Here is a 56319-nt window from a genome sequence, read left to right as displayed (position 1 = left end):
AACGGCTCCACCACCACCCGCCGGCCCAGGGTCAGAGCATCCGCGACATGGACCATGGGCGCAAGATCGACCTCGCATTCCCCGGCCCGCACCAGATCGGCCATCCGGGCATAAAGTGCGGGGTATTCGCCCATGATCGTCGCCTTGCCCGCCGCCGGTTTCCCGTCGATCTCCAGCACGTTGCCGCCCGTTCGCAGGGCAAGCTCGCCGCGATCGGTGCGGACCGTGATGTCCCAGGTCTGCGGCCCCTGCTGGCGCCAGTCGAAATCGGCCGTGACATCGCCCGAGAAGGTCAGTTGCGCCGCGATCGGCGTCTGGCGATTGGCGGGAAACTCCAGCCGCGCGCCGGTCAGGTGGACCGGGCGCGGCAGGATCTCGGTCAGGATCGACAGGGCGTTGATGCCGGGGTCGAAGACGCCCATGCCGCCCGGCTCGAACACCCAGTCCTGGCCGGGGTGCCATTTCCGCACGTCCTCGCGCCAGGTGATGTGGGCCTGTTGCACGGTCTTATCGGCAAGCCAGGCCTTGGCGGGGGCGACGGCATGGGCCATGCGGCTGTGCCAGGTGGCGCAGAGCGTCAGTCCCCGGTCGCGCGCGAGGCGCGTCAGTTCATGCACCTCGGCCAGCGTCGCGCCGGGGGGCTTTTCCAGCATGACGTGGCGACCTGCCCTGAGCGCCGCCTCGGCATAGGTGAAGCGGGGGACGGGGGGCAGGCAGAGCGAGACCATGGTCACCTCCGGCCGTTCGGCCAGGAAGGTGGCGAAGTCGGTATAGGCCGGGATGCCCGGAACTTCGCCCTTGCGGCTGACCGTGGCCGCAAGCTCCCAGTCGGGCGAGGCGGCGAGGGCCGGGACGTGCTGGTCCAACGCGATCTTGCCGATGCCGACAAGGGCGACCGTGCTGCGGGTCATGCGATGGACCCGTGGGATGCGTCAGGGACAGGCAGCCTCCCCACCCCGGCCCTCCCCCAGGCGGGGGGAGGGAGGCTCCCGGTCGTGGCGTTGGTCGCGATGCCATGGGTCGGGCGGGGCATCAATGGCTCTCCCGCGCGACCGCATGGCCGCGACAGCCGACGAGGAAGTCCATGTCGGCGCCCTTGTCCGCGCCCTGGACGTGGTCGTGGTAAAGCTTGGCATAGCCGCTCGAGGGCGGCTCGACCGCGGGTTTCCAGGCGGCGAGGCGGGCTTTCAATTCCTCGTCGGAAATGTCGAGATGCAGGCGGCGGTTGGCGACGTCGAGTTCGATCATGTCGCCGGTGCGAACCACCGCCAGCGGGCCACCCCGTGCGGCTTCGGGCGAGGTGTGCAGGACCACGGTGCCATAGGCGGTGCCGGACATGCGCGCGTCACTGATGCGGACCATGTCGGTGATGCCCTTGCGCAGCACCTTGGGCGGCAGGCCCATGTTGCCGACCTCGGCCATGCCGGGATAGCCGCGGGGGCCGCAGTTCTTCATCACCATGACGCAGGTCTCGTCGATATCCAGCGCCTCGTCCTCGATCCGGGCCTTGTAGTCGTCGATGTCCTCGAACACCACGGCGCGGCCCTTGTGCTGCATCAGGGCAGGGGTGGCGGCGGAGGGTTTCAGGACGGCCCCGTCGGGGGCGAGGTTGCCGCGCAGGACGACGACGCCGCCGGACTGGGCGAGGGCCTTTTCGGCGGGCAGGATCACGTCGTCATTGTCGATGCGGGCGTCCTTCACCTCGTCCCAGATGCCGCCGCCGGAGACAGTGAGCGCGTCCTTGTTCAGCAGTCCCGCCTCGCCCAGCCGCTTGATCACGGCGGGAAGGCCACCGGCGTAGAAGAATTCTTCCATCAGGTATTTGCCCGAAGGCATCAGGTTGACCACGGTCGGCACGTCGCGGCCCCAGTCGTCCCAGTCGTTCAGCGTCAGGTCGATGCCGCAGCGGCCGGCGATGGCGAGGAGGTGGATCACCGCATTGGTGGAGCCGCCGATGGCCGCGTTGGTGCGGATGGCGTTCTGGAAGGCCTGACGGGTGAGGATGTCGGAAGGTTTCAGGTCGTCCTTCACCATCTGCACGATCCGCCGCCCGGTCAGCTGCGCCATGACGCGGCGGCGCGAGTCCACCGCCGGGATCGCGGCGTTGCCGGAAAGGGTCATCCCCAGCGCCTCGACCATGCTGGCCATGGTGGAGGCGGTGCCCATCGTGTTGCAGGAGCCTGCCGAACGGCTCATCGACGCCTCGGCCTCGACGAATTCGGCGGCGGTCATCTCGCCCGCCTTCACGGCCTCGGAGAATTTCCACAAGTGGGTGCCGGAGCCGACACGCTCGCCCCGGTAATAGCCGTTCAGCATCGGCCCGCCCGACACCATGATCGTCGGCAGGTCGACCGACGCCGCGCCCATCAGGAGCGAGGGCGTGGTCTTGTCGCAGCCGACCAGGCAGACGACGCCGTCCATCATCTGGCCGCGGATGGTTTCCTCGACCGCCATGGCGGCGAGGTTGCGGAACATCATCGCGGTCGGGCGGAAGGCCGACTCGCTGACCGAGAAGACCGGCACGATCACCGGGAAGCCGCCGGCCTCGTAGACGCCGTGCTTCACCCGCTCGGCCAGGTCGTTGAGATGGGCGTTGCAGGGGTTGGTTTCCGAGAAGGTGTTGAGGATCCCGATCACCGGGCGGCCGTCGAAGAGGTCGGGGGGCAGGCCCTGGTTCTTCATCCACGAGCGGTGGTAGATCGCGTCCTTCGACGTGCCGTCAAACCATTCCTGCGAGCGCAGGCGGCGGGGCCATTTGGCGGGCTTGAAGGTCATGTCAGAGGGCTTTCACTAGGGCGGGGCCGGTTTCTTTGGGCGCGAAGGCCAGCGGGTTCTTCAGCGGCAGGCCGAAGGGTGCGGCCTCGATCTCGAACACATCCCCCGCCTCGGTCCTGATCCCGTCGGCGACCGAGAGCGTGGCGGTGCCGAACATGTGGACATGCAGGTCGCCGGGCTGGCGGAAGATGTCATATTTGAAATGGTGATGCTCCAGGTTGGCGTAGCTGTGCGACATGTTCGCCTCGCCCGAGAGGAAGGGCCTTTCCCAGATCACGCGGCCCCCGCGCCGGATGCGGCTGGTGCCCTGCAGATCGGCGGGCAACTCGCCCAGCAGGATCTCGGGGCCGAAACTGGCGGGGCGCAGCTTGGAATGGGCGAGCCAGAGGTAATTGACCTTCTCGATCACATGGTCGCTGAACTCGTTCGCCAGCGCCCAGCCGATGCGGAAGGGCTGGCCGCCGGGGCCGATGAGGTAGAGGCCGGCGACCTCGGGTTCCTCGCCGCCGTCCTCGGCGCAAGGCGGCGCGGTCAGCGGCTGGCCGGGGGCGACGGCGCTGTGGCCGTTGCCCTTGTAGAACCATTCCGGCTGGACGCCGATCTGGCCGGGGGCGGGGCGGCCGCCCTCCAGCCCCATGCGGAACATGCGCATCGAGTCGGTCAGGGCCTCGGCCGTCTCCAGCTTGGCATGCATCGCGTCGCGGGCCGAGGCGCTGCCGAGATGGGTCAGGCCGGTGCCGGTCAGGTGCAGATGCGCCGGGTCGGGATGGGTGACGGGCAGGGTCACGCGCCCCTCGTCCAGCAGGCGCGCAAGGTCCACCGCCTCGCCCAGGCCATGCGCGGCGATCACGGCGGACAGGGGCCGGCCGCTGGCGATCGCCTCTTGCGCCAGGGCATAGGTCGAGGCCGCGCCCCTGACCAGGGCGGCCTCCGACCCCTCGCGGGCGACCACGGCCAGGCTGCCGTCGGGACGAAGGATCTGGGAGATCAGCATGGGCGGCCTCATTTGTTCTTGTTGTAGACGTCGAAGATCACGGCGGCGAGCAGCACCAGCCCCTTGATCACCTGCTGGTAGTCGATGCCGATCCCCAGGATCGACATGCCGTTGTTCATCACCCCCATGATCAGCGCGCCGACGACGACGCCCACGATCTTGCCCGAGCCCCCGGCCATCGAGGCCCCGCCGATGAAGACGGCGGCGATGACGTCCAGCTCGAACCCGGTGCCGGCCTTCGGCGTGGCGGAGTTCAGACGGGCGGTGACGATCATCCCGGCCAGCGCGGCCAGCACGCCCATGTTGACGAAGCACCAGAAGACCAGCCGGCTGGTGCGGATGCCGGACAGTTTCGCGGCCTTCTCGTTGCCGCCGGTGGCATAGATGCGCCGCCCGGCGGTCGTGTTCCCGGTCACGAAGGCGTAAAGCACGGTCAGGATCACCAGGATCACCAGCACGTTCGGCAGGCCGCGGAACTGCGCCAGCTTCCAGCCGACGAAGACCAGCGCGGCCGAGACGACGATGTTGCGCGCCCAGAACAGGCCCGAGGGTTCCGGCGCGATGCCGAACTCCGTGTCGCGGGCCCGGGCGCGCAGGCCGAGCCAGATCAGCACCATGGCGGCGGCGACCACGACCAGCACGGCGGTGCCGTTCAGCCGCTCCAGCCCCAGCGCGGCCTGGTCGAGATCGCCGAAGAGGTCGGGGACAAAGCCGTTCGCCATGCCCTGGAATGTCCTGGGGAAGGGGCCGATGTTCTGCCCGCCCAGAAGCCAGAGCGTCAGGCCCCGGAAGACCAGCATCCCGGCCAGCGTCACGATGAAGGACGGGATGCGCCAGAAGGCGACCCAATAGCCCTGCGCCGCGCCGATCAGCCCGCCGACGACGAGGGTGGCGGGGATCACCACCCAGACCGGCAGCCCCGCCTTGACCGTCAGCGCCGCCGCGACCGCCCCGGTGAAAGCCGCGACCGAGCCGACCGACAGGTCGATATGGCCCGAGACGATCACCAGCAGCATCCCCAGCGCCATGATGATGACATAGGAGTTCTGCAAGAACAGGTTGGTGATGTTCTGCGCCGACAGGAAGTCGATCGGCTGCGGCGGGACCGTCCGGCACAGGACGACGAACAGCACCACGATGGCGACCAGCGCCAGGAGCATGCCGTTTTCCCGCAGATGCCCGCCGAGACGGGCCCTGACATCCGTTCCGACCCCCGTGGTGATCCCGCTGTCGCTCATCATGCCGCCTTTCCGCTGTCTTTCAGGATCAATGCCATGATCGCCTCCTGGCTGGCCTTCTCGCGCGGCAGCTCGCCCACGATGCGGCCCTCGTTCATCACGTAGATCCGGTCGCACATGCCCAGAAGCTCGGGCATCTCGGAGGAGATCATCACCACGGCCTTACCCATGTCGGCGAGCTGGTTCATGATGTTGTAGATCTCGAACTTGGCGCCCACGTCGATGCCGCGGGTGGGTTCGTCCAGGATCAGCACCTGCGGGTCGGTGAACAGCCATTTCGACAGGACCACCTTCTGCTGGTTCCCGCCTGACAGGTTCACCGCCTTCTGGTGGACGCCGGGGGTGCGGATCGACATCTGCTTGCGGTAGGTCTCGGCCACCTGCGTCTCGCGCCGCTTGTCGAGGATGCCGCGCATCGCCACCCCGGCCAGGTTCGCCAGCGTGATGTTGCGGCTGATCGGCTCCTCCAGCACCAGGCCCAGCGCCTTGCGGTCCTCGGTGACATAGGAGAGCCCGGCGTCAATGGCGCGGGCGACGGTCGAGGTGTCGGCGGGCCTGCCGCCGATCAGGACCTCGCCCGAGATGTTGCGCCCGTAGGAGCGGCCGAAAAGGCTCATCGCCAGTTCGGTGCGGCCGGTGCCCATCAGGCCCGCGATGCCGACGATCTCGCCCTTGCGGACGGTGAAGCCGGCCCGCTTGATCACCTGCCGTCCGGCCTGCTCGGGGTGCCAGACGGTCCAGTCCCGCACCTCCATCAGCACCTCGCCGATCCTGGGGATTCGCTCGGGATAGCGGTGCGCCATGTCGCGGCCGACCATGTCGCGGATGATCCGGTCCTCGCTGATCTCGCCCCGGCTCAGGGTCGAGACGGTGGCGCCGTCGCGGATCACGGTGATCCGGTCGGCGACGCGGGAAATCTCGTTCAGCTTGTGGCTGATGATGATCTGGGTCACGCCCTGCGCCTTCAGTTCCAGCATCAGGTCCAGAAGCTTCTGGCTGTCGTTCTCCTGCAAGGCCGCGGTCGGCTCGTCCAGGATCAGAAGGCGCACGTCCTTGGCCAGGGCCTTGGCGATCTCGATCAGCTGCTGCTTGCCGACGCCCAGCTTCTCGACCTTGGTGGTCGGCGCGTCCTTCAGGCCGACCTTGGCCAGCAGCGCCTCGGTCCGCCGGAAGGTCTGGCGCCAGTCGATCACCTGGGCCCGGGCGACCTCGTTGCCGAGAAAGAGGTTCTCGGCGATGGACAGGAGCGGGACCAGCGCCAGTTCCTGGTGGATGATGATGATCCCCCGCGCCTCGCTGTCGCGGATGCCGCGCAGATGCAGCGCCTCGCCGTCGTAGAGGATCTCGCCGTCATAGGAGCCATGCGGATAGACGCCCGAGAGGACCTTCATCAGCGTGGACTTGCCGGCGCCGTTCTCGCCGCAGATCGCGTGGATCTCGCCCTGTTCGACGGTCAGGTTCACGCGGTCCAGCGCGCGCACGCCGGGAAAGACCTTGCTGATCTCGCGCATTTCCAGAAGCACCGGCATCGCATCCTCCCTTCGGGATCATGCCCGCCGGACCCCGGAGGGAGCATCCGGCGCCGGCGGGCATGACCCGATCGGCCTACTTCAGCTGATCGGCGGTATAGTAGCCCGACTCGACCAGAACCTTGTCGATGTCGGCCACGCCCAGCGAGATCGGCTCCAGGAGGTAGGAGGGCACGACCTTGACGCCGTTGTCATAGGTGGTGGTGTCGTTGATCTCGGGCTCGCCACCTTGCAGGATCGCGTCCACCATCTTGACCGTGACCCCGGCCAGCGCGCGGGTGTCCTTGAACACGGTCGAATACTGCTCGCCCGCCAGCATCGACTTGACCGAGGGGACCTCGGCGTCCTGGCCGGTGACGATCGGCATCTTCAGGTCGCCCGAGCCATAGCCCACGCCCTTGAGCGAGGACAGGATGCCGATGGAGAGGCCGTCATAGGGCGAAAGCGCCCCGTGCAGCTGCTTGTCGCCATAGTTGGCGGACAGCAGGTTGTCCATCCGCGCCTGCGCCACCGCGCCGTCCCAGCGCAGCGTGCCGACCACGTCCATGCCCATCTGCCCCGAGGGGATCGCGATCTCGCCCGCGTCGATCATCGGCTGCAGGACGGACATGGCGCCGTTGTAGAAGAAGAAGGCGTTGTTGTCGTCCGGGCTGCCGCCGAACAGTTCCACGTTCCAGGGCTTCGTGTCCGGGAAGCGTTCCTTCAGCCCCGCGACCAGGCTTTCGGCCTGCTGCACGCCGACCTTGAAGTTGTCGAAGGTGGCGTAATAGTCCACCGCGCCAGAGTCGCGGATCAGCCGGTCATAGGCGATGACCTTGATCCCCGCCGCCGCCGCGTTCTCCAGCGCGTTCGACAGCGTGGTGCCGTCGATGGCGGCGATGACCAGCACGTTCACGCCCTTGGTGATCATGTTCTCGACCTGGGCCAGCTGGGTCGGGATGTCGTCCTCGGCATATTGCAGGTCGGTGCCGTAGCCCGCCGCGGTGAACTGCTCGACCATGGAATTGCCGTCCGAGATCCAGCGCGACGAGGATTTGGTCGGCATGGCGATGCCCACGGTGCCCTTGTCCTGCCCGAAGGCCGGCAGCGAGGCCAGCGGCAGGGCCGAAGCAAGCGCCAGAAGCGCCCGTCTGGAAAGTTGCATGGTTTCCTCCCTTGGTGGCGGGCGCCGTTGTAGCCGCCCGGATCGCCTGTCCGCCCTTGCGGCAGCAGGCCTGCAGGCTGTTTGACAAGCGGGCGGCATATCCGTCAAATCATGTTTCACGATGAAACCATATCAGGATTGATATGATGAGCCTTCTGGCCCGCGGCATGAAGCTGAGTCACCTGCAGATGATGGCGGCCTTTGCCGAGACCGGGCAGATCGGCCGCGCGGCGGAGCGGCTGGGGATCGCGCAGCCCGCCGCCTCGCGCCTGCTGTCCGAGGTCGAGGCGATCCTGGGCCTGCCGGTCCGTGCAAGGGCCGGGCGCGGCGTGGTGCTGACCGAGGCCGGGCGCACCCTGGCCGAACGCGCCGTCCGCGTGCTGCAGGAACTGGCCGAAGCCGGCCGCGAGGTGGCCGAGATCGCGGCCGGGGGCGTCGGGCGGGCGCGGATCGGCGCGGTCACCGCCCCGGCGCTGGACATGGTGCTGCCGGCATTGCGCAGCGCGCGGCTGTCGCATCCGCGGATCGAGGCCGAGGTGGTGGTCGCGGCCTCGGACATCCTGTGCGGCCAGCTGGCGGCGGGGCGGCTGGATTTCGTGATCGGCCGGGTTCCCGAGGGCGTCGACCCCGGCCAGTTCGACGGCACCGAGATCGCGTCCGAGCCGGTGGCGCTGGTCGTGCGCAAGGGTCACCACCTGGCGGAGCATCCGCCGGAGGATCCGCGCGACCTGATGGACTGGGACTGGGTGCTGCCGGGCGAGGACAGCCCGCTGACCCGCGCCGTCCTGGCCCGGCTGGCCGCGCTGGGCCTGCCCCGGCCCAGCCAGCGCCTCTCGACCCCGTCCTTCCTCTTGACACTGGCGCTTCTGCGGCAGTCGAACGTGGTGGCCCCGCTGTCGCAGGCCGTGGCCGACCATTTCGCGCAAGGCCCGGACGCGCCGCTGGTGCAGGTCCGCCATGACCTCGGGATCACGGTCAGCCCCTACAGCCTGTTGACCCGCAAGGGCGCGCGGTTGACGGCGGCGGCCGAGACGGTGCTGGGGATCGTCGCGCTGGGCTTTCCCGAGGCGGCTCAGCGCGGCTCTTTCGGGCGGCGCAATTCCACGACCTCGCGCACGAAGGTATAGTCGTGATAGCCCAGCCGCGCGGCGGGCTGGTAGCGCGTCACGTCGAACCTGCCGTCCACCAGGCAGTCGTCGCGCAGATGGATGCCCACCACCTCGCCGATGACCATATGGTCGTCGCCCGGCAGGTCGAGGATCCGGATCACCCGGCATTCCAGCGTGGCGGGGGCGCCGTCCACCCTGGGGCAGTCGATCTGAAGACATTCCGCCCTGGGCACGCCGACGGCCGCGAATTCGTCGGTCCCGCGCGGAAACCGGGCCGAGGTCGCGTTCATCGCCTCCAGCGCCGCCGCCTCGACGATGTTGACCGCGAAGACCCCGCTTTCCCGCGCATTGGCCACCGTGTCGCGCGGATCGCCCGAGAACATCACCTTCGGCGGATTGTAGCCCACGGCGTTGAAGAAGGAATAGGGCGCAAGGTTGTCGCCCTGCGAGGCACGGGTGGAAATCCAGGCGATCGGCCGGGGCGAGACGATGGCCGAGAACGGGCTGTGCGGCAGTCCGTGGCCGTCGGCGGGGCGGTAGAACATGGGCGGGCCTTTCGCGATTTGATCCTGACTTGTGACCATGTTACGGCCCGCAGCAAGCAGATTCGGGGGGCCGCACGCGTGTACCGGCTTGAGGAAGAGACCGAGGACGACTGGTGGGAGGTCGAGGCGCTTTACGACCTCTGCTTCGCCCCCGGCCGCACTGCGCTGTCGTCCTACCGGCTGCGCGACGGGGTGCCCACGGTCGCGCCGCTGTGCCTGACGCTGCGCGACGACGACAATGCGCTGGTTGCGGTGATCCGCTACTGGCCCGCGCTGATCGGCGAGCATGACGTGCTTCTCCTTGGCCCCGTCGCCGTCCATCCCACCCACCAGGGCGAGGGGCTGGGGGCGCTTCTGATCACCGAAAGCCTGGCCGAGGCGCGCCGCCTGGGCTGGGAGCGGGTGATGCTGGTCGGCGACGCGCCCTATTACGCCCGCTTCGGTTTCCGCAAGCTGGAGGGTGTCGAGATGCCGCCGCCGACGAACCCCGACCGGGTCCTTGGCCTTGCGCTGAAGGACGGGGCCTGGGAGGGGGTAGCCGGCCAGGTGGCAAAAGCGACCTGAAGCCTTGCAGGCGGGGCAGGGGCCCCCATATCCCCCTGATGGACCAGACCCTTCCCGCTGTCGTGACCGCCGATCCCGCCCCCGAGATCGCCGAGCTTGCCCGCCGCTACAAGCGCGCGAACGGGCCGGTGATGCGGCTGGTGAACGGGCTTGGGGGCCGGCTGGAGCGCCAGCTTGACCTCGTGCCTGCCCGGTTCCGGGGCCAGGTCGAACGCGCCACGGCCCAGGCGCTGGAGGCGGCCTACGGAATCGCCGCGCGCGCGCCCGAACTGGGGGAACGCGGGCCGATGGTCGCGGTCGTCGCCTCGGGCGCGGCGGGGGGCGCGGGCGGCATCGCCACGGCGCTGGCCGAACTGCCGGTGACGGTTACACTCCTGCTGAACGCGATCCGGGCCGAGGCGCGGGCGGCGGGACTGGACCCCGACGACCCGGCCGTCCGCGAGGAATGCCTGCGCGTCTTCGGCGCCGGGACACCGCTTGCCAGCGACGACGGGGTCAATACCAGCTTCCTGACGGCACGGCTTTCGGTGACCGGCCAGGCGGTGCAGGGCCTGATCGCCGCCGTCGCGCCCCGGCTTGCCGCCGCGCTGGGCCCGAAGCTGGTCGCACAGGCGGTGCCGGTCCTCGGCGCGGTCTCGGGCGCGGCGCTGAACCTGGCCTTCCTGAACTATTACCGCGAGATTGCCCGCATCCGCTTTGCCCTCTTGCGGCTGGCCGCGCAGCATGGGGCGGAGCCGGTCCTGCAGGCCTTCGCGGCCGCGGTCGAGCCGCCGCGCATTGTCCGCGCCTGAGGCTGCGGGACCGCTCAGGCGGCGCGCAGGGGCTCGGGGTTGGCCAGCTTGCGCAGCACGTTCAGGTTTTCCAGCCCCTTCAGCACGATCTGCGGCGCAAGGCCGAAATCGACCAGGCAGGCGACCTCGTCCACGTCCAGCTGCGCCAGCCGGTCCACGGTCGCGAGGCACTTGTCATAGGACCCAAGCAGGCTGCCCATGTAGAAATATTTCTCGAACGAGGCCTCCAGCGCGGCTTCGGCCAGTTCGGGGGTGAGCTGGCTCACGTCGATCCGGCCGGGGTCCTTGAGGAAGGGGACCGAGGCCAGGTGCCGGGAGGCAAGGTCGAAGGACGCGCCGAGATAGGTCATCATCGGCGCGCGGGCCAGGTCGTGCACCTCGTCGTCGTCGTCCCCGACCAGGGTGTGCAGCATCAGCGTGACGGTTCCGCGCCCAGCGTGCCCGGCCGCGTCCCAGGCCTCGCGATACTGGACGATCTTGGTGGCCAGATCCTCGACCGTCTGGCCGAGGAGATGGGTCAGCACATGCGCGCCGATGGTCCCGGCCTCGCGGAAGGTTTCCGGGTTGGCGGCGGCGGTGATCCAGATCGGCAGGTCGGGCTGCACCGGGCGCGGCATGATGCGCAGGTCGACCTCCTCGCCCAGGGGATTGCAGACCTTGTGCGGCTCGCCCCGCCAGAGCCGGCGCAGGATCTCGGTCTTGTCGCGGAACACCTGCTTGCGGTTGTCGAAGTCGTCCTGATGGCCGGAGATGACGAAATCGTTCGGCACCCAGCCGCTGGCGATGCCTAGGCCGACGCGCCCGCCCGAGACATTGTCGACGATGGACCATTCCTCGGCGACGCGAATCGGATCGTGCAACGGCAGGACGACGCTGCCGGCGCAGATCTGGATCCGGCGGGTGACTCCCGCCAGCGCGGCGGCAAGCACCGAAGGGTTGGGCGAGAGGCCGCCGAAACTGTGGAAGTGCCGCTCGGGGATCCAGAGCCGGGCCATGCCGTTCGCATCCGCCCAGCGGGCGGCGTCGAAGATCAGGTCGTATTTCCCCGATTGCCCGGCTTCCGACGTGTCGTTGGCAAAGAAGAACAGGCCGAATTCCATGACCGCACCTGACTTGGACCACCGGATATCGCGAAAGATTAAGCGGGTTCCGGAAGGCGGGGTTTGACCTGAATCAAACCTTGCCATCGCGCCTTGCGGACAGACTGTTTCGCGTCCGGGGGTGGATCGGGTCGGCGAAGCTCTGGCCAAGCCTGCGCCGGGGAGCCTATACCTTCGGTTTATGCAGCGATTTTAAACCTTTGGCGACTGGCCCCCGCCATATTGTTTCCGCAGTCTTGCCGGACCCTGAGGCCGGCGCGGTTCGCCCGGCTGGGGCCCGCAATAGAGTACAAGAGGATCGTAAAGATGAGTGATCACGGACAGACCACCTCGCGCCGCCGGGCGCTGGCCCGTCTTGGCGCCTTGGCCATCGCAGCCTATGCCGCCCCGGCGCTGACCACCCTGAGCGTCGCCCATGCGGGCTCCGGCTCCAGCGGCCCCAGCCCCAAGAGCGGCCCAAGCCCCAAGAGCAGCCCGACGGCGCCGACCGCCCCGACCGCGCCGACCGCGCCGACGGGCCCGACCTCGCCCAGCACCTGCTCGGGACCGACCGACGAGGGCTGCGGCGGCGAAGTGACGCCCTGATGTGATTTCCCCGGCGCGGGCGATCGCGCCGGGGACCCGGGCAGATGCAGGACATCTTCTTCGACGGACTCGCCGCGCCGCTGCGGCTGAAGCAGGCCGGGCAGGTACGGAGCCTTCTGCCCGAGGTGGCCCCCGGCTGGCCGCATGTCGTCCGCGCGGCCGATCCCGAGGTGCCGCCGTTCTTCACCATCCGCGCGCAGCCGGGAACGGCGCTCTTTCACACCGAAAACCACCTCGAGCCCGCGCCGCCCCGGCCGATGGATGCGTTGAACGCCGCCTGCGACGCGATGGCGGGGCTGGCGCTGGCGCTGCCGGCCGAGGATGCGGGCGTGATCTGCCTTCATGCCGCCGGGGTGGCGATGGCCGGGCGGCTGGTGGTGTTTCCCAATGTGCGGCGGGCGGGGAAAAGCACGCTTTCCGCCGCGCTGGCGCATCGGGGATACCCTGTCTTCAGTGACGATGTGCTGCCGCTCTCCTTTCCCGACGGCGGCCCGGTCCTGGCCCGGTCCATGGGCATCGCGCCGCGCCTGCGCCTGCCCTTGCCCGAGCGCGCCAGCCCGGATTTCCGCGACTGGGTGGCGGCCAATCCGGGGCCGGAGAACCGGCAGTACAAATACCTGCGCCTGCCCGGCCAGCCCGCGCGGGGCGAGGCGCTGCCGGTCGGTGCCTTCGTGATCCTCGACCGGCAGGAGGAGCCGGGGACGGCGCGGCTTGATCCGGTGCCGGCGGATGCGGCGATGGATGCGCTCTTGCACCAGAACTTCACCCGCGACCGCCATTCCGGCGATATCCTTGCCGAGATGGCCAGGGCGCTGGGCGGCCTGTCGCTGTTCCGGCTGCGCTATTCGGGGCTGGAGGATGCGGTTGCCTGCCTGGCCGATGCCTTCGCCCGCTGGTCGGGGCCCGTGCCGGGGGCAGGGGGGCCGCCGCGCATCTTCCGGCTGGCCCGTTTCGATGCCCCGCCCGCCGCGCCCGGCCCGCGTCTGGTCCAGCGGCCCGGAACCATCGCGCGCGAGATCGGCGCGACGCTTTACCTGGCCGATGCCGAAGGGCGGGCGATCCACCGGATGGACCCGCTTGCCGCCGCGATCTGGGAGATGCTGGCCGAGCCCGCCAGCCCGGAGGAGATCGCGGCCCTGCTGGCCGAGGCCTTTCCCGACACCGATCCCGCCACGCTCAGGGCCGACCTCGGGCGGCTGCTGGAGGGGCTTGCGGGGCAGGGCCTTTTGGCCTGATCAGAGCGGCCCCTGCGTGGCGAGCCAGTCCATCAGCGCCGGCCGCACGCTTTCCGCCCCCTCGATGCGGGCGCGTTCGATCACCGCCCGCGCACCGTCCAGGTTCACCCGGCGCAACAGCGCCTTGACCGGCCCGACCGAGGCCGGGCGCATCGAGAGCGTGCGGAAGCCGATCGCGACCAGGGCCAGCGCCTCGACCGGGCGGCCGGCATCCTCGCCGCAGAAGGAGAGGGCGGTTCCCGTCTCGGCGCAGCGGGCGACGATCTGTTCGAGGAAGGTCAGGAACGACAGGTTCAGCGTGTCGTAGCGGCGGCGCACCAGCTCGTTCTCGCGGTCGGCGGCGAAGAAGAACTGCTTCAGGTCGTTGCCGCCGACGCTGATGAAATCGGTCAGCTCGAAAAAAGACTTCGGCGCGTAGACCAGCGAGGGGGTCTCCAGCATCGCGCCGATCTCGATCCGGTCCGGGACCGGGTGGCCCAGCGACTTCTCGCGATGGATCTCGCGCATCACATGGGCGCGGGCGGCCTGGAACTCGGTCAGCTCGGTCACCAGCGGGAACATCACCGTCAAGGGCCGCCCCGCCGCCGCCCGGATCAGCGCCTGGACCTGCATCCGCAGCACGCCGGCCTTGTCGAGCCCCACCCGCAGCGCGCGCCAGCCCATCGCGGGATTGGGCTCTTCGGGCGCCTTGATGTAGGGCAGGACCTTGTCCGAGCCGATGTCGAGCGTGCGGAAGGCCACCCGCTTGCCATGGGCCGCATCCATCACCCGGGCGTAGAGCCGGGCCAGTTCGGCCCGCTGCGGCATCTTCGAGCGGATCAGGAACTGCAGCTCGGTGCGGAAGAGGCCCACCCCCTCGGCGCCCGAGCTTTCAAGGCTGGGCAGGTCGGCCATCAGCCCGGCGTTCATGTGCAGCGCGATCGTCGTGCCGCAAAGCGTGGTCGCGGGCAGGCCGCGCAAGCTTGCATAGCGTTTCTGCGCCTCGGCCTGCATCGCGATCTTGTCGCGAAAGGCGCGGGCGACGGTTTCCTCGGGGCGCAGATGCACGATGCCCTGGTCGCCGTCGACAAGGATATGGTCGCCGTTCAGCGCCTCGGCCACCACGCGGCCGGCGTTGATCACCAGCGGGATCGCCAGCGCGCGCGCCACCACCGCGGCATGGCTGCCGACGCTGCCCTCGTCCAGCACCACGCCCTTCAGCTTGCGGCCATAGTCCAGAAGTTCGGCCGGGCCGATGTTGCGCGCGACGAGGACCGGATTGTCCGGCATCTCGGCCCCGGTGTCCTGGCCCTGGCCGGTCAGGATCCGCAGAAGGCGGTTCGACAGGTCGTCCAGGTCCTGCAGCCGTTCGCGCAGATACTGGTCCGGCACCTGCTCCATCCGGGCGCGGGCGGCGGATTGTTCCTTCTCCACTGCCGCCTCGGCCGAGAGGCCGCGCATGATGTCCTCCTCCATCCGGCGCAGCCAGCCGCGCGAATGGGCGAACATGCGGTAGGCGTCGAGGACCTGCTTCTGCTCCTTGTCCAGCTGCTCGGCGGCCAGCAGGTCGTCGATCGAGACCCGAAGCTCTCCGACCGCATGGCGGATGCGCTCGATCTCGGTCAGCGGGTCGTCGGCCACCGGGTTGGTGATCACGACCCGCGGCTCGTGCAGCCAGACCCGGCCCTCGGCCGCGCCCTCCTGGCCCGAGGAGCCGCGGAACACCTCGGGCTGCTTGTGCGGCGCCCGCATCGCGCCGTCGTCGCCGACAAAGGCGCCCAGCTCGTTCATCTCGGCCAGCACCATGGCCACGACGTCCAGCGCATAGATGTCGTCTTCCGAGAACTGGCGCGCGATCTTGGACTGCACCACCAGCACGCCCAGCTTTTCGCCGACGCGCTGGATCGGCACGCCGAGGAAGCTGGAATAGATCTCCTCGCCGGTCTCGGGCATGTAGCGGAAGCCCTTCTCGCCGGGCGCATCGGCGGTGTTCACCGGCTGCCCGGTCCGCGCCACCCGGCCGACCAGCCCCTCGCCCAGCTTCATCCGGGTCTTGTGCACCGATTCCTTGCGCAGCCCCTGGGTGGCGCAAAGCTCCAGCGTCTCGGGGTCGCGGAACAGATAGATCGAGCAGACCTCGGTCTTCATGCTGTCGGCGATCAGATGGGTGATCCGGTCCAGACGGTCCTGACCCTTGCCCGGCACGGACAGCATGTCGCGCAGGCGGCGCAGAAGCTTGCGGCTGTCGCTTTCACTGCGTTCCGGCATCGGAGGTCCCTGCGGTTGTTTTTTCCCTTAGATCACAGGATCGGCCGCGTGGAAACGGGGCTGTTGCGCGGATCGGGACCCGCGACATCGCGGCGGAAAGCGTCAGCATGGCTGACCTGCGGCGGGAACCGGCCCAGCCCGGCCGCGTAATCCCGCAGGGGTTGCGCGAGCGGAGGGCAGGATGGACGCAGAGGTCGCCGTCATCGGCGCAAGCTTCGCCGGGGTCTCGGCGGCGATCATGCTGGCACGGGCCCGCCGCCGGGTGGTGCTGATCGACGACGACCGCACCCGCAACCGCTTTGCCCATGGCTCGCACGGGTTCCTGGGCCAGGACGGCGTGCCGCCGGCGGCGATCCGCGACAAGGGCCTGGCCGAGGTGCTGGCCTATCCGGCGGCGCGCCATCTGCCGGGCCGGGTGACGCGGATCTCGGGCGGGCCGGATGATTTCGTGCTGGAGGGGCCGGAACGGCTGGGCGCGGCGCGGGTGATCCTGGCCTATGGCCAGCGCGACATCCTGCCGCCGATCCCGGGCCTGGCCGAATGCTGGGGCAAGACGGTGAACCAGTGCCCCTATTGCCACGGCTACGAGCTTGCCGACCGGACCACCGGCCTTCTGGCGGTGGACGCGATCCCGATGCATCATGCGACGCATCTGCGGGACTGGACCGACGACCTGGTGCTGCTGGAGAACGGCGTCCCGGTCACGGCCGAGGAGGCGGCCGGCCTGGACCGCCCCGGCCTGCGCCGCGCGGCGGGACGGGTGCTGCGCGTCCGCCACAGCGGGGGCGCGATCGAGGCGGTGGAACTGGACGGCGGCCGGCGGGTGGAGATGCGGGCGCTCTATCTGGTATCGACCCAGGAGCCGGCGGCGGGGCTGGGCGAGGCGCTGGGGTGCCGCATGGTCGAGACGCCGATGGGCCGGCACCTCTGGGTGGACGACCACCAGCGCACCTCGGTCCCCGGCATCTTTGCCGCCGGCGACCTTTGCCGCCCCTTTCCCAGCGCGACACAGGCGGCCGCGACCGGCAATACCGCCGGGGCCGCCTGCCACCAGGACCTGCTGGGGCTGTTGCCGGCGATGGAGTAGCGGTGCGCCGTGGCGCACCCTACGGCAGGTCCGGTGGCTCAGGCCTTGTCCAGCTCGAAGGTGTCGTGCAGCGCCTGGACGGCCAGTTCCATGTACTTGCGGTCGATCAGCACGCTGATCTTGATCTCGGAGGTGGTGATGACCTTGATGTTCACGTTCTCGGCCGCAAGCGCCGCGAACATCCGCGCCGCGACGCCGACCTGGCTGCGCATCCCGATCCCCACGACCGAGACCTTGGCCACCTCGGTATCGGTCACCAGTTCGCTGTAGGCGAACTTGCCCGCCGCCGAGGCCGCCTCGATCGCCTTCTTGGCGCGCTCGACCTGGTTCGTCGGCAGGCTGAAGGTCATGTCGGTATGGGCGCGCTTGTCCGAAGGATCGTCCTGTTCCGAGATGTTCTGGACGATCATGTCCACGTTGACGCCCGCATCGGCGAGCGAGCCGAAGATCGCGGCGGCGACGCCGGGCCGGTCCTCGACCTTCAGCAGGGTCATCTTCGCCTCGTCGCGGCTGTAGGCGACGCCGGAAACTACTTTCGATTCCATGATTTCATCCTCGTCGCAGACCAGGGTTCCAGAGTTCTCGTCGACCTCCTCGAACGAGGAGACGACCCGCAGGCGGACCTTGAAGCGCATCGCCAGTTCGACCGACCGCGTCTGCAGCACCTTCGCGCCGAGACTTGCCAGCTCCAGCATCTCCTCGAAGGCGATCCGGTCCAGCTTGCGCGCCTTGGGGCTGATGCGCGGGTCGGTGGTATAGACCCCGTCCACATCGGTATAGATGTCGCAGCGCTCCGCCCCGAAGGCGGCGGCGAAGGCGACGGCGGTGGTGTCAGAGCCGCCCCGGCCCAGGGTGGTGATCCGGCCCTCGGGGCTGATGCCCTGGAACCCGGCCACGACGGCGACCTTGAAGCCCTCGGCGAACTTGGCATCCAGGTTCTCGCGCGGGATCGAGACGAAGCGCGCGGCGCCATGCGCCGAGGTGGTGTTGATCGGCACCTGCCAGCCCTGCCAGCTGCGCGCGGGCACCCCCATCTCCTGCAGGCGCAGCGCCATCAGCCCGGCGGTGACGTTCTCGCCCGAGGCCACGACGGCATCGTATTCGCGCGCGTCGTAAAGCTTCGAGGTGCCCTCGACCCAGCCCACCAGCTCGTTCGTCTTGCCCGACATGGCGCTGACGATGACGATCACGTCATAGCCGCGCGCGACTTCGGCCTGCACCTTCTTCGCGGCGTTCTCGATCCGCGCAAGGTCCGCGACCGAGGTTCCGCCGAATTTCATCACCAGAAGCGGCATGGTCCCCTCCAGGGCCCGTCAAGTCCGGGGCCCGTCAAATCCCCGCGCGTCTTATGCAAGGCCCATGAACTGTGCAAGCCCCGGCGCCGGGCAAAATGCGCGCGCGGCGCCTTGTCCTGCCCTGATGGCTTCCTCTTGGAGGAAATACTCCCGCCGGAGGCATCCGCCGCCGCCGCGGGCGCTGCCGGCCCGGCAACCGTCACCCCGGCGGCAGCTCCCAGCCCGGCGGGGCCAGGTCGAAACCCTCGAAGCGGAACCCGGGCGAGACGGTGCAGGAGACCAGCGTCCACTCCCCGGTCGAGCGCGCCGCCTGCCACCAGCCGGCCGGCACCACAAGCTGCGGCATCTGGCCGTCCAGCACCTTCGGGCCGAGCACGAGGTCGCGCGCCGCCGCAAGGCCCGTCGACAGCACCAGCGGCGCGCCCGCGTGCCAGAGCCAGATCTCGTCGGCATCGACCCGGTGCCAGTGGCTGCGCTCGCCCGCGCGAAGCAGGAACAGGATCGCCGTCCCGCTGGCCCGGCCGCCGATCTCGGGCCCGGCCCAGGTCTGCCGGAACCAGCCGCCCTCGGGATGCGGCACCAGTTCCAGCCGGCGGATGATCTCCTCGGCGCTCATGCCTGCCGCCATTCCCCGGGCGCCAGGCCCTCGAGCGTCCAGTCGCCCACCCGCCAGCGGATCAGCCGCAGGCAGGGCAGGCCCACGGCGGCGCACATCCGGCGCACCTGGCGGTTGCGCCCCTCGCGCAAGGTAAGCTCGATCCAGCCGTCCGGCACCGTCTTGCGCACCCGGATCGGCGGGGTCCGGGGCCAGAGCCACGGCGGTTCCTCCACCGCCCGCGCCCCGGCGGGCAGGGTGGGGCCGTCGTTCAGCTCCACCCCCTTGCGCAGCCGCTCGAGAGCGGCCTCGCCCACCACGCCCTCGACCTGCGCCAGATAGGTCTTTTCCAGCTTGTGCCTGGGGTCGGCGATCCGGGCCTGCAGCTTGCCGTCGTCGGTCAGCACCACCAGCCCCTCGCTGTCGCGGTCCAGCCGCCCGGCGGGATAGACCCCCTTCACCGGGACGAAATCCGCCAGCACCGCCCGCCCGCCTTCGCGCGAGAACTGGCAGAGCACGTCATAGGGCTTGTTGAGAAGGATCAGCATGGCCGGACCATGCCGAAGCGCGGAGCCGTTGCCAAGCCCGCCGCCGCGTGTCAGCCTTCGCGCATGGCCGAGACCCTGATCATCGGCGCCGGGATCACCGGCGCGGCGCTTGCCTTCCAGCTGTCCCGACGCGGCGAGACGGTCAGCATCGTCTCCACCCATGCCGAGGGCGGCCTGGCCTCGACGGCGAGCTTCGGCTGGCTCAATGCCTCCTACCACCTCAGCCGGGCGCATTACCGCCTGCGCCACGAGGCGCTGGAGGCGCATCGCCGGCTGATGCGGCTCGTCCCCGGACTGCCGACCGAATGGCCCGGCTGTCTCTGGTACGAGGCGACGGGCGCTGCGCAGGAGGAGACGGCAAGCGACCTGCAGGCGCTCGGCTACAGGGTCGAGCGGCTGGACCGGGCCGCGATCGGCGCGCGGATGCCGGCGCTGGGTCCGGTGCCGGAATGCGCGCTCCATTTCCCCGAGGAGGGCGCCGCCGATCCGGCCGAGCTGGCCCGGGCGCTGATCGCGGCCTCGGGGGCCAGGGTGATCCGCGCCACGGTGCAGGCGCTGGACCATGCCGGCGGCCGGGTCAGCGGCGTCGTCACCGACCGGGGCCCGGTCAAGGCCGGGCGGGTGGTGCTGGCGACCGGCACCGGCACGCCCGCGCTCCTGCAGCCGCTGGGCCTGGTCCTGCCGATGCTCATCCGCCCCGGCCTGATGATCGCGACCAATCCGCTGCCGCCGGTCTGCCCGCTGATCCTCGCCACCCCCGACCAGGAGGTCCGCCAGGATGCCGCCGGCCGCCTGCATGCGCCGGCCGCGCTGGCCCGCCAGTCGGATCACGCCGAGCGGCTGGGGGCCTTTCCGGTGGTGGTGCAGGCCACGCTGATGCGGCTCAGGATGCTGTTTCCCGGCCATGAGATCCATTTCGCCCGCCAGGCCATGGCGCTGCGCCCGGTGCCGGGGGACGGGCTGCCGGTGCTGGGGCGGGGGCCGCTCGAGGGGCTCTGGCTGGCGGTGATGCATTCCGCCGCGACGCTGGCGCCGGTCGCGGCCGAATTGCTGGCGCAAGAGATCACCGGCGGGCCTGAAAGCGCCGGACTGGCCGACTTCCGCCCGTCCCGGTTCGGGTGACGACCACCGCCACCCGCGCGACGCCGATTTCCGCAGGAAATCGGGCCGGAATTCCTCGAATTCCGGTGCCCGGCCTCAGCCCCTGAGGATGGACCGCCCGGCATATTCCGCCGTGGCACCCAGAAGCTCCTCGATCCGGATCAGCTGGTTGTATTTCGCCAGCCGGTCCGACCGCGACAGCGAGCCGGTCTTGATCTGGCCGCAGTTCGTCGCCACCGCGAGATCGGCGATGGTCGCATCCTCGGTCTCGCCCGAGCGATGGCTCATCACATTGGTATAGCGCGCGCGATGCGCCATATCGACGGCCTGCAGCGTCTCGGTCAGGGTGCCGATCTGGTTGACCTTCACCAGCATCGAATTCGCGCAGCCCGCCTTGATCCCCTCGGCCAGGCGGCGGGGATTGGTGACGAAAAGGTCGTCGCCGACCAGCTGGATCTTCGACCCGAGACGGTCGGTCAAGAGCTTCCAGCCTGCCCAGTCGTCCTCGGAACAGCCGTCCTCGATCGAGATGATCGGATAATCCGCCGCCAGCCCCGCCAGGAAATCGACGTTCTCCTCGATGGACAGCGACTTGCCTTCGCCCTTCATCTCGTAGCGGCCGCTCTTGAAATATTCGGTCGCCGCGCAGTCGAGCGCGAGGTAGATGTCCTCACCCGGCCTGTAGCCCGCCTTTTCGATGGATTTCAGAATGAAATCAAGCGCGTCGCGGGCAGAGTTCAGGTTCGGTGCGAAGCCGCCCTCGTCGCCGATCCCGGTGTTGTGGCCCGCGTCCCGAAGCTCTTTCTTCAGGGTGTGGAACACTTCCGCGCCCATCCGCACCGCCTCGCGGATGTCCTGGGCGCCGACCGGCATGATCATGAATTCCTGGATGTCGATCGGGTTGTCGGCATGTTCGCCGCCGTTGATGATGTTCATCATCGGCACCGGCAGGACACGCGCCGAGGTGCCGCCGACATAGCGATAGAGCGGCTGCGCCGTGAATTCCGCCGCCGCCTTCGCCACCGCCAGCGACACGCCCAGAATGGCATTCGCCCCGAGCCGCGACTTGTTCGGTGTCCCGTCCATCTCGATCATCGTGCGGTCGATGCCGACCTGCTCGGTCGCGTCGAAGCCCACCAGCTCCTCGGCGATCTCGCCATTCACCGCCGCGACCGCCTCGAGCACGCCCTTGCCCTTGTAGCGCGCCTTGTCGCCGTCGCGCCGCTCGTTCGCCTCATGCGCGCCGGTCGAGGCCCCCGAGGGCACCGCGGCGCGGCCCATGCTGCCGTCCTCCAGCGTGACGTCCACCTCGACCGTGGGATTGCCGCGGCTGTCCAGGATTTCCCGGGCGTGAATGTCGATGATCGTGCTCATGGGTGGTCCCCTTCGGCCGAAATGGATGCTCTCCCGGCCCCTTTAGCCTGCCTCAATCAGCATGGGAAGCGCGTTTGCGCCGCCGTTCGCGGGCAAAGGCGTAAAGCCCCGAGGCGACGATGAGGCCCGCCCCGGCAAGGGTCGGCGCGTTGGGGCGTTCGGCGAGGAAGACCATGCCAAGGCCCATCGCAAAGACCAGGCGGCTATAGCGGAAGGGCGCCACCACCGCGACCTCGCCGGTGCGCGTCGCGGCCGTCACCGCCCAGTAGCCGGCGGTGCCGAAGACCACCGCGCCCGCCAGCACCAGCGCCTCGGCCCCGGTGACGCCGCGCACCTCGCCTGTCGACGCGATCATGCCGAGGCCCAGCACCGCCACCGCCAGGAGGCCCCAGGCCGAGACCTGCGCCGTCGTGACGCGCGCCGGGATCGCGCGGGCCGAAAGGTCGCGCACCACGATCCCCGCCACCGAGACCAGGACGAGAAGCGTCTCGGCCCGGAAACCCTCGCCCCCCGGCCGGATCACCAGGAGCACCCCGGCAAAGCCCAAGGCGATCGCCGTCCAGCGCCGCCAGCCGACCCTTTCGCCGAACAAAAGGGCGGCCCCCATCGTCACCGCCAGCGGCAGCGCCTGCAGCACCGCCGCAACCGTGCCGAGCGGCACCACCGCCAGCGCCGCGAGATAGGCCGCGGCCGCGACCATCTCGCCAAGGTTGCGCGCGATGACGGCCGGATGCAGCGCCTCGGCCACGAAGATGCCCCGGCCCTGGCGCCAGGCCATGACGAAGAACACCGGCGCCCCGAGCGCGCCGGAGATCAGCACGATCTGCCCGACCGGCAGATTGGCCGCCGCAAGCTTGAGGAACAGGTCCTCGACCGCGAACAGGGCCATGGAGCCCAGCATCAGCAGGATCCCGGTCAGGTTCTCGGTCTGGGTGTCGCTCCGGGGCATCGCGGTGTTCTAGGCAAGGGCGAAGCGGAAGGGAAGCGCGGACGCCGCGCAGGATGGGCAATAGTGCCCGCCCCGCCTGGCGCCGCGACGGGCCCCGCCGTCCCGCCTTATCGCCGCCGAATCCGTCACTTGGCCGATTCTCCTCAGAGGCTTCGGGCTGGGGTAATCGGGGCCGCGTCCTGGCCGGGCCGGGGCGGGGGCAGAATCGCCCCCGCGGCCGGCCCCGGGCAAGGTGGATATCCGCCGGCTCCGGCAAGCGGGCCGCAGGCTTGGCAAATCCGGCGCTCTTCACAGATTGCGCGAAGCCTGTCCCCAGATCTGTCCACAGCCGCACCGGCGCGGCCGGGAAAAATCGGCAAGGAAAGCCACCTATCGTCAAGACGGGAAATTTGCCTTTGCGCCAAATTTTCAAGTTGAACGCAGGCGGCGATTACGACAGTTTGACAGCGCGGCGGAAACCACCACAAAATCTAGTGCCGCGACGGACAGTCAAGACGATCCACCGGACGCGCCGCCACCCCGGCGCCGCGCAACCTGTCGGCGGGCTCCGGCAGGCCGGTTTCGTATTTCCTTGCCCCGTCGCGCCCGAGGATCCGTTTCCGCGACAGATGTTTTCAACCGGCCGGACGGGCCGCAAGAACTGGAGATGAGGGGCATGCAGATCGAGCGGAAGTTCACCACCGAGGCCACCGGCGCCTATGGGTCCATGGCTTTCGCCCTCACCACCTCGGAAATCCGCAACCCGGATGGCAAGGTGGTGTTCCGCAACGAGGCGGTCGAAGTGCCCGAGGGCTGGAGCCAGGTCGCCTCGGACGTGCTGGCCCAGAAGTATTTCCGCAAGGCCGGCGTCCCCTCCGTCCTGAAGAAGGTGAAGGAAAAGGGCGTCCCCGAATTCCTCTGGCGCTCGGTCCCCGACGAGGCCGCGCTGGCGCAGCTGCCGGAGGACCGCCGAATGACCGGCGAGACCTCGGCCAAGCAGGTGTTCGACCGTCTGGCCGGGGCCTGGGCCTATTGGGGCTGGAAGGGCGGCTATTTCACCACCGAGGCCGACGCCCGCGCCTATTACGACGAGATGCGCTTCATGCTGGCCAACCAGATGGCCGCGCCGAACAGCCCGCAATGGTTCAACACCGGCCTGCACTGGGCCTATGGCATCGACGGCCCCAGCCAGGGCCATTTCTACGTCGACCACGCCACCGGCAAGCTGACCAAATCCGCCAGCGCCTATGAACATCCGCAGCCGCATGCCTGCTTCATCCAGTCGGTCAAGGACGACCTCGTCGGCGACGGCGGCATCATGGACCTCTGGGTGCGCGAGGCGCGGCTGTTCAAATACGGCTCCGGCACCGGCACCAACTTCTCCTCGCTGCGCGGCGAGGGCGAACGGCTTTCGGGCGGCGGCAAGTCCTCGGGGTTGATGGGTTTCCTCAAGATCGGGGACCGCGCGGCGGGGGCGATCAAGTCCGGCGGCACCACCCGGCGTGCGGCCAAGATGGTGATCTGCGACATGGATCACCCCGACATCGAGCAGTTCATCAACTGGAAGGTGATCGAGGAGCAGAAGGTCGCAAGCCTCGTCGCCGGTTCCAAGATGCATGAGGCGCGGCTGAACGAGATCTTCGCCGCGATCCGCCAATGGGACGGCAGCACCGAGGATGCGGTCGATCCGGCGAAGAATCCCGCGCTGAAGGCCGCGATCAAGGGCGCCAAGAAGGCGATGATCCCCGACACCTACACCAACCGCGTGCTGCAATACGCGCGGCAGGGCTTCGACAGCATCGAATTCCCCACCTATGACACCGACTGGGACTCCGAGGCCTATATCTCGGTCTCGGGCCAGAACTCGAACAACTCGGTCCGCGTGACCGACGCCTTCCTCAAGGCCGTCCGCGATGACCAGCCCTGGGAACTCATCCGTCGCACCGACGGCAAGGTCGCCAAGACCGTGAGCGCCCGCGAACTCTGGGACCAGATCGGCCATGCCGCCTGGGCCTGCGCCGACCCCGGCATCCAGTTCCATGACACCGTCAACGCCTGGCACACCTGCCCCGAGGACGGGCCGATCCGGGGCTCCAACCCCTGCTCGGAATACATGTTCCTCGACGATACCGCCTGCAATCTGGCGTCGATGAACCTCCTGACCTTCTTCCATGACGGCCGCTTCGACGCCGAGGGCTATGTCCATGCGACCCGGCTCTGGACCGTCACGCTGGAAATCTCGGTGATGATGGCGCAGTTCCCCAGCCAGGAGATTGCCCAGCTTTCCTATGAATTCCGCACGCTGGGCCTGGGCTATGCCAATATCGGCGGCCTGCTGATGAACATGGGCCTTGGCTATGACAGCCCCGAGGGCCGCGCGCTTTGCGGCGCGCTGACCGCGGTGATGACCGGGATCTCCTATGCCACCTCGGCCGAGATGGCGCGGGAACTGGGCCCGTTCTCGGGCTATGGGCGCAACCGCGAGCATATGCTGCGCGTGATCCGCAACCACCGCGCCGCCGCCCATGCGACCGGGGTCTACGAGGGGTTGAACGTCCCGGCCGTCGCGCTGGACCATGCGAACTGCCCGGACCAGACCCTTGTCAGCCTTGCGAAATCCGCCTGGGACGAGGCGCTGGCCCTGGGCCAGCAGCACGGCTTCCGCAACGCCCAGACCACGGTGATCGCGCCCACCGGCACCATCGGCCTGGTGATGGACTGCGACACCACCGGGATCGAGCCCGATTTCGCGCTGGTGAAGTTCAAGAAACTGGCGGGTGGCGGCTATTTCAAGATCATCAACCAGTCGGTCCCGGCCGCGCTGGAGGCCCTCGGCTATTCCACCAGCCAGGCCGCCGAGATCGTGGCCCATGCCGTCGGCCACGGCTCCCTGGGCCAGGCCCCGGCGATCAACCATACCGCGCTGATCGGCCACGGCTTCGGCCCGCGCGAGATCGAGAAGATCGAGGCGGCGCTGCCTTCGGCCTTCGACATCCGCTTCGTCTTCAACCAGTGGACCCTGGGCGAGGATTTCTGCAAGGGCACCCTCGGCATCCCGGACGAGAAGCTGGCCGATCCGACCTTCGACCTCTTGCGCCACCTCGGTTTCACCAGGTCGCAGATCGACGCGGCCAACGACCATGTCTGCGGCACCATGACCCTGGAAGGCGCGCCGCACCTGAAGCCCGAGCATTACCGCGTCTTCGACTGCGCCAACCCCTGCGGCAAGACCGGCAAGCGGTTCCTCTCGGTGGAAAGCCACATCACCATGATGGCCGCCGCCCAAAGCTTCATCTCGGGCGCGATCTCCAAGACGATCAACATGCCGAACGACGCCACCATCGCCGAGACGCTGGCGGCCTATGAACTCAGCCACTCGCTTGGCATCAAGGCCAATGCGCTCTACCGCGACGGCTCCAAACTCAGCCAGCCCCTCGCGGCGGCGCTGATCGAGGATGACGAGGAGGCCGAGGAAATCCTCGCCTCGGGCACGGCCATGGAGAAGGCCCAGGTCATCGCCGAGAAGATCGTCGAGAAGGTGATCGTCAAGGAGATCGTCCGCAGCCACCGCGAGAAGCTGCCGGAGCGCCGCAAGGGCTATACGCAAAAGGCGCTGATCGGCGGGCACAAGGTCTATCTGCGCACCGGGGAATACCAGGACGGCTCGCTGGGCGAGATCTTCATCGACATGCACAAGGAAGGCGCGGGCTTCCGGGCGATGATGAACAACTTCGCCATCGCGGTCTCGGTCGGCCTGCAATACGGCGTGCCGCTGGAGGAATTCGTCGAGGCCTTCACCTTCACCCGGTTCGAGCCGGCGGGCATGGTCCAGGGCAACGACTCGGTGAAGAACGCGACCTCGATCCTGGACTACATCTTCCGCGAACTCGCGATCTCCTACCTCGACCGCACCGACCTCGCGCATGTCGCGCCGAAAGGGGCGAGCTTCGACGACCTCGGCCGGGGCGACGAGGAGGGCAAGCGCAACATCTCGGAAGTCAGCGAGACGGCGGCGTCGAAATCGCTGGAGGTGCTGAAGCAGATCTCCTCGACCGGGTATCTGCGCAAGCGCCTGCCGCAGGAGTTCACCGTGCTGCAGGGCGGGGCGGCGGCCTCCGCTTTCGGCGGCGGCCTCGCCACCGGCACCGAGGCCGCGGCCCCGCTGGCGGCGATGATGACCGAGACCCGGGTCTCGGGCTTTTCGGAAAGCACCAGCACCTTCGCGATCGGCGCGGCAAGCAGCGATGCCCAGGCCCGCGCCAAGGCGAAGCTGCAGGGCTATACCGGCGATTCCTGCGTCGAATGCGGCAACTACACGCTGGTCCGCAACGGCACCTGCAACAAGTGCCTGACCTGCGGCTCGACCACGGGTTGCAGCTGATGAAACGCCGCCGTCACGGGCCCCATGCGCGGGCCCGTGCTTACCTGTCGCAGCGGCCTCATGCGGCCGCAGAGAAAGCAGACCCATGGACCTGATCATCGGCAGCCGCCACGTCACCCCCGACGTCATCACCCGCACCCGCGAGGGCGTCGAGGCGGTCCTGCGTGGCGAGGCGCTTCTGTCGCTTCTCGACAGCGCGTTCCATGGCGCGGGCACCATCGAGGTCCTGGGCGGCGATCTCGACCGCTGCCCGATGGAAGTGACCGGGATCGCCATGCAGGGCGGCGCGACCCGGGTGACGCTGACGGCCCTGGGCGCGGCGCGGCGCCTGATGTGAAGGCAGGCCTGAAATGGCCGGGCCGGCCGGCGGACCGCCCTAGCCGGCCGCCGAGACGCGCCAGATGATGTCGCCGACGTCATCCGCCATCAGCAGGGACTTGCCGTCAGGCCCGAGCGCCACCCCGACGGGCCGCCCGTAGGCCAGCTTCTCGTCCTCGGACAGGAAGCCGGCAAGGATGTCCCGCGCCGGGCCGCTGGGGGCGCCGTTCTCGAAGGGCACGAAGATCAGCCGGTAGCCGCTCAGCTTGGAGCGGTTCCAGGATCCGTGCTGGCCGATCACCATGCCGGGGCCGAAGCCGGGCAGGGTGCCTTCGGGCATCCAGCACAGGCCAAGCGATGCCGTATGACCGCCAAGGGCGTAATCCGGCGTGATCGCGCGCGCGACCAGCGCCGGATCCTGCGGCACCCGGTCGTCCACCGTCTTGCCCCAATAGCAATAGGGCCAGCCGTAGAAGCCGCCGTCCCGGACCGAGGTGAGATAGTCGGGCGGGGTTTCGTCGCCGAGACCGTCACGCTCGTTGACGACGGTCCAGAGCTTGCCGGTCACCGGCTCCCAGGCCATGCCGACGGCATTGCGCAGGCCCGAGGCGAAGATGCGGGACCGGCCGGTCGCCAGGTCCAGTTCCCAGATCGCCGCGCGCCCTTCCTCGGCCGCCATGCCCTGATCGCCGATGTTCGACAGCGAGCCGACGCCGGCATAGATCTTCGAGCCGTCGGGCGAGGCGATCAGGCTGCGCGTCCAGTGGCCATGCGGCTTGAACTCCACCAGCCTTTGTCCCTCGCCCGACAGCGCGGTGTCGCCCGGGCTGTAGTCGAAGACCTTGATGCCATCGGTATTGCCCAGGTAGAACCGGCTTCCCACCAGGGCCATGCCGAAGGGCTGGTTCTGGTTCTCGACGAAGACCTCGCGGATCTCCGCCGCGCCGTCGCCATCGGCGTCCCGCCACAGGGTGACGCGGTTCGCGCTTTTCCCGATCGCCTTGACCCGCCGCATCGTCGCCTGCGCGGCGTGGTCCATCAGCGTCTTCGGCGGCCCCGGCTGCTCTTTCGATTCCGCGACCAGCACGTCGCCATTCGGCAGCACCTCGATCCAGCGCGGGTGGTCCAGGCCCGAGGCGAAGGCATTGACCGCCAGACCGGGCGCGCAGATCGGCAGGCGGCCGTCCTTCCAGCCTTCGGCGACGGGCACCTTCAGGGTCATGATCCCCTGGCTGCGCGCCTGGGGTATGTCGGGATCGGCGCCGAAGGCCTGATGCGCGGGCGACCGCATGCGCCGCAGGAAGGCAACCGTGCCGCCGACGACCGCGGTTGCTCTTGCGATGAATTCCATGGCTTTTCCCCTTCCAGCCGGGTCAGTCTAGCGAAGGTCATGGGGCAGGGACAGCATCTTCGGCCCGGTTTCATCCGACCTGCGGGAAGACCCCGGTGTTCTTGACCGTGCCATAGACGAAACTCGATTCGATCGAGGCGATGCCGCCGATCGGGTGGATCCGGTTGCGGATGAAGCTTTCATAGGCTTCCAGCCCGGCGACCACGACGCGGAGATGATAGTCCGCCGCGCCGGTCAGCAAGTGGCATTCCAGCACCTCGTCCAGCGCGCGGATCCGGCTTTCGAAATGCTTCACCACCTCGTCGCTGTGCCGCTCCAGCCGGATGCGGATGAAGACCGTGACCGGCAGGCCATAGGCGCCCTGGTCGGCAATGGCCCGGTAGCCGCGGATCGCGCCCGCTTCCTCCAGCAGCCGGATCCGGCGCAGGCAGGGCGAGGGCGAGAGGTTCACCTCGGCCGCAATCTCCAGATTCGTGGCGCGGCCGTTCCTTTGCAGGGCGCGGATGATCTGGCGGTCTTTCTCGTCCATTCTGGCCTGTCCTGGCATAAAATGCTGATCTTGGCTTGGTGACTGGCATGATTGGCAACCAAATGCCACGGCAACAAGCGCAATATGGTGGCCAGCCAGAAGGACAGCCCGATGCGCGATACGCCGCCCAGCCTTGCCACCCGCGCCATTCACCATGGCTATGACCCCCGCGAGCATCAGGGCGCGCTGAATCCGCCGGTCTACCTGTCCTCGACCTTCACCTTCGACACGGCCGAGGCCGGCGGCGCGATGTTCGCCGGCGAGGCCGAGGGGCATTTCTACAGCCGCATCTCGAACCCGACGCTGGAGGCCCTGGAAAAGCGCATCGCCAATCTGGAAGGGGCCGAGGCCGGGCTTTGCGCCGCCTCGGGCATGGGGGCGATCACCGCGACGCTCTGGTCCTTCCTTCAGGCGGGCGACGAGGTGATCCTGGACAAGACGCTGTACGGCTGCACCTTCGCCTTCCTGACCCATGGCTTGCCGCGCTTCGGCGTCACGGTGCGGCCGGTGGACCTGTCCGATCCGGCCAATCTGGCGGCCGCGATCGGCCCCAGGACCCGGATCGTCTATTTCGAGACGCCCGCCAATCCCAACAACCGGCTGGTGGACATCGCCGCCATCGCCGGGATCGCCCACCGCCACGGCGCAAGGGTGGTGGTGGACAACACCTATGCCACGCCCGTCCTGACCCGCCCCGTCGAGCATGGGGCGGATATCGTGGTCCATTCGGCGACCAAATACCTCAGCGGCCATGGCGATGTGATCGCGGGGCTGGTCGCGGGCCGGGCCGAGGACATCCAGGCCATCCGGCTGGTCGGCATCAAGGACATGACCGGGGCGGTGATGTCGCCCCTCTCGGCCATGCTGCTCTTGCGCGGGATCAAGACGCTGGACCTGCGGGTCCGGGCCCATTCCGCCGCCGCCCTGACCATCGCCCGCGCTCTCGAGGCGCATCCGGCGGTGAAATGCGTGCATTATCCGGGGCTGGACTCGTTCCCGCAGGCCGATCTGGCGCGGCGGCAGATGGCGGCTTTCGGCGGCATGATCCCGTTCGAGGTGGTGGGCGGCAAGGCGGGGGGAATCGCGATGATGAACCGCCTGGCGCTGGTCCAGCGGGCGGTCAGCCTGGGCGATGCGGAAAGCCTGATCCAGCACCCGGCATCCATGACCCATTCCACCTATACCCCCGAGGAACGCGCCGCCCATGGCATCGCCGAGGGGCTGGTGCGCCTCTCGGTCGGGCTGGAGGGGGTGGAGGACATCCTGGACGACCTGATGCAGGCCCTGGCCGCCCACAATGCGGAATGAGCGTGACGCCGGACTCCGGCAGGCGTCCGGGGCCGGTCGCGATGCGCCGGTTGGTTTCCCCGCGATCCGCGCTAGGCTGAACCCCCCGACCCCGGTCGCCCGCGCGGGCGGGATCGTCTCCGCCGCCTGACCAGAGGAGCCGCCGATGACCCGAGACATGCAGCATCTGAAGACCATCGAGCAGCGGATTCTGTGGCTTTCGCACTGGATGATCCACCATGCCAACCACCTCCGCCCCAAGGTGGACGCGATCAAGACCGGCGGGCACCAGGCGTCCTCGGCCTCGATGGTGTCGATCCTGACCGCGCTGTATTTCCAGGCATTGCGGCCCGAGGACCGGGTGGCGGTGAAGCCGCATGCCGCGCCGGTATTCCATGCCATCCAGTATCTGATGGGCAACCAGACCCGCGAGGCGATGGAGAATTTCCGCGGCTTCGGCGGGGTGCAAAGCTATCCCAGCCGGACCAAGGACGTGGATGACGTGGATTTCTCCACCGGCTCGGTGGGGCTGGGCGTGGCGATCACCGCCTTCGCCTCGCTGGTGCAGGACTATATCGCGGCAAAGGCCTGGGGCCGCGATCTGCCGCTGGGCCGCATGGTCGCGCTGGTGGGCGACGCCGAACTGGACGAGGGCAATGTCTACGAGGCGCTGCAGGAAGGCTGGAAGAACGACCTGCGCAATTGCTGGTGGATCATCGACTACAACCGCCAGTCGCTGGACGGGATCGTGCGCGAGGGGCTGTTCGCCCGCGTCGAGAAGATCTTCGAGGCCTTCGGCTGGGATGTGGTGCGGGTTAAATACGGCGCCCTGCAACGCGCGGCCTTTGCCGAGCCGGGCGGCGGCGTCTTGCGCGACTGGATCGACGCCTGCCCGAACCAGCACTATTCCGCGCTGACCTTCATGGGCGGGGCGGTCTGGCGCCGGCGGCTGATGGAGGATCTCGGCGACCAGGGCGAGGTTTCGGCCCTGATCGAGCGGCGCAGCGATGCCGAACTGGCCGCGCTGATGGAGAACCTGGGCGGCAACTGCGTCGAGACCATGGCGGAGGCCTTCGCCGCCGTGGATCACGACCGGCCGACCTGCTTTCTGGCCTATACGATCAAGGGCTGGGGCACGCCGATCGCCGGGCACAAGGACAACCACGGCGGGCTGATGAACCCGACCCAGTTCGCCGCCTGGCAGGCCCATATGGGGGTGGCCAAGGGACAGGAATGGGAGCCCTTCGCGGGCGTGGCCGATGTGCAGGCGCTGAAGGATTTTCTGGCAAGGGTCCCGTTCTTCCTCAGGGGGCGGCGGCGGTATCGCGACGACAGGCTCGCCGTGCCGCGGATCGAACTCGACGCCGGGCACGAGACCTCGACCCAGGCCGCCTTCGGCAGGATGCTGGACGACCTGTCCAAAGGCGACAGCGCCCTGGCGGCGCGGATCGTCACCACCTCGCCCGATGTGACCGGCACCACGAACCTCGGCCCCTGGGTGAACCGGCGCAAGCTCTTTGCGCGCAAACCCCTGGCGGATGCCTTCATCGAGCATCGCATCCCCTCGACCGCGAAATGGGACTTCGCACCCGAAGGCCAGCACATCGAACTGGGCATCGCCGAGATGAACCTGTTCCTGCTGCTGGGCGCCGCGGGGCTGAGCCACAGCCTGTTCGGCAAGCGGCTGATCCCCATCGGCACGGTCTATGACCCCTTCGTGCATCGCGGCCTCGATGCGCTGAACTACGCCTGCTACCAGGACGCGCGCTTCATCGTCGTGGGCACCCCCTCGGGCGTGACGCTGGCGCCCGAGGGCGGGGCGCATCAATCCATCGGCACGCCCCTGACCGGCATGGCGCAGGACGGGCTGGCGGCGTTCGAGCCGGCCTTCGCCGACGAACTGGCGGTGATCCTGGAATGGGCCTTCGACTATCTGCAGCGTGACGGCGAGGGCGACCCGGACGAACGCACCTGGCTGCGCGACGAGACCGGCGGCTCGGTCTATCTGCGGCTGACCACCAACCCGCTGGAGCAACCGGGCAAGCGCCAGGACGACGCCTTCCGGCAGGGCGCCGTCGATGGCGCCTACTGGCTGCGCCCGCCGGGTCCGAACTGCGAGGTGGTGATCGCCTACCAGGGCGCCATCGCCCCCGAGGCCATCGCGGCGGCGGGCCTCATCGCCGAGCACCGGCGCGACCTGGGGGTGCTGGCCGTGACTTCCGCCGACCGCCTGAACGCGGGCTGGACCGCCGCGCAGCGCGCCCGGGCCCGTGGCAACCGCCGGGCCCGCAGCCATGTCGAGACGCTGTTCGCCGACCTGCCGCGCGACTGCCTGATCGTCACCGCCATCGACGGCCACCCGGCGACGCTCGCCTGGCTGGGTTCGGTCGGCGGCCACCGCTGCGTCTCGCACGGGGTGGAGCATTTCGGCCAGACCGGCACCATCGGCGATCTCTACCGGCACTTCGGGCTGGACCGCCGGGCCCTGGCGCAATCGGTGCTGGAGCTGTCGGCGGGGGCCGGTCGGTCGGCGCAGGGCTGATCCGCCGTCGCGCCGGGCCCCTTGGCCCGACAGTCCGGGATGATTAGCTCCTCCCCGACGGAGGGCGCGATGCAGCATTATTCCTATCTCGACCTGTCCCCGATTGCCGAGGGGCATACGGCGGCCGATGCCCTTGCGGCGACCGTGGATCTGGCCCGGGCGGCCGAAGGCGCGGGCTATCACCGCTTCTGGCTGGCCGAGCATCACAACATGCCGGGCATCGCCAGTGCCGCGACGGCGGTGCTGATCGGCCATGTGGCGGGCCAGACCCGCGCGATGCGGATCGGCGCGGGCGGCATCATGCTGCCGAACCACTCCCCCCTGATGGTTGCCGAGCAGTTCGGCACGCTGGCGACGCTCTATCCGGGCCGGATCGACCTGGGCCTCGGCCGCGCGCCCGGCACCGACATGGCCACCGCCCGCGCGCTGCGCCGCCACATGGCGCCCGAGGACAGCTTCCCCCAGGACGTTCAGGAACTGATCGCCTATCTTGGCGATGCCGGGTCCGGCCCGGTGCGGGCCATCCCCGGAACCGGCACGAATGTCCCGGTCTGGATCCTCGGCTCCAGCCTCTATGGCGCGCAGCTGGCCGCCTGGCTGGGCCTGCCCTATGCCTTCGCCTCGCATTTCGCGCCGGCCCTGCTGGGCGAGGCGCTGGAGATCTACCGCCGCGGCTTCCGGCCCTCCGGGCGGCTGGAGAAACCCCATGTGATGCTCGCGGCGGGCGTCTGCGCTGCCGAGAGCGACGCCGAGGCGGAGTTCCTGCGCTCCTCGCAACTCCTGGCCTTCGCGCGGCTGCGCACCGGACAGGCGGGCAAGCTGCCCCGCCCGAGCCGCGAGCCGGAGCAGGAGATCCCCGCGCCCGTCATGGCCCAGGTGCGGCAGGCCCTGTCCTGCTCGGCCACCGGCGCGGCCGCAACGGTGCGGGACGAGTTGGCCGCGCTGATCGCCCGATACCGGCCGGACGAGATCATGGTCACCGGGATGATCCACGACCGGGGTGCAAGGCTGCGCTCGCTGGAAATCGCGGCCGAGGTCCTGGCGGGGCTGTGCGACAAGGCCCCGTGACGGTTTCAGGCGGCGTCTTCCAGCGCCCGGGTCAGTTCGGCCTCGGTCAGCGGCACCGGATTGCCCTGCATCGAGGAGGAGGCCAGCGCCGCCGCGGCGATGCGGGGGAACAGGGCGGGGTCCACCCCTTGCGCGACCAGCCCCGGCAGGCCCGCCCCGGCCACCCAGCGCGCCAGCGTCGCCGGGGCGTCGGCCGGAGGGCCGCCCAGCGTCGCGGCGATCTGGCCGAAGACCTGATCCAGCCGACGCGCCGGCTCTTCCCCGGCATGGGCCCGGTTCAGCCGCAGGACGGGGGCAAGAAGCGCGCCGCAGATCGCGCCATGCGGGGCAGGGCAAAGCCCGCCGATCACCCCCGCCAGCCCATGCACCGCGCCCAGGCCCGCATTGGCCAGGGCAAGGCCGCCCGACAGGCTGACCCAGGCCAATATGTCGCGCGCGCCCGGATCCTCGGCCTGCATCAGCCGGGCCAGGGCCGCCAGCCCCTGCGCAATGGCGGGGGCGGCAAGCGCGTCGGTGAAGGGCGTGGCCCGGCGGCTGACGAAAGGCTCGATCACCTGGGTTATCGCATCCAGGCCCGAGGCCAGCGTCGTGGCGCGCGGCGTGTGGTCGGTCAGGGCCGGGTCCACGATCGCCAGCCGCGCCAGCATCCGGTCGTCGCGGAGCGAGACCTTGCGGCCGTGGTCGGGCAGGCCGATGACCGCGTTCTTCGTCGCCTCGGCCCCGGTGCCCGCCGTGGTCGGCAGCGCGATGAAGGGCAGGGGCGGGGCACTCAGCGGCAGGGCCCGGCCCACCACCTCCAGATGGTCCAGCGGCCCGCCGGGGGCCGGAACCAGCGCCGCCAGCGCCTTGCCGAGGTCAAGCGCCGCGCCGCCGCCGATGGCGGCGACCCAGTCGGGACGGAAATCCCTGGCGGTCCGCAGCGCCGAGAGCAGCAGCGGCAGGTCGGGCTCGCGCGCGCAGGGCAGGGCCAGGGTCGCGGCGCCTGCCGCCTGCAGCGCCTCGACCAGCCAGCGGGCGCGGGCGGGGCTTGCGCCATGGACGACCAGCCCGCGCGCGCCGAAGGCGCGGATCAGCCCCGGCGCCCGCGCGGCCTCGCCCCGGCCAAAGAGGATGCGGCCGGGGGCGGCGATCGCGAAGGGGGTCATACGCTCATCGTCGCGGCGACCGCTCGGCCCCAGCGGGCGTATTTCCGGTCGCGGGTCTCATCGTCCATCACGGGCGAGAAGCGGCGTTCCAGCGCCCAGGAGTGCTGGAATGCGGCCGGGTCCGGGCAGATCCCGGCCTTGAGCCCCGCCAGATAGGCCGCGCCAAGCGCCGTCGTCTCGGTCACCACCGGGCGGTCCACCGGCGCGCCCAGGATGTCGGCAAGAAACTGCATCGTCCAGTCCGAGGCCGTCATCCCGCCGTCGACCCGCAGGATGCCGCCCGCGGCCCCGCCCCAATCCGCCCGCATCGCCTCCAGCAGGTCGCGGGTCTGGTAGCCGACGCTCTCCAGCGCCGCGCGCGCCAGTTCGGCCTGGCCCGAGTTCCGGGTCAGCCCGTAGACCGCGCCCCGGCAGTCCGGCCGCCAGTAGGGCGCGCCAAGGCCGGTGAAGGCGGGGACCAGCAGCACTTCCTGCGCCGGATCGGCGGCGCTGGCCAGCGCCTGCGTCTCCCCGGCCTCGCGGATGATCTTCAGCCCGTCGCGCAGCCATTGGACAACGGCCCCCGCGATGAAGATCGAGCCTTCGAGCGCATAGGTTGTCCGCCCCTCCAGCCGGTAGGCGATGGTGGTCAGAAGCCGGTTCTGCGAGGGCACCCTGTCCGCCCCGGTGTTCAACAGGGCGAAGCAGCCGGTCCCGTAGGTCGATTTCATCATGCCGGGCGAGAAACAGGCCTGGCCCACGGTCGCGGCCTGCTGGTCGCCCGCGACGCCGAGGATCGGGATCTCGCGGCCGAAAAGGTCGGCCCGGGTGGTGCCGAAGAAGGCGGCGCAGTCGCGGACCTCGGGCAGGATCGCCATCGGGATGTCGAGGAGCGCGCAGATCTCGGCGTCCCACTCGCCGGTGGCGATGTTGAAGATCAGCGTGCGGGCGGCGTTGGTGGCGTCGGTGGCATGGACCCGGCCGCCGGTGAGCTTCCAGATCAGGAACGTGTCCACGGTGCCGAAGATCAGCTCGCCCCGCCTTGCCCGCGCGCGGGCGTCGGGGATGGTGTCGAGCAGCCACTTGATCTTGGTGCCCGAGAAATAGGGATCGAGCAGGAGGCCGGTGCGGGCGGTGATCATCGGCTCGTGCCCCGCGGCCTTCAGGGCGGCGCAGCTGTCGGCGGTGCGGCGGTCCTGCCAGACGATCGCGGGGTGGATCGGCTCGCCGGTGGCGCGGTCCCAGATCAGGGTGGTCTCGCGCTGGTTGGTGATGCCGATGGCGGCGATGTCGGTGGCGGCGATGCCGGCCTTCTCGATCGCGGCGCGGGCGGTGCCGGCGACGGTCGCCCAGAGGTCCGAGGGATCGTGCTCGACCCAGCCGGGGCGGGGGTAGTGCTGGGGGAATTCCTCCTGGGCCTGGGCGACGGGGCGGAGGCCTTCGTCGAACAGGATCGCGCGGGAGGAGGTGGTGCCCTGGTCGATGGCGAGGATATGGGTCATGGGGTCGGGCCTGCGGGGGTGGTGTCCACAGTGGACAAGAAGATATGGTCGAGTGATTCCAGAGGGTTGGTCGTCGGTGTTAGGGGAATCTTAACATCCGGGATCCTGCGGAACACGCGAATCCGGGACAGGAACCTTTGAAAATTCCTGACAGGTTTCTTCGAGGAAATCTGGCCCCGGGCGGAACGGGGACGCTCCGCCCGGGGCCTTGTCGACCTACTGCCAGGACTTGATCAGCTCGTCGTAGCTGATGGTTTCCGGCGTCGGATCCTCGTTCTCCAGCTTGGCGACCGGAGAGCCCGGTTCGTCAAGCCAGACCTGGGGATCCTGCTCCTCGTTCAGCTTCGGGCCGATGTCGCCCTGGACTCCGGCGCGTTCCAGACGTTCCAGCACCTTCTCCTGCTCGGCACAGAGCGAATCCAGCGCCTCCTGCGGGGTCTTGGCCCCCGACATGGCGTCGCCGATGTTCTGCCACCAGAGCTGGGCCAGCTTCGGATAATCGGGGATGTTGGTGCCGGTGGGCGACCAGGCCACGCGGGCGGGCGAGCGATAGAACTCGACCAGGCCGCCAAGCTCGGGCGCGCGCTTGGTGAAGCTGTCGTGCTGGATGGTGGATTCCCGCACGAAGGTCAGGCCGACGTGGGATTTCTTCACGTCCACCGTCTTGGAGGTGACGAACTGGGCGTAGAGCCAGGCGGCCTGCGCCCGGTCGACCGGCGTGCTTTCCATCAGCGTCCAGGAGCCCACGTCCTGATAGCCGACCTTGGTGCCTTCGGACCAGTAGGCCCCGTGCGGCGAGGGCGCCATCCGCCACTTGGGCGTGCCGTCCTCGTTCATCACCGGCAGGCCGGGCTTGACCATGTCGGCGGTGAAGGCGGTGTACCAGAACATCTGCTGGGCGATGTTGCCCTGGGCCGGGACGGGCCCCGCCTCGCCGAAGGTCATGCCCTGGGCCTCGGGCGGCGTGTATTTCTGCAGCCACTCGATCGCCTTGGTCACGGCATAGACCGCCGCCGCGTCGTTCGTCGCCCCGCCGCGCGCCACGCAGGAGCCGACCGGCTGCGAGTTCTCGTTCACGCGGATGCCCCATTCGTCGACCGGCAGGCCGTTCGGCTCGCCCTTGTCGCCCATCCCGGCCATCGACATCCAGGCGTCGGTGTAGCGCCAGCCGAGCGAGGGGTCCTTCTTGCCGTAGTCCATGTTGCCATAGACGCCCGAAGCAGGCCCGCCGGCATAGGACATGTCGCGGCCGGTGAAGAATTCGGCGATGTCCTCGTAGGCCGACCAGTTCAGCGGCACGCCGAGGTCATAGCCGTACTTGGCCTTGAAATCCTCCATGGTCTTGGGATCGGTGAACCAGTCGTACCGGAACCAGTAGAGGTTGGCGAACTGCTGGTCGGGAAGCTGGTACAGCTCTCCGTCCGGGGCGGTGGTGAACTTGCTGCCGATGAAGTCGTTGATGTCGAGGTTGGGGTTGGTCACCGCCGCGCCGTCCCCGGCCATCCAGTCGGTCAGGCTGCGGGCCTGCTTGTAGCGCCAGTGGGTGCCGATCAGGTCGCTGTCGTTGATATAGGCGTCATAGATGTTCTCGCCCGACTGCATCTGCGTCTGCAGCTTCTCCACCACGTCGCCCTCGCCGATCAGGTCATGGGTGACCTTAATCCCGGTGATGGCGGTGAAGGCCGGGGCCAGCACCTTGGATTCGTATTCATGCGTGGTGATGGTTTCCGAGACGACCTTGATCTCCATGCCCGCATAGGGCTTGGCCGCGTCGATGAACCATTGCATCTCGGCTTCCTGCTCGGCCCGGGGCAGCGAGGAGAGGTCGCCGATCTCGGCATCGAGAAAGGCCTTGGCGGCCTCGATATCGGCCCAGGCCGGGGCCTGCATCGCCATCAGCGCAAGCGCCATGGCGGTTGCCGTCGAACGTAGTCTCATGTCTTCCTCCCAGATGCGTCGTTTCGGGTTTTCAGTCCGGGCGGAACGCTGGCGCCCGGGGTCGTGCCTTGCCCGTCAGACCCAGCGGAACACCGCTGCGGCATAGACGAGGCAAAGGAGGGTGGCGCCCCAGAGAAGATCGGGGCCGGCAAGGAACAGCCAGGCCAGATGGATGAAGGCCGAGCCGAGAAGGGTGATGAACAGCCGGTCGCCGCGCGTGGTCTCGATCCGCAGGACGCCGCGGCGCGGGGTCTCGGGGAAGCGGATGGCCAGCAGGGTGAACAGGATCAGGAGGGCCGCGATCAGGTAGAAGAACAGCGCGACCGGGAAGGTCCAGGCCATCCAGCCGCCGCGGATCATCGGGGCGAACCAGTCGATCCCGTCCTCGGTCCGGGGGGTGGCTGCGACAAGCCCGGCCAGGATCGCGGCCATGATCGCGCCGATGACAAGGTAGATCGTGGTCCAGCGGGTCTGGGTCATGCTCATACCCTTCCCAGGGCGAAGCCCTTGGCGATGTAGTTGCGGACGAAATAGATCACCAGCGCGCCGGGGATGATGGTCAGCACCCCCGCCGCGGCCAGCACGCCCCAGTCCATGCCCGAGGCCGAGACGGTCCGGGTCATGGTGGCGGCGATCGGCTTGGCGTTCACCGAGGTCAGCGTGCGCGAGAGCAGAAGCTCGACCCAGGAGAACATGAAGCAGAAGAAGGCCGCGACCCCGATGCCGCTGGCGATCAGCGGCATGAAGATCTTCACGAAGAAGCGGGGGAAGCTGTAGCCGTCGATATAGGCGGTCTCGTCGATCTCCTTCGGGACGCCGCGCATGAAGCCTTCCAGGATCCAGACCGCCAGCGGCACGTTGAACAGGCAATGCGCCAGCGCCACCGCGATATGGGTGTCGAAGAGGCCGACCGAGGAATAGAGCTGGAAGAAGGGCAGGGCGAAGACCGCCGGGGGCGACATCCGGTTGGTCAGGAGCCAGAAGAACAGGTGCTTGTCGCCCATGAAGCTGTAGCGGCTGAAGGCATAGGCGGCGGGCAGCGCCACGGTGATCGAGATGACCGTGTTCATCACGACATAGATGATCGAGTTGACATAGCCCATGTACCAGCTGGGATCGGTCAGGATCACCGCATAGTTGCGGAAGGTCAGGGTCGAGGGGACAAGCGTGAAGGTCGAGGTGATCTCGGCATTGGTCTTCAGGCTCATGTTCACCAGCCAGTAGATCGGCACCAGCAGGAACAGCAGGTAGAGGGTCATCACCAGGGGAGAGCCGCGCAGCCGCATGTCACTTGCCCTCCTCTTTGTCGAGATTGGTCATCACGGTGTAAAAGACCCATGACACCAGCAGGATCACCAGGAAGTACATGATCGAGAAGGCGGCGGCGGGGCCGAGGTCGAACTGGCCGATCGCCATCTTGACCAGGTCGATCGACAGGAAGGTGGTCGAATTGCCGGGGCCGCCGCCGGTGACGACGAAGGGCTCGGTATAGATCATGAAGCTGTCCATGAAGCGCAGAAGCACCGCGATCAGCAGGACGCCCGCCATCTTCGGCAGCTCGATGTAGCGGAAGACGGCCCAGCGGCTGGCCTGGTCCACCTTCGCGGCCTGGTAATAGGCGTTGGGAATGGATTGCAGGCCGGCATAGCACAGGAGGGCCACCAGGCTGGTCCAGTGCCAGACGTCCATCACGATGACGGTGATCCAGGCGTCCAGCGGATCGTTGGTGTAGTTGTAGTCGAAGCCGAACTCGGCCAGGTAGCGGCCCAGGAGCCCGATGTCGACGCGGCCGAAGATCTGCCAGATCGTGCCGACCACGTTGAACGGGATCAGCAGCGGCAGCGCCATCAGCACCAGGCAGAGGCTGGCCCAGAAGCCGCGTTTCGGCATGTTCAGCGCGACATAGATGCCGAGCGGCACCTCGATCGCCAGGATGATGGCCGAGAACAGGATCTGCCGCCCCAGCGCCTCGTGCAGGCGGTCGGAGGTCACCATCTCCTCGAACCATTCCAGGCCAACCCAGAAGAATTCGTTGTTCCCGAAAGTGTCGTTCACCGCATAGTTGACGACCGTCATCAGGGGCACGATGGCCGAGAAGGCGACGATCACCAGCACCGGCAGGACCAGGAACCAGGCCTTGTTGTTCAGGGTCTTTTCCATCAGCGGCTCTCTTTCACGGGGGCGACGCGCCAGTCGCCGGCGTAGACGTTGATCCGGTCGGGGGTGAAGCGGACATGGGTCAGGGCGGGGCCGACGGGCATCCCCTCGGGGGCGATCACGTTGATGGCCTGGCCCGCGACCTCGCCCCGGACGATGCGGTGGCGGCCCACGTCCTCGACCCGGCGGATGGTGATGGGCAGGCCGTCGCCTTCGGTCAGGACGGCATATTCCGGCCGGATGCCGATCTGCGCGCGGCCTGGAACCGGCCCGTAGGTGGCGCCGAGCGGGACCGCCGCCGCGCCAAGATGCGCCATGTTGCCCCGGATCTCGGCCGGCAGCAGGTTCATGCCGGGCGAGCCGATGAAATAGCCCACGAAGGTATGCGCCGGGGTCTCGAACAGCTCTTCCGGGGTGCCCATCTGCACGACGCGGCCGTCATACATCACCACCACCTTGTCGGCGAAGGTCAGCGCCTCGGTCTGGTCGTGGGTGACGTAGATCATCGTATGCCCGAACTCGCGGTGCAGCCGCTTCAGCTGGGTGCGCAGCTCCCATTTCATATGCGGGTCGATCACGGTCAGCGGCTCGTCGAAGAGGATCGCGTTAACGTCCTCGCGCACCATGCCGCGGCCGAGGGAGATCTTCTGCTTGGCATCGGCCGTCAGCCCGCGCGCCTTGCGGTCGAGGATCGCCTCCATCCCGATCATGCGGGCGATCTGGTCCACGCGCCGCGCGATATAGGCCGCGTCCTTGCCCCGGTTGCGCAGGGGGAAGGCCAGGTTGTCGCGCACGGTCATCGTGTCGTAGACGACGGGGAACTGGAACACCTGGGCGATGTTGCGCTCGGCCGTCTCGGCGTCGGTGACGTCGCGGTCGCCGAAGAGGACGCGGCCCTGGCTGGGGCGCAGGAGGCCCGAGATGATGTTCAGCAGCGTGGTCTTGCCGCAGCCGGAGGAGCCCAGGAGGGCATAGGCCCCGCCGTCCTGCCAGACATGGTCCATCTCCTTCAGGGCAAAGTCCTGCTCGCCCCTGGGATGGGGAAGGTAGCTGTGCGCGAGGTTCTTCAGCGTGATCTGTGCCATGGCTCAGGCCGCCGCCGCATAGGCCGCGGGCGCGGCAAGCCGGCCCTCGGCGTCGAAGATGTAGACATGCGCGGGATCGAGCCAGAGGCTGACCTCGCTTCCCGGTTTCAGGTCGTGCACCCCATGGACCAGGGCCACCCAGCGGTCCTGGCCGTGCGTCAGGTGCAGGAAGGTCTCGGAGCCGGTGATCTCGGTCACGCCGAGGGTGCAGCGGAATTCGACCGCGCGGCCGGAATGGGTGTTCAGATGCAGGTGGTTCGCCCGGAAACCGGCGGTATAGCGGCCCTCGGGCAGGGGGGCGAAGGCCCCCTCGGCCGGGGCATTGGCGGCGCCGCCGAAATTCATGCGCTGGCCTTCCCTGAAGCAGGAGACGAAGTTCATCGGCGGATCGCTGAACACCCGCGCGGTGGTGGCGTCGGCCGGCTGGCGGTAGACGGCGGGGGTCGGGCCGAACTGGGTCACCCGGCCCTCCCAGAGGGTCGCGGTATTGCCGCCGAGGAGAAGGGCCTCCTCGGGTTCGGTGGTGGCATAGACGAAGATCGCGCCGGATTCCTCGAAGATGCGCGGGATCTCGGCGCGCAATTCCTCGCGCAGCTTGTAGTCGAGGTTGGCCAGGGGCTCGTCCAGAAGCACGAGGCCCGCGCCCTTGACCAGCGCGCGTGCAAGCGCGCAACGCTGCTGCTGGCCGCCCGAAAGCTCCAGCGGCTTGCGCCCCAGCATCGGGGTCAGTTTCAGCATGTCGGCCGTGGCGCGCACGGCGCGGTCGATCTCGGCCCCGGCCTTGCCCATCAGCCGCAGCGGCGAGGCGATGTTGTCATAGACCGACATCGCCGGGTAGTTGATGAACTGCTGGTAGACCATGGCGACCCTGCGGTCCTGCACCCGCACCCCGGTCACATCCTTTCCATGCCAGATCAGCCGCCCGGCGCTGGGCGCATCCAGCCCCGCCATCAGCCGCATGAGCGAGGTCTTGCCCGAAAGCGTCGGGCCGAGGAGCACGTTCATCGTGCCCTTCTCCAGTGTCAGGGTCGTGGGCTGGATATGGACCTGCCCCTTCACGACCCGGCTTACCGCCTGCAACTCCAGCGCCAATCCGTCCCCCCTATCCGGCCTCGGGGCAGGCTGCCCCCAGGCCCGTTGCGCCGGACATGAAGGCGTCCAGCGCGTCGATCTGTTCCGGGCTCATCCGCAGCCCCAGCTTGGTGCGCCGCCAGACCACATCGGCGGCGGCGCGGGCAAATTCGTGATCCATCAGCCAGCGCACCTCGGCCTCGGTCAGGGTCGCGCCGAAGTCGCGGCCAAGGTCGGCGGACTGGCGGGCGCCGCCCAGGAGCGTCTCGGCCTCGGTGCCATAGGCGCGGATCAGGCGGGCGGCCCAATAGTCGGTGAGAAAGGGATAGCGGCCCTGCAACCGGCCGGTCAGGGCGGCCACCCCGTCATGCGGGAAGTCGCCGCCGGGCAGGGGGACGCGGGCGGTCCAGGGGCCGGTCGCCTGCGGGAAGAAGGGCGCAAGCCTGGCCATCGCGCCTTCGGCCAGGCGGCGGTAGGTGGTGATCTTGCCGCCGAACACGTTCAGCAGCGGCGCGCCGGACTGGTCCAGCTTCAGCACATAGTCCCGCGTCGCCGCCGTGGCGGACTTGGCCCCGTCGTTGTAGAGCGGCCGCACCCCGGAATAGGTCCAGACCACATCCGCCTGCGTCACCGGCCTGGCGAAATATTGCGAGGCGAAGGCCAGCAGGTAGTCGCGCTCCTCGTCGCTGCAGCGGGCTTCTCCCGGAGCGCCCCTGTGGTCCTTGTCGGTGGTGCCGATCAGGGTGAAATCCTGCTCGTAGGGAATGGCGAAGATGATGCGGCCGTCGGTGCCCTGGAAGAAGTAGCAGCGGTCGTGGTCGTAGAGTTTCCGGGTGACGACATGCGAGCCGCGCACCAGCCGCACCCCTTCGGACGGGGTGATATGGGCCACGTTGCGGATCACATCCTCGACCCAGGGGCCGCCGGCGTTGACCAGCGCCCGGGCAAGGTGGCTGCGGCGGCCCCCGGCGCCTTCGGTCTCGACCTGCCACAGCTCGCCCAGGCGGGTGGCCGAGGTGACGCGGGTCCGCGTCAGCACCGTGGCGCCGCGCAGGGCGGCGTCGCGGGCGTTCAGCGAGACGAGCTTGGAATCCTCGACCCAGCAGTCGGAATATTCCCAAGCCTTTCGGAAACGGTCCTGCAAGGGCCGCCCGGCCGGATCGCGCATCAGGTCCAGCGTGCGGGTTGCGGGCAGGATCCTGCGGCCGCCCAGCGTGTCGTAGAGGAACAGGCCCAGCCGGATCAGCCAGGCCGGCCGGCGGCCGCGCATCCAGGGCATCACGCGAGAGAGGAGCCGGCCGGTGGGCGTGTCGCCCTCGAAGCGCATGCCGGGATGCCAGGGCAGGACAAAGCGCATCGGCCAGGCGATGTGCGGCATGGCGACCAGCAGCGTCTCGCGCTCGGCCAGCGCCTCGCGCACGAGGCGGAACTCGAAATATTCCAGATAGCGCAGCCCGCCGTGAAAAAGCTTGGTCGAGGCCGAGGAGGTTGCCTGCGCAAGGTCGCCCTGTTCGGCCAGCACCACCGAAAGGCCCCGTCCGGCGGCGTCGCGGGCAATGCCGCAGCCGTTGATCCCGCCGCCGATGATGAAGATGTCGGCCACCTCGGGCCTGGTCTTCGCTGTCACGCCGGATTCCCCCCTGTTGGCGAGAGGGTGGGACCTCCGCGTCGAAAGGTCAATCCGATTTTTTTCGTTTATGCGCGAATTGCGATAAAACGAACATTTGCGGCGCGTGTAACGCCGGATTTGTCGCGGGCTTCCCGTGCGGCAGTCGAAATCCGCGCAAAATCGCGCTGCGATGCGGCGCGATGCGTCTTGCGCCTGCAGAGACGTTTCGCACTTGATCCGGCCGGCCGCGTTGAGGAAACTTGGCGCGCAGGCACGAAGGAAAAGGAAAACCGGCCGTGGCGCTAAGCTTCCGTCAGGTCGCGATCATGGAGATCGCCCGTTCCGAGGGGCGGGTGATGGTCGAGGACCTGGCGCAGAGGTTCGACGTCACGCTGCAGACCATCCGCCGCGACCTGTCGGAACTGGCCGACCTGGGCCATCTCGACCGGGTGCATGGCGGCGCGATGCCGCGGACCGGGGTGGCGAACCTGGGCTACGAACAGCGCCGCCGGATGAACGAGGACGCCAAGGCCGCCATCGCGCGGGCCTGCGCGGCGGCGATCCCCGAGAATTGCTCGCTGATCGTCAACCTCGGCACCACGACCGAGGCGGTGGCGCAGGAACTGCTGACGCATCGCAACATCACGGTGGTGACCAACAACATGAACGTGGCCAATATCCTGGCCGCCAATCCGGGCTGCGAGATCATGGTGGCGGGCGGTGCGCTGCGCCGGTCGGACGGCGGGCTGGTCGGAGAGCTGACCACGCAGTTCTTCGAGCAGTTCAAGGTCGATATCGCGGTGATCGGGGCCTCGGCGCTGGACCGGGACGGCGATCTGCTGGATTTCGACCTGGCCGAGGTCAGGGTCTCGAAGGCGATCATCCGGCAGGCGCGCAAGGTGTTCCTGGTCTGCGACCATTCCAAGCTGGACCGTTCCGCCCCGGCGCGGCTGGCCTCGCTGTCCGAGGTCACGGTGCTGTTCACCGACCGGGCCCTGCCGCAGGAACTGGCGCGGAAATGTGCGGAATGGGGGACCGAGGTCGTGGTGGCCGAGGGATGATCCTTCCGGGCGCGGGGGCAGGGTGGGCAACAGGGTCCAGCCTGCGCCCGCATCTGCCCGGCCGGGGGCGGATTGTGCGGCGATGGCCGGGCTTATGTGCGGCGGCAGCGGCCAGACGGGCTTTGCCGCCGCCATTGCCGGGGCTATGGTGTGCGGCAGGGAAAGGGTGAAGACGTGACCAGCCTGTGCAACCATGGCCGCCGCCCGGTGGTGGGCATCATCGGCAACAGCTACCTGATCAACGACAGCTATCCGGTGCATTCGGGGGGCACGATGAATTCTTCGGCGGTGGCCGAGGTCGCGGGCTGCCTGCCGCTGATCGTGCCGTCGGACCCGCGCTATGTCTGCGTGGGCGAGCTTCTGGAGCTGTGCGACGCCTTCCTCTTGACCGGGGGCCGCCCCAACGTCCACCCCAGCGAATATGGCGAGGCGGAGACGCCCGCGCATGGCGCCTTCGACCGCAGCCGCGACGCGATCACGCTGCCCCTGATCCGCGCCTGCGTCGAGCGCGGCCAGCCCTTCCTTGGCATCTGCCGCGGCTTCCAGGAGGTCAACGTCGCCATGGGCGGCACGCTTTACCCCGAGATCCGCGACCTGCCGGGCCGGATGAACCACCGGATGCCGCCCGACGGCACGATCGAGGAGCAGTTCGCGCTGCGCCATCCGGTCAGCTTCACCGAGGGCGGGGTATTCCACCGGCTGATGGGCGCGCGCGAGGTGATGACGAACACGCTGCACGGCCAGGGGATCGCCCGGCCGGCGCCGCGCGTGGTGATCGACGGCCAGGCCCCGGACGGCACGCCCGAGGCGATCTATGTCAAGGATGCGCCGGGTTTCACGCTGTCGGTCCAGTGGCATCCGGAGTGGAATGCGGAAAGCGATCCGGTGTCGCGGCCGCTGTTCCAGGCCTTCGGCAAGGCCGCGGCCGGTTGGGCGGCGGCGCGCCGGCGCCAGCACGCCTGACCCGGCCGGACGGGGGGGCGCCGATGATGCTCCTGATCGGCTATGCCACCATGCCGCCGACCGGCTGGCCGGGCAGGGCCATGCGGTCGAGCTTCTGAACATCGAGGATGCCGGGGGGGCTGGACCTTTCCCGCTTCGTCGGTGGCGACTGGGCCGCGCTGGCCCCGGGGCCGGACGGCTGGGCCGCTGGGAATCAGAGGCGGCGCAGCTTCAGCCGGGTGATCCGGTTCTCGCGCCGGGCCACGACCTCGAAGCGGAAGCCGTGGAAGCCGAAGACCTGGCCCTCGGCCGGGATCATCTGCGCCTCGTGGATGACGAGGCCCGCCACCGTGTTCGCCTCGTCGTCCGGCAGGCCCCAGTCGGTGGCGCGGTTCAGGTCGCGGATCGTCATCGCGCCATCGACCAGCCAGTCGCCGTCCTCGGCCTGGGTCAGGCCCTCGTCCTTTTTCACCACGTCGAATTCGTCGGTGATCTCGCCGACGATCTCCTCCAGGATGTCCTCGAGCGTGATCAGCCCCTGCAACGCGCCGTATTCGTCGACCACCAGCGCGAAATGGGTGCGCCGGGCAAGGAATTCGCGCATCTGTTCGTCCAGCGCCGTGGTCTCGGGGATGAAATAGGGCTTCATCGCGACCTTCACGATGTCCAGGCCGTCGATGCCCTGGGCATCCTCGCCCCGCACCAGCCGGTCCACCTCGCGCAGAAGGTCCTTGGCATGGATCACGCCCAGGATGTTGTCGTCGCTGCCGCGATAGACCGGCAGGCGGGTATAGGGCGAGGCGAGGACGCGGGTGATCAGCTCGCGCGGGGGCAGGTCGGCGTCGATCATCTCGATCTGGCGGCGGTGGCGCATGATCTCGTCCACCGTGCGGTGGCCGAGGTCCAGCGCGCCGAGGAGCCGGTCGCGGTCGGCCTTCTCCACCGCGCCCCCGGAATGGCCGAGCGCGATGGCCCCGGCGATGTCCTCGCGCAGCGCCTCCATCGCGGTCTCGTGGTCGCGGCGCAGGCGGAAAAGCCGCAGGAGCCGATCCAGCGCGCGGCGGAGCAGGCTTGCGGGGGCAGGGGGGGCGGGGTCGCTGGGCATCGGCTCTCTCAGCCCTTCCGGGCCAGGGGGTGCTTTGTCAGGACCAGGTCCTTGAGGTGGTCGTCAAGGACATGGGTGTAGATCTCGGTCGTGCCGACATCGGCATGGCCGAGCAGGGTCTGGATCACCCGCAGGTCGGCGCCATGGGCCAGAAGATGGGTGGCGAAGGCATGGCGCAGCACATGCGGCGTCACCAGGGACGGAGAGATCCCGGCCAGCACCGCCACGTCCTTGACCAGGCTGTGGAAATATTGCCGCGTCAGGTGCCCCTCGCTCCCCTCGCCGGGGAAAAGGTGGCGCGAGGGCGCGCGGCCCGTCTTCCGGCCCGCCTCCTCCACCGCGTCGCGGCTGGCCAGCCAGTCGGCCAGCGCCGCCCGGGCAGGGGCGGAGAGCGGCACCATCCGCTCCTTGCCGCCCTTGCCCTTGACCAGGATCATCCGCGGATCGCCGCGCACGGCCGTGACCGGCAGGCCGACCAGTTCCGAGACCCGCAGGCCGGTGGCATAGAGCAGTTCGAAAAGCGCGGTATCGCGCAGCCGGTCCGCCGGGTTGCGGGCGCGGGTGCGGGCGGCCTCCATCAGGCGGGTGACCTCGGCCTCGCTCAGGGTCCTGGGCAGGCCTTGCACCCGGCCCGGCCCTTTCAGCCGCAGCGCCGGGTTGTCGGCGCGCCAGCCCTCCTCGACCGCGAAACGGTAAAGCTGGCGGATCGAGGACAGCCGCCGTGCGCGGGTGGCCTGCGACAGGCCCTGCGCGTCGCAATGGACGAGGTAATCCTCGACCGACCCGCGCGCCGCCCCGGCGAAGTCCAGGTCCCGCCGCTCCAGCCAGTCGGCGAAGTCCAGAAGGTCGCGGCCATAGGCCAGCTGCGTGTTGCGCGCAGCCCCCAGTTCCGCCGCCCGCGCGGCGAGGAAGGTCGAGATCCAGCGTTCCGCCTCGGGCGCGGGCATGGGTCAGCCCCGCCGTTCCAGGATCATCAGCTCCAGCGCCGTGCGCCGCGCCACGCTTTCCAGCCCGGCCAGCCGCAGGGCGGAGAGCCCCTCGGTCACCCCGCGCAGGTCGCCCCGGACGCCGCGCGCGATGGCGTCGATCGCCAGGAGGATCGCCTCGCCCTTGCGGTTGCCGTCGAGGAGCGCCTGCGCCTCGGCGGACGGCGCGGGGCTGCGGAAGGCGGCGAGGATCGCCCGGCCCAGACTGTCGGGCGGCACGCGGCCGTCCAGCTCGCCGGTGGCGAGGCCCAGCAGGAAGCCCTCGGTCGCGTCGGCGGGCTGGTGGCGGCGGGCGACCGCCTCGGCCTGGGGCGAGAGAAGCGCCACGCGGAAGGCGATGGCCCCGGCCTCGCCGGTCAGCGGCAGGTCGGAGAGCTGGCGGCCGAAGAGGACCGCGAAGGGCACCTCCAGTTCGGCCTCGGCCATGCGCTGCCAGGCGGGGGGCAGCGCCTTGGCCACCCGTTCGACATCGCCCGAGGTGAGGGCGGCCTCGAAGCGCTGGAAGGCCTCGGCCCGGTCCCAGACCCCGCCCGAGGCGGCGGGATCGGCCTCGGTATACAGGCCCAGGATCACGTTCGGCGGGATCGTCCCGGCCCGGGTCAGCCGCTCGGCCGCCTCGATCCGCGCCTTCCAGCCGGCGCGGGGGCCGATCTCGGCATAGGAGAAGGCGATCGGCAGGCCCTCGGTCGGCAGGGGTTCGCCCACGGCCTCGAAGATCTTCCAGTCAAGCGGCGTGACCGGGCTTGGCGCGGGCGGGACCGGCTCGCCCTCGAACAGATCGGGGTCGAGGAAACGGCCCAGAAGCGCGGCCTGGTCGGGGCTGATCTGGCCCAGGGCCTGCGAGGAATGCAGCGTCAGCGCCGCCGTGTCCCAGTCGCCCGAGCGCGCGAGGCAGAAGATCCGCGCCGGCACCGTCGGCGCCAGATAGGGCGCGCCCTGCATCCGGTCGCAGGCGCGATCCTCGGCCCCGGTCAGCAGCGCCACGTCGAAGCCGCGGCGGAACAGTTCGGGCGTGTCGGTCCCGGCCGCGTCGATCAGCGCGGCCGCCTGCTCCAGCGCGCCGAGCGCCAGCAGCTTGTCGATGCGCACCTGCAACAGCTCGCCCGTGCCGCCGGAATCGGCCGGGGCCGTCACCTCGGCCAGAAGCACGGTCAGGAACAGCTGGCGCAGCGCGGGCAGGGCGTCATCGGCATGGGCGACCAGACGCTCGGCAATCTCGCGCGTGTGGCCCGCGCCCCAGAGGTCGCGCGGCAGGCCCGAGACGCCGGTCGGGATCAGCCCGACCGCATCCGGGTTCGGCCCGTCCAGCGCCGTGGTCGTCACCGGCTGCGGCAGGGCGCTGCCCTGGGCGGCGACCGGCGGCTCGTCGATCCCGGTGGCGACACCCGGCGTCGCCGCGACCGGGGTGGCCACCGATTGCGACAGCCAGTCGATCGCCGACAGCGGGCCGCCCTGCGGGTCCTGCGCTGCAAGCGGCCCGCCCAGCACCAGAAAGACAGCCGCCGAGACCGCGCTAGTCCGCATTCAGCACCACGGGTTTCTTCACCTCGGTCTGCGGCGGGGTGAGGTCGCCGAGATAGGCGAATCCCGTCAGCCCGATGAAGCCGAAAATCACCAGAATCACGACAAGCTTGATGATCCGACCCATGGCACAGCCCTTCCTCGACGTCGCCAGCCGTTGATCGGCCGACTGTTTTTCCACGCCCCCGATGACGCGGGCGCGATGATTTGACAATCTATATAGCATCCGCGCAGGTTTCACGCCATTGAGTGCGGAATATTTGCCTTCGGTCCCCGGCTCGGCCCGGCGGGCCGGAACCTGACGGGATTTGATCGTGCGACTGGCCAAGACAGTGGTGATGGTGGGAATGATGGGGGCGGGCAAGACCGCCGTGGGCACCGCCCTGGCCCGGCAACTGGGCGTGCCCTTCCTTGATTCCGACGAGGAAATCACCCGCGCCGCCGATCGCAGCATCGCCGAGATCTTCGAGCGCGACGGCGAGCCCTTCTTCCGCGCCCGCGAGAGCGAGGTGATCTCGCGCCTGTTGCGCGGCACGCCCTGCATCCTGTCCACCGGCGGGGGGGCGTTCCTCTCGGCGGCGAATCGGCGGATGATCCATGAGGTCGGGGTCTCGGTCTGGCTGCGGGCCGAGCTTGATCTGCTGTGGCAGCGCGTCCGGCACAAGACGACGCGGCCCCTGCTGCGCACGGCAAACCCGCGCGAGACGCTGCGCGCGCTTTACGAGGCGCGGATGCCGCTTTACGCCGAGGCCGACCTGGTGGTGGACAGCACCCCCGACCTTTCGGTCGAGGACATGGCGCATTGCGTCCGCCAGGCCCTGCTGACGCGGCCCGATGTGCTGGAGGAATGATGACGAATACCGTGGCGGTGGACCTGGGCTCGCGGTCCTATGAGGTGCGCATCGGCGCGGGGCTGATCGGACGCGCCGGGGGCGAGATCGCGCCGCTTCTGCGCCGCAAGCGCGTGGCGGTGGTGACGGATGCGACCGTGGCCGCCGCGCATCTGCCGGCGCTGACCGCGGCCCTGGAGGCCGAGGGGATCGCGGTCGCCGCCCTGGCCCTGCCGCCGGGCGAGGCGACGAAGGGCTGGGAGAACCTGGCGCGTTGCACCGAATGGCTGCTGGAGGCGAAGGTCGAGCGCAAGGATGTGGTGGTGGCGCTGGGGGGCGGGGTGATCGGCGACCTGGTCGGCTTCTCCGCCGCGATCCTGCGCCGGGGCGTGCGCTTCGTGCAGCTGCCGACCACGCTTCTGGCCCAGGTCGACAGCTCGGTCGGCGGCAAGACCGGGATCAATACCGCGCAGGGCAAGAACCTGGTCGGGGCCTTCCACCAGCCGAGCCTGGTCCTGGCCGACACCGGAGTGCTGGACACGCTGCCCGCCCGCGATTTCCTGTCCGGCTATGGCGAGGTGGTGAAATACGGCATGCTCGGCGATGCCGCCTTCTTCGACTGGCTGGAAACCAACGGCCCCGCCCTGCGCGATGGCGACGGGGCGGCGCGGCTGCATGCGGTGACGCGATCCGTCGAGATGAAGGCCGGGATCGTCTCGCGCGACGAGACCGAGGAGGGCGAGCGCGCGCTGCTGAACCTGGGCCATACCTTCTGCCATGCGCTGGAAAAGGCGACGGGATATTCCGACCGCCTCCTGCATGGCGAGGGGGTGGCGATCGGCTGCGCGCTGGCTTTCGAGCTTTCCGCCCGCCTGGGCCTGTGCAGCCAGGAGGAACCCAGCCGCGTCCGCGCCCATCTGGCCGCGATGGGGATGAAGCTGGACCTTGCCGACATTCCGGGCGAACTGCCGGGAACCGAGGCGCTGATCGCGCTGATGGGGCAGGACAAGAAGGTGGTGGACGGACGCCTGCGCTTCATCCTTGCCCATGGCATCGGCCGGGCCTTCGTGGCCGGGGATGTCCCCGGCGAAGCCGTGCGCGCCGTCCTGGACGAGGCCGCGGCCCGCCGGCGCTAGAACAGCAGCTTGTAGACGTTGCCGTTGGTATCGGTCGCCTGGCCGGTGCCGCTGGCGGTGCCCGAGCCGATGGCAAAGGTGCCCTGCACCCGGGTGCCGTCGTTGCAGACGGCATAGATCTCGCCGTCGTTCACCCCGGCCACGGTATCGGTCTTGGTGCCCAGCTCGCCCCCGGTCTTCTTCCAGGTCAGCGCCAGCCCGCGTGAGCGCGAGACGGTCTTGGGCGTGAGCGAGGTCCAGGTCCCCTCGCATTTCCCGCGCTCGGGCAGGCGGAAGCTCAGCGGGCCCGAGGTCCCGGCCACGTTGCGCATCACGCCCTCGATCACCAGCGTCGGGTCCTCGGCGGCGATTTCGCCTTGCAGCGGATAGAACTGCAGGCTGGTCGTGCCGCCGCTGGCGCAGGCGGCGAGAGGCAGAAGGACGAACGGGACAAGGGTCTTGCGGATCACGTCAGGGACTTTCTCTAGCGGGCGGCCGGGATGCCAGTAGTGGAGGGCCGACGGCCTGGTCAAGTGACTTGTGCGCGACCCCCGCCGCGCTCAGGCGGGCGCGCGCCGGTCGTCGCGGACGATCCGGCCGTCCTCCAGCGTCAGGATCCGGTCGGCGCGGTCGAGGATGCGGTTGTCATGCGTGACCAGAAGCACGGTCATCCCGCGCGCCTTGCCGATGCGGATCAGCAGGTCCACCACCTCGGCCGCGCTTTCCTTGTCAAGCGCCGCCGTCGGCTCGTCGGCCAGCAGAAGCGCCGGTTGGCCCACCAGCGCGCGCGCCACCGCCACCCGCTGCTTCTGGCCGCCCGACAGGTTCGCGGGCAGATAATCCACCCGCTCGGCCAGCCCCACCAGCCCCAGGAGATGCACCGAGGCCCTCTCGGCCAGCGCCTCCGGCACGCCGGCGTGGACCTGCGCCCCCATCATCACGTTCTGCGCCGCCGTCAGGCTTTCATGCAGGTTGTGCGCCTGGAAGATGAAGCCCAGCCGCCGCCGCATCGCGACCAGTTGCGCCTCGCTGGCGCCGTTCAGCTCTTGCGACAACAGCCGGACCGAGCCGTCCTGCACCGCGCGCAGGCAGCCGATCAGCGTCAGGAGCGTGGTCTTGCCCGAGCCGGACGGACCCATCAGGATGGTGAAGCTGCCGCGCTCCAGGCCCAGCGAGATGTCGTAAAGCGCCTGCCTGCGCGCGGCATCGACGCCGAACCAGTGGTTCAGCCCGCGGACATCGACGATGGGGTCCTGCTGCATCGCGCCCTCAGAACAGATCGGCCGGATCGGCGGCGGCAAGGCGGCGGGTGGCGATCACGCCCGAGAGGGTGGAAAAGACCACCGTGCCCAGAAAGACCACCACCGCCATCGAGGCGGTGACCTGCAGCGGCAGGGTGGTGACCGTCGCCATCACCTTCAGGATGGTGCTGCCCACGATCACGCCGGGGATGAAGCCCAGGATGCCCAGGATCATCGCCTCTTCCAGCACGATTCCCAGGAAGAAGCGCGGGCCATAGCCCATCGCCTTGAAGGTCGCATATTCGCGCAGGTGATCCGCCACATCGGTGGACAGCACCTGATAGACGATCACCAGCCCGACCAGCACCCCGATCAGCACGCCAAAGCCGAAGATCACCCCGGTCGGCCGCTTGGTCTGCTGATAGGACAGTTCCTCCTGCGCCGCCTCGGCATAGCTGCGAATACGCAGGGACGGGTCCGAGATCAGCCGCTTCAGCCGCCCGACCGCCGCCTGCACATCCGCCCCCGGCCGCAGCGACAGCAGGATATGGTCCGGCGCGGTCGAGCGGCGGTCGGGGAACAGCGCCAGGAAGGTCTGGTCCGACACCATCATGTAGCCGTCGCCGCCAAAGCCGCCGCCGCCGGCAAAGGTGCCGTAGAGCGTCAGCGTGCGGCCCTTGGCCTCGAAGCCGAGCGGCGTCTGCGGCCGGATCGAGGCCGCCTCCTCGCGCGAGATGCCGCGCGCCAGCCGGTCCATCAGCGCCGAATCCTGCACCTCCAGCAGCCCGGCCTGCGCCGCGATCTCGGGGTTCAGGAAGCCGGGACTGGCCGGGTCGATGCCGAAGGTGGTCAGGCTGATGTCCTGCTCGCCCCGGTTCCAGGGCACGTTGGTGACGAAAAGCCCGATGCCGTCGGTCACCTCCGGGTCGGCCATCGCCTGCAGCAGCCACTGCCGCGCGACATTCTCGCCCTCGTTCAGCGCATTGGCGTCATCCGCCGAGATCATGATGTCGGCGCGGAAGAATTCATAGGGGCGCAGCGTCGCCGTGCCCATCGAGTTCATGATCCCGAGCTGGACGAAGACCAGCACATTGGCGAAGGCCACCCCGGTCAGCGCGGCGGCAAAGCGCATCCTGTTGTGCGTCAGCTGCAGCCAGCCGATCGGCAGCCGGCCGAACAGGCGCTGCAAGAGCCGCATCATGGCGCGGCGGCCTTCACCGGGGCGGCGTCGATCCGGGCGATGGCTTCCAGATTGGTGAACCGCGCCGCCCGCGCCGAGGAGGCGGCGTCCAGCGCGACATGGACCAGCACCACCCGCGCGTCCTTGTTCTCGGCCGCGTCGTCCGAGATCAGCCCCTGCCGGCCCACCGTCAGCCCGATCCGCTCGACCCGGCCCTGCAGCGCCCCCTCCAGGGCCGGCGAGACCAGTTCGACCGGCTGGCCCACCGCGACCGAGGCGATGCGGTCCTGCCAGATCTCGACCTCGGCCGTCATCTGCCCGGTGTCGCCCATCAGCATGATCCCGTCGGCCGGCGGGCGCTGGCCGGGGGTCACCCTGATGTCCAGGATCGTGCCCGCGATCGGCGCCGCGACGCTGGCGCGCGCCAGGTCCAGCCGCGCGCGGTCCAGATCGGCGCGGCCCGCCTCGACATTGCGCTCGGCCACCAGCACGTCGGGCTGGTCCTCCAGCGCCACCGCCGAAAAGCGCGCCAGCGTGGCCTCGGCCCGGGCGACAGCCTGCCGCGCCTGGGCGTCGGCGGTGCGCACCGCGTCCAGCGTCGCCTGGGTCGCGACGCCGCGCTGGAACAGTTCCTCGGTGCGGGTCAGCGTGGTCGCCGCCTCCTCGGCCGTGGCGACGGCCTGGTCGCGCGTCGCCTGCGCCTCGTCCCGGCTGGCCAGGACGGCGGCGCGGGTCTGCACCAGCCCGGCCTCGCGCACCGCCAGATTGGCCGCGGCCATCATCACCGCGCTTTCCAGCGCCGTCGCATTGTCCAGCCGCGCCAGCACCGCGCCGCGTTCGACCCGGTCGCCCTCGGCCACCAGGATCTCGGCCACCCGCGCATCCCCCGCGCCATAGGGCGCCGCCACCACCGAGACATCGCCGCGCGGCACGATCCGCGCCAGCCCGATCACATCCGAGGGCAGCAGCGTCTCGGCCATGCTGGGCGGCAGGTCGATCCCGGCCGGAAGCGCGATCGGCGAATCCGTGCCGCCGCCCGGCTGCAACCCGGTCGCGTCATAGAAGGCGCGCAGCGCGGGCGGCTGGAAATACATCCCGATCACCGCGCCCGAGAACATCAGCACCGGCACCAGCAGCACCAGAAGATAGCGGCGGCGGAAGGACCAGCCCGCGCGCGGATCGGGCCGGTCGGACCTCTCGCCCAGTTCCAGCGGCAGGCCGCTTGCATCCGGTTCGCTCATCCTCGGGTCCTTCTCCGGCCAGACAGCAGCCCGTCCAAGCTGCGACCTGCCTTGACCGGGGTCAAGGGCGGCGGCCCGGGGCGGCTTGACGCAGGCCGTCGCCCGCACCAGCAGCCGGGCAAGGCCCGGATGGCTTCCCGCGCGGCAGGCCTCGATGCCGCCCGACATGCCGAATGGACCTGACCTGGGCGGGTATCCGAACTGCGGGAAAGGTTGGCTGGGGCGCTAGGGTCAGGACCCATTGATCTTCCACTTTCGGCGTGATTCAGGCTCCGCAAGGAGACTGACCTATGACCAACCTTTTTTGGCTGACGGACGTGCAGATGGCACGGCTGCAGCCCTTCTTTCCCA

48 protein-coding genes and 1 pseudogene (1 of these 49 only partly in view) are annotated in these 56319 nt (G+C 69.2%); 16 read left to right on the top strand and 33 right to left on the bottom strand.

Features of this window, described 5'->3' with window-relative positions; all coding sequences use genetic code 11:
- From ACE3UA_RS12845 to chvE, 6 genes are all read right to left on the bottom strand, one after another.
- On the bottom strand, positions 1–911 hold the 5' portion of the coding sequence (locus ACE3UA_RS12845; RefSeq protein WP_374645699.1) for a Gfo/Idh/MocA family protein. Its footprint begins 10 nt before the window's first position; the window shows 911 of its 921 coding nt (coding positions 1–911); the start codon lies at positions 909–911; its stop codon lies beyond the left edge, outside the window.
- Positions 912–1032: 121 nt separating this feature from the next.
- Positions 1033–2775, bottom strand: a complete 1743-nt coding sequence (gene araD, locus ACE3UA_RS12840; RefSeq protein WP_374645697.1) for an L-arabinonate dehydratase — start codon at positions 2773–2775, stop codon at positions 1033–1035.
- A gap of 1 nt (position 2776) precedes the next feature.
- Positions 2777–3769 carry an AraD1 family protein gene (gene araD1 / locus ACE3UA_RS12835; protein ID WP_374645695.1) on the bottom strand — a complete coding sequence of 331 codons (993 nt, stop codon included), beginning with the start codon at positions 3767–3769 and terminating at the stop codon, positions 2777–2779.
- A gap of 8 nt (positions 3770–3777) precedes the next feature.
- Positions 3778–5007 (bottom strand): multiple monosaccharide ABC transporter permease, encoded by a 1230-nt coding sequence (gene mmsB / locus ACE3UA_RS12830; RefSeq protein WP_374645693.1) that lies wholly within the window; start codon positions 5005–5007, stop codon positions 3778–3780.
- Positions 5007–6536, bottom strand: a complete 1530-nt coding sequence (gene mmsA, locus ACE3UA_RS12825) for a multiple monosaccharide ABC transporter ATP-binding protein (RefSeq protein ID WP_374645691.1) — start codon at positions 6534–6536, stop codon at positions 5007–5009. The genes mmsB and mmsA overlap by 1 nt, the downstream gene beginning before the upstream one ends.
- Positions 6537–6612: 76 nt before the next feature.
- Positions 6613–7680 (bottom strand): multiple monosaccharide ABC transporter substrate-binding protein, encoded by a 1068-nt coding sequence (chvE, locus tag ACE3UA_RS12820; protein WP_374645689.1) that lies wholly within the window; start codon positions 7678–7680, stop codon positions 6613–6615.
- Between the two features lie 146 nt (positions 7681–7826).
- Here chvE and ACE3UA_RS12815 point away from each other — a divergent pair, with 146 nt between their 5' ends.
- Positions 7827–8807: a LysR family transcriptional regulator gene (locus ACE3UA_RS12815; protein WP_374645687.1), complete on the top strand. Its 981-nt coding sequence runs from the start codon at positions 7827–7829 to the stop codon at positions 8805–8807.
- Here ACE3UA_RS12815 and ACE3UA_RS12810 read toward each other — a convergent pair.
- Complete coding sequence (locus ACE3UA_RS12810; protein ID WP_374645685.1) at positions 8753–9334, bottom strand: flavin reductase family protein; 582 nt, start codon at positions 9332–9334, stop codon at positions 8753–8755. The genes ACE3UA_RS12815 and ACE3UA_RS12810 overlap by 55 nt on opposite strands.
- 78 nt (positions 9335–9412) lie before the next feature.
- Here ACE3UA_RS12810 and ACE3UA_RS12805 point away from each other — a divergent pair, with 78 nt between their 5' ends.
- Positions 9413–9898 (top strand): GNAT family N-acetyltransferase, encoded by a 486-nt coding sequence (locus ACE3UA_RS12805; RefSeq protein ID WP_374645683.1) that lies wholly within the window; start codon positions 9413–9415, stop codon positions 9896–9898.
- Between the two features lie 38 nt (positions 9899–9936).
- Positions 9937–10689 carry an EcsC family protein gene (locus ACE3UA_RS12800; protein WP_374645681.1) on the top strand — a complete coding sequence of 251 codons (753 nt, stop codon included), beginning with the start codon at positions 9937–9939 and terminating at the stop codon, positions 10687–10689.
- Between the two features lie 14 nt (positions 10690–10703).
- On the opposite strand, the gene ACE3UA_RS12795 is transcribed toward ACE3UA_RS12800, so the two are convergent.
- Positions 10704–11789: a MupA/Atu3671 family FMN-dependent luciferase-like monooxygenase gene (locus tag ACE3UA_RS12795; protein WP_374645679.1), complete on the bottom strand. Its 1086-nt coding sequence runs from the start codon at positions 11787–11789 to the stop codon at positions 10704–10706.
- Positions 11790–12095: 306 nt separating this feature from the next.
- On the opposite strand from ACE3UA_RS12795, the gene ACE3UA_RS12790 reads away from it, so the two are divergent.
- Together ACE3UA_RS12790 and ACE3UA_RS12785 are read left to right on the top strand one after the other, a co-directional pair.
- Entirely contained in the window at positions 12096–12374 is a 279-nt protein-coding gene (locus ACE3UA_RS12790) for a hypothetical protein (protein WP_374645677.1), read from the top strand.
- A gap of 44 nt (positions 12375–12418) precedes the next feature.
- Positions 12419–13609 (top strand): PqqD family peptide modification chaperone, encoded by a 1191-nt coding sequence (locus ACE3UA_RS12785; protein WP_374645675.1) that lies wholly within the window; start codon positions 12419–12421, stop codon positions 13607–13609.
- Here the strand turns inward: ACE3UA_RS12785 and ptsP are convergent, their stop codons facing one another.
- Positions 13610–15856 (bottom strand): phosphoenolpyruvate--protein phosphotransferase, encoded by a 2247-nt coding sequence (gene ptsP / locus ACE3UA_RS12780; RefSeq protein WP_374645673.1) that lies wholly within the window; start codon positions 15854–15856, stop codon positions 13610–13612.
- A gap of 181 nt (positions 15857–16037) precedes the next feature.
- Between ptsP and ACE3UA_RS12775 the strand changes: the two genes are divergently transcribed.
- Complete coding sequence (locus tag ACE3UA_RS12775) at positions 16038–16943, top strand: NAD(P)/FAD-dependent oxidoreductase (RefSeq protein ID WP_374645671.1); 906 nt, start codon at positions 16038–16040, stop codon at positions 16941–16943.
- A gap of 38 nt (positions 16944–16981) precedes the next feature.
- Here the strand turns inward: ACE3UA_RS12775 and ACE3UA_RS12770 are convergent, their stop codons facing one another.
- The 3 genes from ACE3UA_RS12770 to ACE3UA_RS12760 all read right to left on the bottom strand — a co-directional run bounded on the left by ACE3UA_RS12770 (position 16982) and on the right by ACE3UA_RS12760 (position 19381).
- Complete coding sequence (locus tag ACE3UA_RS12770; RefSeq protein WP_197644265.1) at positions 16982–18238, bottom strand: aspartate kinase; 1257 nt, start codon at positions 18236–18238, stop codon at positions 16982–16984.
- Positions 18239–18437: 199 nt separating this feature from the next.
- Entirely contained in the window at positions 18438–18854 is a 417-nt protein-coding gene (locus tag ACE3UA_RS12765; protein ID WP_197644263.1) for a cupin domain-containing protein, read from the bottom strand.
- A complete protein-coding gene (locus ACE3UA_RS12760; protein ID WP_374645668.1) occupies positions 18851–19381 on the bottom strand; it encodes a pseudouridine synthase in 531 nt (176 codons plus the stop codon). Before ACE3UA_RS12760 ends, ACE3UA_RS12765 begins: the two co-directional genes overlap by 4 nt.
- Positions 19382–19444: 63 nt before the next feature.
- On the opposite strand from ACE3UA_RS12760, the gene ACE3UA_RS12755 reads away from it, so the two are divergent.
- Positions 19445–20503, top strand: coding sequence for an NAD(P)/FAD-dependent oxidoreductase (locus ACE3UA_RS12755; protein WP_374645666.1), 1059 nt, complete (start codon positions 19445–19447; stop codon positions 20501–20503).
- Positions 20504–20578: 75 nt separating this feature from the next.
- On the opposite strand, the gene eno is transcribed toward ACE3UA_RS12755, so the two are convergent.
- Both eno and ACE3UA_RS12745 read right to left on the bottom strand, forming a co-directional pair.
- Positions 20579–21856 carry a phosphopyruvate hydratase gene (gene eno / locus ACE3UA_RS12750; RefSeq protein ID WP_374645664.1) on the bottom strand — a complete coding sequence of 426 codons (1278 nt, stop codon included), beginning with the start codon at positions 21854–21856 and terminating at the stop codon, positions 20579–20581.
- Positions 21857–21908: 52 nt separating this feature from the next.
- Positions 21909–22805, bottom strand: coding sequence for a DMT family transporter (locus ACE3UA_RS12745; RefSeq protein WP_374645662.1), 897 nt, complete (start codon positions 22803–22805; stop codon positions 21909–21911).
- A 655-nt stretch (positions 22806–23460) separates the two neighbouring features.
- On the opposite strand from ACE3UA_RS12745, the gene ACE3UA_RS12740 reads away from it, so the two are divergent.
- A complete protein-coding gene (locus ACE3UA_RS12740) occupies positions 23461–27165 on the top strand; it encodes a vitamin B12-dependent ribonucleotide reductase (RefSeq protein ID WP_374645660.1) in 3705 nt (1234 codons plus the stop codon).
- An 85-nt stretch (positions 27166–27250) separates the two neighbouring features.
- Positions 27251–27502: a hypothetical protein gene (locus ACE3UA_RS12735; RefSeq protein ID WP_374645658.1), complete on the top strand. Its 252-nt coding sequence runs from the start codon at positions 27251–27253 to the stop codon at positions 27500–27502.
- A gap of 39 nt (positions 27503–27541) precedes the next feature.
- On the opposite strand, the gene ACE3UA_RS12730 is transcribed toward ACE3UA_RS12735, so the two are convergent.
- On the bottom strand, positions 27542–28834 hold the full coding sequence (locus ACE3UA_RS12730; protein WP_374645656.1) for a sorbosone dehydrogenase family protein: 1293 nt from the start codon (positions 28832–28834) through the stop codon (positions 27542–27544).
- A 70-nt stretch (positions 28835–28904) separates the two neighbouring features.
- On the bottom strand, positions 28905–29363 hold the full coding sequence (locus ACE3UA_RS12725; protein ID WP_374645654.1) for an Lrp/AsnC family transcriptional regulator: 459 nt from the start codon (positions 29361–29363) through the stop codon (positions 28905–28907).
- Positions 29364–29474: 111 nt separating this feature from the next.
- Between ACE3UA_RS12725 and ACE3UA_RS12720 the strand changes: the two genes are divergently transcribed.
- From ACE3UA_RS12720 to ACE3UA_RS12710, 3 genes are all read left to right on the top strand, one after another.
- Positions 29475–30671, top strand: a complete 1197-nt coding sequence (locus ACE3UA_RS12720; protein WP_374645652.1) for a methionine gamma-lyase — start codon at positions 29475–29477, stop codon at positions 30669–30671.
- 145 nt (positions 30672–30816) lie between these two features.
- On the top strand, positions 30817–33192 hold the full coding sequence (locus ACE3UA_RS12715; protein ID WP_374645650.1) for a 1-deoxy-D-xylulose-5-phosphate synthase N-terminal domain-containing protein: 2376 nt from the start codon (positions 30817–30819) through the stop codon (positions 33190–33192).
- A gap of 69 nt (positions 33193–33261) precedes the next feature.
- Entirely contained in the window at positions 33262–34260 is a 999-nt protein-coding gene (locus ACE3UA_RS12710) for an LLM class flavin-dependent oxidoreductase (RefSeq protein WP_374645648.1), read from the top strand.
- A gap of 5 nt (positions 34261–34265) precedes the next feature.
- Here the strand turns inward: ACE3UA_RS12710 and ACE3UA_RS12705 are convergent, their stop codons facing one another.
- From ACE3UA_RS12705 to glpD, 9 genes are all read right to left on the bottom strand, one after another.
- The gene (locus tag ACE3UA_RS12705) at positions 34266–35405 is read right to left on the bottom strand and encodes an iron-containing alcohol dehydrogenase (RefSeq protein WP_374645646.1); all 1140 of its coding nucleotides are present in this window, start codon (positions 35403–35405) and stop codon (positions 34266–34268) included.
- Positions 35402–36886 (bottom strand): glycerol kinase GlpK, encoded by a 1485-nt coding sequence (glpK, locus tag ACE3UA_RS12700; protein ID WP_374645644.1) that lies wholly within the window; start codon positions 36884–36886, stop codon positions 35402–35404. Before glpK ends, ACE3UA_RS12705 begins: the two co-directional genes overlap by 4 nt.
- Before the next feature lie 216 nt (positions 36887–37102).
- The gene (locus ACE3UA_RS12695; RefSeq protein WP_374645642.1) at positions 37103–38824 is read right to left on the bottom strand and encodes a carbohydrate ABC transporter substrate-binding protein; all 1722 of its coding nucleotides are present in this window, start codon (positions 38822–38824) and stop codon (positions 37103–37105) included.
- A 75-nt stretch (positions 38825–38899) separates the two neighbouring features.
- The gene (locus tag ACE3UA_RS12690) at positions 38900–39304 is read right to left on the bottom strand and encodes a DUF2160 domain-containing protein (RefSeq protein WP_374645640.1); all 405 of its coding nucleotides are present in this window, start codon (positions 39302–39304) and stop codon (positions 38900–38902) included.
- Between the two features lie 2 nt (positions 39305–39306).
- The gene (locus ACE3UA_RS12685; protein WP_374645638.1) at positions 39307–40110 is read right to left on the bottom strand and encodes a carbohydrate ABC transporter permease; all 804 of its coding nucleotides are present in this window, start codon (positions 40108–40110) and stop codon (positions 39307–39309) included.
- A 1-nt stretch (position 40111) separates the two neighbouring features.
- Complete coding sequence (locus ACE3UA_RS12680; RefSeq protein WP_374645636.1) at positions 40112–40984, bottom strand: carbohydrate ABC transporter permease; 873 nt, start codon at positions 40982–40984, stop codon at positions 40112–40114.
- On the bottom strand, positions 40984–42066 hold the full coding sequence (locus ACE3UA_RS12675) for an ABC transporter ATP-binding protein (RefSeq protein ID WP_374645634.1): 1083 nt from the start codon (positions 42064–42066) through the stop codon (positions 40984–40986). Before ACE3UA_RS12675 ends, ACE3UA_RS12680 begins: the two co-directional genes overlap by 1 nt.
- 3 nt (positions 42067–42069) lie before the next feature.
- A complete protein-coding gene (locus tag ACE3UA_RS12670) occupies positions 42070–43158 on the bottom strand; it encodes an ABC transporter ATP-binding protein (RefSeq protein WP_374645632.1) in 1089 nt (362 codons plus the stop codon).
- A gap of 10 nt (positions 43159–43168) precedes the next feature.
- Entirely contained in the window at positions 43169–44764 is a 1596-nt protein-coding gene (glpD, locus tag ACE3UA_RS12665; protein WP_374645630.1) for a glycerol-3-phosphate dehydrogenase, read from the bottom strand.
- Between the two features lie 278 nt (positions 44765–45042).
- On the opposite strand from glpD, the gene ACE3UA_RS12660 reads away from it, so the two are divergent.
- Positions 45043–45807: a DeoR/GlpR family DNA-binding transcription regulator gene (locus ACE3UA_RS12660; protein ID WP_374645628.1), complete on the top strand. Its 765-nt coding sequence runs from the start codon at positions 45043–45045 to the stop codon at positions 45805–45807.
- Positions 45808–45981: 174 nt separating this feature from the next.
- On the top strand, positions 45982–46770 hold the full coding sequence (locus ACE3UA_RS12655; RefSeq protein ID WP_374645626.1) for a gamma-glutamyl-gamma-aminobutyrate hydrolase family protein: 789 nt from the start codon (positions 45982–45984) through the stop codon (positions 46768–46770).
- A gap of 193 nt (positions 46771–46963) precedes the next feature.
- Here ACE3UA_RS12655 and ACE3UA_RS12650 read toward each other — a convergent pair.
- From ACE3UA_RS12650 to ACE3UA_RS12635, 4 genes and pseudogenes are all read right to left on the bottom strand, one after another.
- Positions 46964–47812, bottom strand: a pseudogene (locus ACE3UA_RS12650) (transporter associated domain-containing protein); the annotation flags it as partial.
- A 50-nt stretch (positions 47813–47862) separates the two neighbouring features.
- On the bottom strand, positions 47863–48801 hold the full coding sequence (locus ACE3UA_RS12645) for a tyrosine recombinase (protein ID WP_374645624.1): 939 nt from the start codon (positions 48799–48801) through the stop codon (positions 47863–47865).
- Positions 48802–48804: 3 nt separating this feature from the next.
- Positions 48805–50364, bottom strand: coding sequence for a hypothetical protein (locus tag ACE3UA_RS12640; RefSeq protein WP_374645622.1), 1560 nt, complete (start codon positions 50362–50364; stop codon positions 48805–48807).
- Entirely contained in the window at positions 50354–50488 is a 135-nt protein-coding gene (locus ACE3UA_RS12635) for a hypothetical protein (RefSeq protein ID WP_374645620.1), read from the bottom strand. Before ACE3UA_RS12635 ends, ACE3UA_RS12640 begins: the two co-directional genes overlap by 11 nt.
- Positions 50489–50669: 181 nt before the next feature.
- Between ACE3UA_RS12635 and ACE3UA_RS12630 the strand changes: the two genes are divergently transcribed.
- Both ACE3UA_RS12630 and aroB read left to right on the top strand, forming a co-directional pair.
- Positions 50670–51212, top strand: a complete 543-nt coding sequence (locus ACE3UA_RS12630) for a shikimate kinase (protein ID WP_374645618.1) — start codon at positions 50670–50672, stop codon at positions 51210–51212.
- The gene (gene aroB, locus ACE3UA_RS12625) at positions 51212–52327 is read left to right on the top strand and encodes a 3-dehydroquinate synthase (RefSeq protein ID WP_374645616.1); all 1116 of its coding nucleotides are present in this window, start codon (positions 51212–51214) and stop codon (positions 52325–52327) included. Before ACE3UA_RS12630 ends, aroB begins: the two co-directional genes overlap by 1 nt.
- Here the strand turns inward: aroB and ACE3UA_RS12620 are convergent.
- The 4 genes from ACE3UA_RS12620 to ACE3UA_RS12605 form a co-directional block, all read right to left on the bottom strand.
- The gene (locus ACE3UA_RS12620) at positions 52324–52776 is read right to left on the bottom strand and encodes a hypothetical protein (protein ID WP_374645614.1); all 453 of its coding nucleotides are present in this window, start codon (positions 52774–52776) and stop codon (positions 52324–52326) included. The genes aroB and ACE3UA_RS12620 overlap by 4 nt on opposite strands.
- Positions 52777–52866: 90 nt before the next feature.
- On the bottom strand, positions 52867–53568 hold the full coding sequence (locus ACE3UA_RS12615) for an ATP-binding cassette domain-containing protein (protein WP_374645612.1): 702 nt from the start codon (positions 53566–53568) through the stop codon (positions 52867–52869).
- 7 nt (positions 53569–53575) lie between these two features.
- Positions 53576–54748, bottom strand: a complete 1173-nt coding sequence (locus tag ACE3UA_RS12610; RefSeq protein WP_374645610.1) for an FtsX-like permease family protein — start codon at positions 54746–54748, stop codon at positions 53576–53578.
- On the bottom strand, positions 54745–55968 hold the full coding sequence (locus tag ACE3UA_RS12605) for an HlyD family efflux transporter periplasmic adaptor subunit (protein WP_374645608.1): 1224 nt from the start codon (positions 55966–55968) through the stop codon (positions 54745–54747). The genes ACE3UA_RS12610 and ACE3UA_RS12605 overlap by 4 nt, the downstream gene beginning before the upstream one ends.
- Positions 55969–56319: the final 351 nt, after the last annotated feature.

The sequence above is a fragment of the Tabrizicola sp. genome (assembly GCF_041919135.1).
In the GTDB taxonomy this organism is placed as follows: Bacteria; Pseudomonadota; Alphaproteobacteria; order Rhodobacterales; family Rhodobacteraceae; genus Tabrizicola.
The sequence above is the reverse complement of the archived record's forward strand: the minus strand, read 5'-3'. Positions and strand labels throughout refer to the sequence as shown.

What these genes read in the sequence shown, in the direction of transcription:
- araD (WP_374645697.1), bottom strand. Translation starts at nt 2,775, where the DNA reads ATGACCTTCAAGCCCGCCAAATGGCCCCGCCGCCTGCGCTCGCAGGAA.
- araD1 (WP_374645695.1), bottom strand. Translation starts at nt 3,769, where the DNA reads ATGCTGATCTCCCAGATCCTTCGTCCCGACGGCAGCCTGGCCGTGGTC.
- mmsB (WP_374645693.1), bottom strand. Translation starts at nt 5,007, where the DNA reads ATGAGCGACAGCGGGATCACCACGGGGGTCGGAACGGATGTCAGGGCC.
- mmsA (WP_374645691.1), bottom strand. Translation starts at nt 6,536, where the DNA reads ATGCCGGTGCTTCTGGAAATGCGCGAGATCAGCAAGGTCTTTCCCGGC.
- chvE (WP_374645689.1), bottom strand. Translation starts at nt 7,680, where the DNA reads ATGCAACTTTCCAGACGGGCGCTTCTGGCGCTTGCTTCGGCCCTGCCG.
- ACE3UA_RS12815 (WP_374645687.1), top strand. Translation starts at nt 7,827, where the DNA reads ATGAGCCTTCTGGCCCGCGGCATGAAGCTGAGTCACCTGCAGATGATG.
- ACE3UA_RS12810 (WP_374645685.1), bottom strand. Translation starts at nt 9,334, where the DNA reads ATGTTCTACCGCCCCGCCGACGGCCACGGACTGCCGCACAGCCCGTTC.
- ACE3UA_RS12800 (WP_374645681.1), top strand. Translation starts at nt 9,937, where the DNA reads ATGGACCAGACCCTTCCCGCTGTCGTGACCGCCGATCCCGCCCCCGAG.
- ACE3UA_RS12795 (WP_374645679.1), bottom strand. Translation starts at nt 11,789, where the DNA reads ATGGAATTCGGCCTGTTCTTCTTTGCCAACGACACGTCGGAAGCCGGG.
- ACE3UA_RS12790 (WP_374645677.1), top strand. Translation starts at nt 12,096, where the DNA reads ATGAGTGATCACGGACAGACCACCTCGCGCCGCCGGGCGCTGGCCCGT.
- ACE3UA_RS12785 (WP_374645675.1), top strand. Translation starts at nt 12,419, where the DNA reads ATGCAGGACATCTTCTTCGACGGACTCGCCGCGCCGCTGCGGCTGAAG.
- ptsP (WP_374645673.1), bottom strand. Translation starts at nt 15,856, where the DNA reads ATGCCGGAACGCAGTGAAAGCGACAGCCGCAAGCTTCTGCGCCGCCTG.
- ACE3UA_RS12775 (WP_374645671.1), top strand. Translation starts at nt 16,038, where the DNA reads ATGGACGCAGAGGTCGCCGTCATCGGCGCAAGCTTCGCCGGGGTCTCG.
- ACE3UA_RS12770 (WP_197644265.1), bottom strand. Translation starts at nt 18,238, where the DNA reads ATGCCGCTTCTGGTGATGAAATTCGGCGGAACCTCGGTCGCGGACCTT.
- ACE3UA_RS12765 (WP_197644263.1), bottom strand. Translation starts at nt 18,854, where the DNA reads ATGAGCGCCGAGGAGATCATCCGCCGGCTGGAACTGGTGCCGCATCCC.
- ACE3UA_RS12760 (WP_374645668.1), bottom strand. Translation starts at nt 19,381, where the DNA reads ATGCTGATCCTTCTCAACAAGCCCTATGACGTGCTCTGCCAGTTCTCG.
- ACE3UA_RS12755 (WP_374645666.1), top strand. Translation starts at nt 19,445, where the DNA reads ATGGCCGAGACCCTGATCATCGGCGCCGGGATCACCGGCGCGGCGCTT.
- eno (WP_374645664.1), bottom strand. Translation starts at nt 21,856, where the DNA reads ATGAGCACGATCATCGACATTCACGCCCGGGAAATCCTGGACAGCCGC.
- ACE3UA_RS12745 (WP_374645662.1), bottom strand. Translation starts at nt 22,805, where the DNA reads ATGCCCCGGAGCGACACCCAGACCGAGAACCTGACCGGGATCCTGCTG.
- ACE3UA_RS12740 (WP_374645660.1), top strand. Translation starts at nt 23,461, where the DNA reads ATGCAGATCGAGCGGAAGTTCACCACCGAGGCCACCGGCGCCTATGGG.
- ACE3UA_RS12735 (WP_374645658.1), top strand. Translation starts at nt 27,251, where the DNA reads ATGGACCTGATCATCGGCAGCCGCCACGTCACCCCCGACGTCATCACC.
- ACE3UA_RS12730 (WP_374645656.1), bottom strand. Translation starts at nt 28,834, where the DNA reads ATGGAATTCATCGCAAGAGCAACCGCGGTCGTCGGCGGCACGGTTGCC.
- ACE3UA_RS12725 (WP_374645654.1), bottom strand. Translation starts at nt 29,363, where the DNA reads ATGGACGAGAAAGACCGCCAGATCATCCGCGCCCTGCAAAGGAACGGC.
- ACE3UA_RS12720 (WP_374645652.1), top strand. Translation starts at nt 29,475, where the DNA reads ATGCGCGATACGCCGCCCAGCCTTGCCACCCGCGCCATTCACCATGGC.
- ACE3UA_RS12715 (WP_374645650.1), top strand. Translation starts at nt 30,817, where the DNA reads ATGACCCGAGACATGCAGCATCTGAAGACCATCGAGCAGCGGATTCTG.
- ACE3UA_RS12710 (WP_374645648.1), top strand. Translation starts at nt 33,262, where the DNA reads ATGCAGCATTATTCCTATCTCGACCTGTCCCCGATTGCCGAGGGGCAT.
- ACE3UA_RS12705 (WP_374645646.1), bottom strand. Translation starts at nt 35,405, where the DNA reads ATGACCCCCTTCGCGATCGCCGCCCCCGGCCGCATCCTCTTTGGCCGG.
- glpK (WP_374645644.1), bottom strand. Translation starts at nt 36,886, where the DNA reads ATGACCCATATCCTCGCCATCGACCAGGGCACCACCTCCTCCCGCGCG.
- ACE3UA_RS12695 (WP_374645642.1), bottom strand. Translation starts at nt 38,824, where the DNA reads ATGAGACTACGTTCGACGGCAACCGCCATGGCGCTTGCGCTGATGGCG.
- ACE3UA_RS12690 (WP_374645640.1), bottom strand. Translation starts at nt 39,304, where the DNA reads ATGACCCAGACCCGCTGGACCACGATCTACCTTGTCATCGGCGCGATC.
- ACE3UA_RS12685 (WP_374645638.1), bottom strand. Translation starts at nt 40,110, where the DNA reads ATGCGGCTGCGCGGCTCTCCCCTGGTGATGACCCTCTACCTGCTGTTC.
- ACE3UA_RS12680 (WP_374645636.1), bottom strand. Translation starts at nt 40,984, where the DNA reads ATGGAAAAGACCCTGAACAACAAGGCCTGGTTCCTGGTCCTGCCGGTG.
- ACE3UA_RS12675 (WP_374645634.1), bottom strand. Translation starts at nt 42,066, where the DNA reads ATGGCACAGATCACGCTGAAGAACCTCGCGCACAGCTACCTTCCCCAT.
- ACE3UA_RS12645 (WP_374645624.1), bottom strand. Translation starts at nt 48,801, where the DNA reads ATGCCCGCGCCCGAGGCGGAACGCTGGATCTCGACCTTCCTCGCCGCG.
- ACE3UA_RS12640 (WP_374645622.1), bottom strand. Translation starts at nt 50,364, where the DNA reads ATGCGGACTAGCGCGGTCTCGGCGGCTGTCTTTCTGGTGCTGGGCGGG.
- ACE3UA_RS12635 (WP_374645620.1), bottom strand. Translation starts at nt 50,488, where the DNA reads ATGGGTCGGATCATCAAGCTTGTCGTGATTCTGGTGATTTTCGGCTTC.
- aroB (WP_374645616.1), top strand. Translation starts at nt 51,212, where the DNA reads ATGACGAATACCGTGGCGGTGGACCTGGGCTCGCGGTCCTATGAGGTG.
- ACE3UA_RS12615 (WP_374645612.1), bottom strand. Translation starts at nt 53,568, where the DNA reads ATGCAGCAGGACCCCATCGTCGATGTCCGCGGGCTGAACCACTGGTTC.
- ACE3UA_RS12610 (WP_374645610.1), bottom strand. Translation starts at nt 54,748, where the DNA reads ATGATGCGGCTCTTGCAGCGCCTGTTCGGCCGGCTGCCGATCGGCTGG.
- ACE3UA_RS12605 (WP_374645608.1), bottom strand. Translation starts at nt 55,968, where the DNA reads ATGAGCGAACCGGATGCAAGCGGCCTGCCGCTGGAACTGGGCGAGAGG.